General features: G+C 60.5%; 48 protein-coding genes and 1 pseudogene (1 of these 49 running past the window's edge). 41 read left to right on the plus strand and 8 right to left on the minus strand.

What is annotated here, in order from left to right; all coding sequences use genetic code 11:
• Positions 1–134 precede the first annotated feature (134 nt).
• A complete protein-coding gene (locus ACNA0I_RS08440; protein WP_415805638.1) occupies positions 135–941 on the minus strand; it encodes a TOBE domain-containing protein in 807 nt (268 codons plus the stop codon).
• Between the two features lie 161 nt (positions 942–1,102).
• Here ACNA0I_RS08440 and ACNA0I_RS08445 point away from each other — a divergent pair, with 161 nt between their 5' ends.
• The 12 genes and pseudogenes from ACNA0I_RS08445 (at position 1,103) to ACNA0I_RS08500 (ending at position 15,466) form a co-directional block, all read left to right on the plus strand.
• Positions 1,103–1,699 carry a DUF4136 domain-containing protein gene (locus ACNA0I_RS08445; protein WP_415805639.1) on the plus strand — a complete coding sequence of 199 codons (597 nt, stop codon included), beginning with the start codon at positions 1,103–1,105 and terminating at the stop codon, positions 1,697–1,699.
• Complete coding sequence (locus ACNA0I_RS08450; protein WP_415805640.1) at positions 1,696–2,883, plus strand: DUF3734 domain-containing protein; 1,188 nt, start codon at positions 1,696–1,698, stop codon at positions 2,881–2,883. The genes ACNA0I_RS08445 and ACNA0I_RS08450 overlap by 4 nt, the downstream gene beginning before the upstream one ends.
• Positions 2,884–3,066: 183 nt before the next feature.
• Entirely contained in the window at positions 3,067–4,287 is a 1,221-nt protein-coding gene (locus tag ACNA0I_RS08455) for an efflux RND transporter periplasmic adaptor subunit (protein ID WP_415805641.1), read from the plus strand.
• Between the two features lie 62 nt (positions 4,288–4,349).
• Positions 4,350–7,580, plus strand: a complete 3,231-nt coding sequence (locus ACNA0I_RS08460) for a multidrug efflux RND transporter permease subunit (protein ID WP_415805642.1) — start codon at positions 4,350–4,352, stop codon at positions 7,578–7,580.
• Positions 7,581–7,624: 44 nt separating this feature from the next.
• Entirely contained in the window at positions 7,625–9,211 is a 1,587-nt protein-coding gene (locus ACNA0I_RS08465; RefSeq protein ID WP_415805643.1) for an efflux transporter outer membrane subunit, read from the plus strand.
• An 87-nt stretch (positions 9,212–9,298) separates the two neighbouring features.
• Entirely contained in the window at positions 9,299–10,039 is a 741-nt protein-coding gene (pdxJ, locus tag ACNA0I_RS08470; RefSeq protein ID WP_415805644.1) for a pyridoxine 5'-phosphate synthase, read from the plus strand.
• 10 nt (positions 10,040–10,049) lie between these two features.
• Complete coding sequence (acpS, locus tag ACNA0I_RS08475; RefSeq protein ID WP_415805645.1) at positions 10,050–10,487, plus strand: holo-ACP synthase; 438 nt, start codon at positions 10,050–10,052, stop codon at positions 10,485–10,487.
• A gap of 45 nt (positions 10,488–10,532) precedes the next feature.
• Positions 10,533–11,588, plus strand: coding sequence for a beta-N-acetylhexosaminidase (gene nagZ / locus ACNA0I_RS08480; RefSeq protein WP_415805646.1), 1,056 nt, complete (start codon positions 10,533–10,535; stop codon positions 11,586–11,588).
• Positions 11,551–13,206, plus strand: a 1,656-nt coding sequence (gene uvrC / locus ACNA0I_RS08485; protein WP_415805647.1) for an excinuclease ABC subunit UvrC, incomplete at its 3' end; no start/stop codon positions are given. The genes nagZ and uvrC, both read left to right, overlap by 38 nt.
• 1 nt (position 13,207) lies before the next feature.
• Positions 13,208–13,380: pseudogene (locus tag ACNA0I_RS08490) on the plus strand (helix-hairpin-helix domain-containing protein); the annotation flags it as partial.
• Positions 13,381–13,461: 81 nt separating this feature from the next.
• Positions 13,462–14,034: a CDP-diacylglycerol--glycerol-3-phosphate 3-phosphatidyltransferase gene (gene pgsA / locus ACNA0I_RS08495; RefSeq protein WP_415805648.1), complete on the plus strand. Its 573-nt coding sequence runs from the start codon at positions 13,462–13,464 to the stop codon at positions 14,032–14,034.
• Positions 14,035–14,179: 145 nt separating this feature from the next.
• On the plus strand, positions 14,180–15,466 hold the full coding sequence (locus ACNA0I_RS08500; protein ID WP_415805649.1) for an MFS transporter: 1,287 nt from the start codon (positions 14,180–14,182) through the stop codon (positions 15,464–15,466).
• 99 nt (positions 15,467–15,565) lie between these two features.
• Here ACNA0I_RS08500 and ACNA0I_RS08505 read toward each other — a convergent pair whose 3' ends face one another.
• Entirely contained in the window at positions 15,566–16,489 is a 924-nt protein-coding gene (locus ACNA0I_RS08505) for a LysR substrate-binding domain-containing protein (RefSeq protein ID WP_415805650.1), read from the minus strand.
• A 108-nt stretch (positions 16,490–16,597) separates the two neighbouring features.
• Here ACNA0I_RS08505 and ACNA0I_RS08510 point away from each other — a divergent pair, with 108 nt between their 5' ends.
• The 6 genes from ACNA0I_RS08510 (at position 16,598) to ACNA0I_RS08535 (ending at position 24,549) form a co-directional block, all read left to right on the plus strand.
• Positions 16,598–17,185 carry a cysteine dioxygenase family protein gene (locus ACNA0I_RS08510; protein ID WP_415805651.1) on the plus strand — a complete coding sequence of 196 codons (588 nt, stop codon included), beginning with the start codon at positions 16,598–16,600 and terminating at the stop codon, positions 17,183–17,185.
• A 41-nt stretch (positions 17,186–17,226) separates the two neighbouring features.
• Positions 17,227–18,807 carry a rhodanese-like domain-containing protein gene (locus ACNA0I_RS08515; protein WP_415805652.1) on the plus strand — a complete coding sequence of 527 codons (1,581 nt, stop codon included), beginning with the start codon at positions 17,227–17,229 and terminating at the stop codon, positions 18,805–18,807.
• A 41-nt stretch (positions 18,808–18,848) separates the two neighbouring features.
• Positions 18,849–20,063 carry a cystathionine beta-lyase gene (gene metC / locus ACNA0I_RS08520; RefSeq protein ID WP_415805653.1) on the plus strand — a complete coding sequence of 405 codons (1,215 nt, stop codon included), beginning with the start codon at positions 18,849–18,851 and terminating at the stop codon, positions 20,061–20,063.
• On the plus strand, positions 20,060–21,094 hold the full coding sequence (locus tag ACNA0I_RS08525) for a M14 family metallopeptidase (RefSeq protein ID WP_415805654.1): 1,035 nt from the start codon (positions 20,060–20,062) through the stop codon (positions 21,092–21,094). The genes metC and ACNA0I_RS08525 overlap by 4 nt, the downstream gene beginning before the upstream one ends.
• A 63-nt stretch (positions 21,095–21,157) precedes the next feature.
• Entirely contained in the window at positions 21,158–22,153 is a 996-nt protein-coding gene (locus tag ACNA0I_RS08530; protein WP_415805655.1) for a tripartite tricarboxylate transporter substrate binding protein, read from the plus strand.
• 59 nt (positions 22,154–22,212) lie between these two features.
• The gene (locus tag ACNA0I_RS08535; RefSeq protein ID WP_415805656.1) at positions 22,213–24,549 is read left to right on the plus strand and encodes a molybdopterin guanine dinucleotide-containing S/N-oxide reductase; all 2,337 of its coding nucleotides are present in this window, start codon (positions 22,213–22,215) and stop codon (positions 24,547–24,549) included.
• 736 nt (positions 24,550–25,285) lie between these two features.
• Here ACNA0I_RS08535 and ACNA0I_RS08540 read toward each other — a convergent pair.
• On the minus strand, positions 25,286–26,185 hold the full coding sequence (locus tag ACNA0I_RS08540) for a LysR family transcriptional regulator (protein ID WP_415805657.1): 900 nt from the start codon (positions 26,183–26,185) through the stop codon (positions 25,286–25,288).
• A gap of 180 nt (positions 26,186–26,365) precedes the next feature.
• On the opposite strand from ACNA0I_RS08540, the gene ggt reads away from it, so the two are divergent.
• Positions 26,366–28,123, plus strand: coding sequence for a gamma-glutamyltransferase (gene ggt / locus ACNA0I_RS08545; RefSeq protein ID WP_415805658.1), 1,758 nt, complete (start codon positions 26,366–26,368; stop codon positions 28,121–28,123).
• A gap of 70 nt (positions 28,124–28,193) precedes the next feature.
• On the opposite strand, the gene ACNA0I_RS08550 is transcribed toward ggt, so the two are convergent.
• Together ACNA0I_RS08550 and denD are read right to left on the minus strand one after the other, a co-directional pair.
• Positions 28,194–29,981 (minus strand): IlvD/Edd family dehydratase, encoded by a 1,788-nt coding sequence (locus ACNA0I_RS08550; RefSeq protein WP_415805659.1) that lies wholly within the window; start codon positions 29,979–29,981, stop codon positions 28,194–28,196.
• 12 nt (positions 29,982–29,993) lie between these two features.
• Positions 29,994–30,980, minus strand: coding sequence for a D-erythronate dehydrogenase (gene denD, locus ACNA0I_RS08555; RefSeq protein ID WP_415805660.1), 987 nt, complete (start codon positions 30,978–30,980; stop codon positions 29,994–29,996).
• A 174-nt stretch (positions 30,981–31,154) separates the two neighbouring features.
• Here denD and ACNA0I_RS08560 point away from each other — a divergent pair, with 174 nt between their 5' ends.
• The 21 genes from ACNA0I_RS08560 to ACNA0I_RS08660 all read left to right on the plus strand — a co-directional run bounded on the left by ACNA0I_RS08560 (position 31,155) and on the right by ACNA0I_RS08660 (position 53,248).
• Entirely contained in the window at positions 31,155–32,594 is a 1,440-nt protein-coding gene (locus ACNA0I_RS08560; RefSeq protein ID WP_415805661.1) for an FAD-binding oxidoreductase, read from the plus strand.
• A 30-nt stretch (positions 32,595–32,624) separates the two neighbouring features.
• Entirely contained in the window at positions 32,625–33,377 is a 753-nt protein-coding gene (locus ACNA0I_RS08565; protein WP_415805662.1) for a FadR/GntR family transcriptional regulator, read from the plus strand.
• Positions 33,378–33,461: 84 nt separating this feature from the next.
• The gene (locus tag ACNA0I_RS08570) at positions 33,462–34,685 is read left to right on the plus strand and encodes a fumarylacetoacetate hydrolase family protein (protein WP_415805663.1); all 1,224 of its coding nucleotides are present in this window, start codon (positions 33,462–33,464) and stop codon (positions 34,683–34,685) included.
• 102 nt (positions 34,686–34,787) lie between these two features.
• A complete protein-coding gene (locus ACNA0I_RS08575) occupies positions 34,788–35,312 on the plus strand; it encodes a TRAP transporter small permease (RefSeq protein ID WP_415805664.1) in 525 nt (174 codons plus the stop codon).
• On the plus strand, positions 35,312–36,589 hold the full coding sequence (locus tag ACNA0I_RS08580; RefSeq protein WP_415805665.1) for a TRAP transporter large permease subunit: 1,278 nt from the start codon (positions 35,312–35,314) through the stop codon (positions 36,587–36,589). Before ACNA0I_RS08575 ends, ACNA0I_RS08580 begins: the two co-directional genes overlap by 1 nt.
• Positions 36,590–36,731: 142 nt before the next feature.
• Positions 36,732–37,754 (plus strand): TRAP transporter substrate-binding protein, encoded by a 1,023-nt coding sequence (locus ACNA0I_RS08585; RefSeq protein WP_415805666.1) that lies wholly within the window; start codon positions 36,732–36,734, stop codon positions 37,752–37,754.
• A gap of 170 nt (positions 37,755–37,924) precedes the next feature.
• Positions 37,925–38,734, plus strand: a complete 810-nt coding sequence (locus ACNA0I_RS08590; RefSeq protein WP_415805667.1) for an SDR family oxidoreductase — start codon at positions 37,925–37,927, stop codon at positions 38,732–38,734.
• A gap of 61 nt (positions 38,735–38,795) precedes the next feature.
• A complete protein-coding gene (locus ACNA0I_RS08595; protein ID WP_415805668.1) occupies positions 38,796–39,434 on the plus strand; it encodes a bifunctional 4-hydroxy-2-oxoglutarate aldolase/2-dehydro-3-deoxy-phosphogluconate aldolase in 639 nt (212 codons plus the stop codon).
• Positions 39,421–40,359, plus strand: coding sequence for a sugar kinase (locus tag ACNA0I_RS08600; RefSeq protein WP_415805669.1), 939 nt, complete (start codon positions 39,421–39,423; stop codon positions 40,357–40,359). Before ACNA0I_RS08595 ends, ACNA0I_RS08600 begins: the two co-directional genes overlap by 14 nt.
• Before the next feature lie 167 nt (positions 40,360–40,526).
• The gene (locus tag ACNA0I_RS08605) at positions 40,527–41,030 is read left to right on the plus strand and encodes a MaoC family dehydratase (protein WP_415805800.1); all 504 of its coding nucleotides are present in this window, start codon (positions 40,527–40,529) and stop codon (positions 41,028–41,030) included.
• 106 nt (positions 41,031–41,136) lie between these two features.
• Positions 41,137–42,126, plus strand: coding sequence for a TRAP transporter substrate-binding protein DctP (gene dctP / locus ACNA0I_RS08610; RefSeq protein WP_415805670.1), 990 nt, complete (start codon positions 41,137–41,139; stop codon positions 42,124–42,126).
• A gap of 1 nt (position 42,127) precedes the next feature.
• Positions 42,128–43,756 carry an amidase gene (locus ACNA0I_RS08615; protein ID WP_415805671.1) on the plus strand — a complete coding sequence of 543 codons (1,629 nt, stop codon included), beginning with the start codon at positions 42,128–42,130 and terminating at the stop codon, positions 43,754–43,756.
• Positions 43,753–44,757 carry a TRAP transporter substrate-binding protein DctP gene (gene dctP, locus ACNA0I_RS08620; protein ID WP_415805672.1) on the plus strand — a complete coding sequence of 335 codons (1,005 nt, stop codon included), beginning with the start codon at positions 43,753–43,755 and terminating at the stop codon, positions 44,755–44,757. Before ACNA0I_RS08615 ends, dctP (ACNA0I_RS08620) begins: the two co-directional genes overlap by 4 nt.
• Complete coding sequence (locus ACNA0I_RS08625; RefSeq protein WP_415805673.1) at positions 44,744–45,388, plus strand: TRAP transporter small permease; 645 nt, start codon at positions 44,744–44,746, stop codon at positions 45,386–45,388. The genes dctP (ACNA0I_RS08620) and ACNA0I_RS08625 overlap by 14 nt, the downstream gene beginning before the upstream one ends.
• On the plus strand, positions 45,385–46,656 hold the full coding sequence (locus ACNA0I_RS08630; protein WP_415805674.1) for a TRAP transporter large permease: 1,272 nt from the start codon (positions 45,385–45,387) through the stop codon (positions 46,654–46,656). The genes ACNA0I_RS08625 and ACNA0I_RS08630 overlap by 4 nt, the downstream gene beginning before the upstream one ends.
• Before the next feature lie 30 nt (positions 46,657–46,686).
• Positions 46,687–48,087: an MmgE/PrpD family protein gene (locus ACNA0I_RS08635; RefSeq protein WP_415805675.1), complete on the plus strand. Its 1,401-nt coding sequence runs from the start codon at positions 46,687–46,689 to the stop codon at positions 48,085–48,087.
• 37 nt (positions 48,088–48,124) lie between these two features.
• Positions 48,125–49,279, plus strand: coding sequence for an acyl-CoA dehydrogenase family protein (locus ACNA0I_RS08640; protein WP_415805676.1), 1,155 nt, complete (start codon positions 48,125–48,127; stop codon positions 49,277–49,279).
• Positions 49,276–50,466, plus strand: a complete 1,191-nt coding sequence (locus ACNA0I_RS08645; protein ID WP_415805677.1) for a CaiB/BaiF CoA transferase family protein — start codon at positions 49,276–49,278, stop codon at positions 50,464–50,466. Before ACNA0I_RS08640 ends, ACNA0I_RS08645 begins: the two co-directional genes overlap by 4 nt.
• Positions 50,463–51,221, plus strand: coding sequence for a GntR family transcriptional regulator (locus ACNA0I_RS08650; RefSeq protein ID WP_415805678.1), 759 nt, complete (start codon positions 50,463–50,465; stop codon positions 51,219–51,221). The genes ACNA0I_RS08645 and ACNA0I_RS08650 overlap by 4 nt, the downstream gene beginning before the upstream one ends.
• Positions 51,218–52,420 (plus strand): MFS transporter, encoded by a 1,203-nt coding sequence (locus ACNA0I_RS08655; protein ID WP_415805679.1) that lies wholly within the window; start codon positions 51,218–51,220, stop codon positions 52,418–52,420. The genes ACNA0I_RS08650 and ACNA0I_RS08655 overlap by 4 nt, the downstream gene beginning before the upstream one ends.
• Before the next feature lie 3 nt (positions 52,421–52,423).
• Positions 52,424–53,248 (plus strand): HpcH/HpaI aldolase/citrate lyase family protein, encoded by an 825-nt coding sequence (locus ACNA0I_RS08660; protein ID WP_415805680.1) that lies wholly within the window; start codon positions 52,424–52,426, stop codon positions 53,246–53,248.
• A 26-nt stretch (positions 53,249–53,274) separates the two neighbouring features.
• On the opposite strand, the gene ACNA0I_RS08665 is transcribed toward ACNA0I_RS08660, so the two are convergent.
• The 3 genes from ACNA0I_RS08665 to ACNA0I_RS08675 all read right to left on the minus strand — a co-directional run bounded on the left by ACNA0I_RS08665 (position 53,275) and on the right by ACNA0I_RS08675 (position 57,277).
• Entirely contained in the window at positions 53,275–54,432 is a 1,158-nt protein-coding gene (locus ACNA0I_RS08665; RefSeq protein WP_415805681.1) for a CaiB/BaiF CoA transferase family protein, read from the minus strand.
• 11 nt (positions 54,433–54,443) lie between these two features.
• The gene (locus tag ACNA0I_RS08670) at positions 54,444–55,421 is read right to left on the minus strand and encodes a Bug family tripartite tricarboxylate transporter substrate binding protein (protein ID WP_415805682.1); all 978 of its coding nucleotides are present in this window, start codon (positions 55,419–55,421) and stop codon (positions 54,444–54,446) included.
• A 137-nt stretch (positions 55,422–55,558) separates the two neighbouring features.
• A complete protein-coding gene (locus tag ACNA0I_RS08675; protein ID WP_415805801.1) occupies positions 55,559–57,277 on the minus strand; it encodes an acyl-CoA dehydrogenase family protein in 1,719 nt (572 codons plus the stop codon).
• A gap of 134 nt (positions 57,278–57,411) precedes the next feature.
• Here ACNA0I_RS08675 and ACNA0I_RS08680 point away from each other — a divergent pair, with 134 nt between their 5' ends.
• On the plus strand, positions 57,412–57,671 hold the 5' portion of the coding sequence (locus ACNA0I_RS08680; protein WP_415805683.1) for a LysR family transcriptional regulator. Its footprint extends 643 nt past the window's final position; 260 of the gene's 903 nt are visible here — the first part of the coding sequence; its start codon is at positions 57,412–57,414; its stop codon lies beyond the right edge, outside the window.

The following is a 57,671-nucleotide window of genomic DNA, read 5'->3' on the forward strand; positions in this document are numbered from 1 at the left end:
GGCGACCAGACCGGACCAACGGGCCAGCACCGCCTTTACATGACGGCCCCCGGCGCCTAAAGAACTCAATTATCCGCAAGCAACCCATCCTCACCCGCAAACAAGCAACCCGCCGACCAACGCAACATCTCTAACTAAGCAACAACCCCCAATATCACATTAGACGCATCGAACACCGCCACCACCCGCACCCCCTGCGCCAATTCCAACGCCTGCGCACTATCCTGCGTAATGATGGCCGCCAGACTAACCGCATTGCCAATATCGACGATGATCTCGCTATTGACCGCACCCGGCCGAATGTCCGCCACCGTGCCCGCCAACTGGTTACGCGCCGAGAGGCGCAGTCCCTCGCCAGGCAGAGCGATCATGACAGAGGGGGCCTTGATGAGCGCGATGGCTTCGCTGCCGATGGCCAGGCCGAGATCGGCCGTGCTTTCGCGAGTGATGGTGGCAACGATGTCATGCCCGCCCGCGATACACAGCGTGACTTCGTCATTGACCGCGCCCGTCCGGATCGCGCTGACAGTGCCCAGGAGCTTGTTGCGCGCACTGGTCTTCAACATGATTCGCTTCATCAAATTCAGGTCATTCGGCGCGTCCAGATTCGTTTGAGCCAGATGCTCCATCACGCGCCGGTGTTCCGCCTCCAGGATCTGGAACGTTGCGATAAGCTGCTCGGCACGGGCCGTGAGTTGCGCGCCGCCGCCGCCTTTGCCTCCCGTTGCCCGCAGCACCAGCGCCTCGCCGGCGAGATTGTTCATGGCGTCGATCGCATCCCAGGCCCCTTTGTAGCTCATGCCGACCGCTCGCGCTGCTGCACTGATCGAGCCCGTGAGTCCGATTTGAGTCAGCAGGTCGATACGGCTTTTGCCACCCAATGTTTGGCTGCCGGCTCGTAGCCAGATGGATCCATCAAGCTCCAGCGGGGGTGATGTCATGGCGCAGTCAGAGAGTAGGGCAGTTGTCGGTGGGATAGGGACGTGGCAGCATAGGCGACGAAAGACACGATGTTGCCACAACTGAACGCGAATGAGATTCCATTGCAAGTTTACAAACTTCAAGGCATGATGTTCGCGCATTTACTGCGGAGAATGTCGTTATGAAACGCGTTGCGCTTGTCCCGGCCCTGGCTATGGTGGGATTGTTGGCCGCCTGCTCGTCCGGCCCCACGATCCGCAGTGATTATGATCACAGCGCGAACTTTGCCCAGTATCGCAGTTTTGGTTTCATGTCGCCGTTGGGCACCGACAAGGCAGGGTACAGCACGCTGCTGACTGAACGCTTGAAATCCGCCACCCGCAGCCAAATGGAAATGCGCGGCTACGTCTACGCCGAGCAGTCTCCCGACCTATTGATCAACTTCAATGCAAAATTGCAGCAGAAGACCCAGGTAACCCCTGCGGCGCCGATGGGCCCGTACTATGGTTATCGCGCGGGCTTCTACGGCGGTTGGCCGGGCTACGCCTGGGGCAATGACGTGTATCAGTACACCGAGGGTACGTTGAATATCGATCTAATCGATGCGCGCCGCAAGCAATTGGTCTGGGAGGGTGTCAGCGTTGGCGTCATCGACGACCAGGCGACTGCCTCTTCTGCACAGAATGTGGACGCCAATGTGGCGCAGATATTCCAACGCTATCCGTTCCGAGAGGGCAGCGGTACGCCGCAAATGCCTCAATCGACCAAGGCTCAATGAGTGTGACGCGATCCGATTCATGTGCGTGTCCGCCAGAGACTGACGGCTACGAGACCATCGCCTTGGTTTTACAAGGCGGTGGCGCGCTGGGCTCGTATCAGGCAGGGGTCTATCAGGGGCTGCACGAGGCCGGCATCCGTCCGAACTGGATAGCCGGGATTTCGATCGGCTCGATCAATGCCGCGATTATTGCGGGCTCGCCGCCCGATGAGCGTGTGGAACGTTTGCGCGGGTTTTGGGAAACCATTTGCCGGCCTACCGGGTTTGCTTCCTTGCCATGGGGCGAGGCCTGGGCCCGGTTGTTCCAGGGCGTTCCGTTTGGCTTTGGCTCACCCGCGATGAACGGTCAATTGGCGGCTTTCCATGCATTGACATCGGGTCAGCCGGGTTTTTTCAAGCTGCGCTATCCACCTCCCTATTTGATGCATAGCGGCCCGCAAGCAACCAGCTTCTATGACACCTCGCCGCTGGTGGAGACGCTCAATCGCTACGTGGATTTTGATTTGCTCAACCGCGGAGACGTGCGCGCCAGCTTTGGGGCCGTGAATGTGCGGACAGGCAATTTTGCGTATTTCGACAGCACGACGACGCGGTTGCGGGCCGAGCACATCATGGCGTCCGGGGCGTTGCCGCCCGGGTTCCCCGCGGTAGAGATCGACGGCGAGTACTACTGGGATGGCGGTGTGGTGTCGAATACGCCGCTGTCTCAAGTGTTGTCTGCGCATCCGATGCCGGACACGCTGGCTTTTCAGGTGGATCTCTGGCCCGCCCGAGGGGCATTGCCTACCAATCTCGAAGAAGTCGCGGAGCGTCAGAAGGATATTCAATACTCCAGCCGCACCCGTACGGTGACGAACATTTATCAACGCATCTTGAAATTGCGCCGCGGATTGCAGCGCGTGTTGGAACGTTTGCCCGAGGACGAGCGCTGCAGTGCGGAGCTGGCCGATATCCGCGAGTTGGCATGCACGCCAGCAGTGAATGTCGTCAATTTGATCTACGAAGCCAAACACTACGAACGCAATTCAAAGGACTATGAGTTTGGATCCGAGGCCATGCGCGAACACTGGCAAAGCGGTCTGACAGACATTCAACAAACGTTGGCCATGCCGAAAGTGCTGGACCGTCCTCCTGTGGATCAAGGCTTTGTGACGCATGACATACACCGTTCGGCCAAGCGCTGAGTTCGCCTGTCAACGAGGCATCACATTGACGGCGTATCGTAATATTACGAGGGATTTGATGCCAAATTCGGTAGTTTTAGGACAAAAATAAGGTTACATTAACGGGCTTGCCGGACCTGATTATTCCTGTTCGGTACTGCGTGTGCGGGTTCGCGCGCCTTGGCTCTACTCCGTGAGGAATTCATGCGTTTTTCGCACCATCGTGTCTCTGGATTCGGTGTCGTTGCGCTTGTTGCTTTGGCATTGGCAGGCTGCAAAGAACACCCTCAAATGAATCCCGGAATGCCGCAAGTCAGCGTCATTACGGTTCAACCTCAACCCGCATCAATCGTGTCCGACTTGCCGGGCCGTGTGGACGCTGTTCGCGATGCGGAAATCCGTGCACGGGTCACAGGCATCGTGCAAAAGATCGAGTTCGAGCAAGGCAGCGAAGTCAAAGAAGGGCAACTGCTCTTCAAGATCGATCCTGCTCCCTATAAGGCAACGCGCGATCAGGCGGCCGCCCAGCTCAAACAGTCGCAGGCCGATCTGTACAGCGCCAAAGCGCTCGCAGACCGCTATGCGCCGCTGGTCAAGGCCAATGCCGTCAGCAAACAGGAATACGACAACGCCGTGGCCAGCTATCGTCAGGCCGAGGCTGCTGTTGCGGCTGCCAAGGCCAACCTGGACGCGGCTGCGATCAATCTGGGGTACACGGATGTCACCTCGCCGATCACAGGAATCATCGGCAAGGCCCTGGTCACCGAAGGTGCATTGGTCGAAGGAACATCGGCTACGCAGATGGCCCTGGTCCAGCAGCTCGATCCGATCTACGTCGATTTCACGCAAAGCACCGCCGATCTGGCCCAGTTGCGCCAGGCGTTTGCCAGCGGCCAGATCGAGCGCATCGGCAAAGACGCCGCACGCGTGAGCGTCGTTCAGGAGGACGGCTCCGTCTACCAACATCCCGGCAAGCTTCTGTTTACCGGGATTACGGTGGACCCGACGACCGGACAGGTCAACCTGCGTGCCGAGGTGCCCAACCCGGACGGCCTCTTGCTGCCCGGCATGTACGTGCGTGTCCGTCTGGACCAAGGGACCAATCAGCAGGCGTTGATGGTGCCTCAGCAATCCCTGCAGCGTACGGCTGATGGTCTGCAGAGCTTGATGCTTGTGAAAGACAACAAGATAGAGCAGATCGCCGTAACGACTGGTGGGGTGATCAAGGGGCAATGGCTGGTGACCAGTGGCCTGAAAGCCGGCGACGTCGTGGTTGTCGAAGGCTTCCAGAAGATCCGCCCTGGCGCGCCAGCGCAGGCCTCCCCCTGGAATCCCGGTGGACCAAGCAAAGCCGCACCGCCCACGCAGGGCAAGCCCGAAGGCGCCGCGCCACCTGCGCAGCCCGCTTCGGAGCACAAATCCTAAAACGGTACGCGGCGCGATGCGCCGCGTGCCTGTTTTCGTGAGCACTTTCCGAGTTAGCCCACATGCCGCAATTTTTTATCGATCGACCAATTTTTGCCTGGGTAGTTGCCCTGTTCGTCTTGCTGGCGGGCATATTGGCCATTCCCAATATGCCGGTCGCGCAGTACCCCGACGTGGCGCCTCCTGCCATTACGATTACTGCTACCTATCCGGGAGCCTCGTCCAAAGAGGTCGCCGAGTCGGTGACCAGTATCATCGAGGATCAGCTCAACGGCGCCAAGGGACTGCTGTATTACGAGTCCGTCAGTGACAACAACGGCCAGTCCACGATCACCGCGACGTTCTCGCCGGGTACCGACCCCGACCTGGCGCAGGTGGACGTGCAAAACCGCGTGTCGAACGTCACGGCGCAATTGCCGACGGCGGTCACGCAGCAAGGCATCCAGTATGAGCAGACCAGTGCCGGCTTTCTGATGATCGTGACGCTGTCCTCGACCGACGGCTCGTTGGATCAGACGGCATTGGCCGACTACATCACGCGCAACATTCAGAACCCCGTATCGCGGGTGCCTGGGGTAGGACAGTTTCAGCTGTTCGCCGCACCGCGTGCCATGCGGGTCTGGATCGATCCGGACAAGCTTGTTGGCTATAACCTCAGCGCATTGGATGTCAATGCTGCCATCAGCCAGCAAAACGTGCTGATTTCGGCAGGCAGCCTGGGGGCGCCTCCCAATCCGGAAAGCCAGCGCTATACGGCAACCGTCGTGGTCAATGGCCAGCTTTCGACGGTCGAAGCATTCGGCAATATCGTGCTGCGCGCCAATACCGACGGTTCGTCAGTGCGTCTGCGTGACGTCGCCCGCATCGAGGTGGGCGCTGACAACTATCAGTTTGGTGCCCGCCTCAATGGCAAGCCCACGGCGGCCTTTGCCATCGTACTGTCTCCGGACGCCAACGCCCTGGCCACCGCGCAGGGCGTACGCGACCAGATGGAATCGTTGTCGCAGTATTTCCCGGGCAACATCAAATTCGACATCCCCTACGACACGGCGCCATACGTCCAGGTCTCGATCGAGCAGGTGATCCATACCCTGGTCGAAGCCATGGTGCTGGTGTTCCTGGTGATGTTCCTGTTCCTGCAGAACGTGCGCTATACCCTCATCCCGGCGCTGGTGGTGCCGGTGGCCATGATGGGGGCATTCGCGGTGATGCTGGGGTTGGGCTTTTCCATCAACGTGTTGACCATGTTCGCCATGGTGCTGGCCATCGGTATTCTGGTGGACGACGCCATTGTGGTGGTGGAAAACGTCGAGCGCATCATGGCCGCCGAAGGCTTGTCGCCTAAAGAAGCGACCAAGAAAGCCATGCCGCAGATCAGCGGCGCCATCGTCGGGATCACGCTGGTGCTGGTGACGGTGTTCCTCCCGTTGGCCTTCATGAGCGGTTCGGTGGGCGTGATCTACCGCCAGTTCTCCGTGGCGATGGCCGTGTCCATTTTCTTCTCGGCATTCCTGGCGCTGAGTTTTACGCCCGCGTTGTGCGCCACGATCCTCAAGCCTATCCCGAAGGGGCATCACGAGGAAAAGAAAGGCTTTTTCGGCTGGTTCAACCGCAAGTTCGACGCGACGACGCATAGTTACCAAAGCTGGGTAGCCCGGATTCTGCATCGTAGCGGCCGCATGATGCTGCTGTTCCTGCTGCTGGTGGTACTGCTGGGGTGGCTGTATTTCCGTCTGCCGTCCTCGTTCCTGCCCGAAGAAGACCAAGGCTACGTGGTCAGCAACATCGAGCTGCCGACGGGGGCCAGCGCCAATCGTACGGTCGATGTGCTCAAGCAGGTCGAAGACTATTTCATGCACCTGCCGGCCGTCGAAAACGTCATCACCGTTCAGGGCTACAGCTTTAACGGTAACGGGCTGAACGCTGCGATCGCCTTCTCGACGCTCAAAGATTTCTCCGAGCGCAAGGACCCCAAGGACTCGGCAGGTGCAATTGCGTTTGCAGCCTTCGAAAAGCAATTGATGGGCATTCACGATGCACAGGTGTTTACGCTGGTGCCGCCTGCCATTTCATCGTTGGGTAACGCGACGGGTTTCGACTTGCGCCTGCAAGACCGTGGCAACGCCGGTACGGCTGCGCTGGAGCAAGCGACGGGGCAGTTGATGGAAATGGCGTCCAAGAGCCCCATCCTGTCCCAAGTGCGTATCACTGGGCTGCAGCCCGGTCCGCAATTGACCTTGAAGATCGACCGTGACAAGGCCGCGGCCCAAGGGGTGGATTTCCAAGCCGCCGCTACGCTGATCGCGACTTCGCTGGGGTCGAGCTACATCGACAAATTCCCCAATATGGGGCGCATGCAGAACATCTGGGTGCAGGCCGAGGCCAGCCACCGTATGCAGGCGGACGAGATCCTCAAGATGAACGTCGCCAATAGCCAGGGCCAGATGGTGCCCCTGTCCTCGTTCGTGTCGTACGACTGGACACAAGGGCCGGTGCAGGTCGTGCGCTATAACAGCTACGAGTCCATGCGGATAGGCGGTGACGCCGCGCCGGGCTACACCACGGGTGAAGCCATGGCCGAAATGGAGCGCCTGGTGGGCCAACTGCCCTCGGGCTTCGGCTACGAATGGAACGGCTTGTCGTATCAGGAGCGCCAGGCAGGTAACCAGGCTCCCATCCTGATGGGGCTGGCGCTGCTGGTGGTGTTCCTGGTGCTGGCTGCGCTGTACGAGAGCTGGGCAATTCCCTTGTCGGTCATGCTGGTGGTGCCGTTGGGGATGCTGGGCGCGGTCGGGTTGGTGTCTCTGCTGGGCATGTCCAACGACGTGTACTTCCAGGTGGGGATGGTGACCGTGATCGGTCTGGCGGCCAAGAACGCCATTCTGATCGTGGAATTCGCCAAGGACCAGTACGCCCGCGGTATGGGTCTGTACGAGGCCACGGTCGAGGCGGCGCGTCTGCGTTTCCGCCCGATTCTGATGACCTCGCTGGCGTTCATCCTGGGCGTGGTTCCGCTGGCTTTGGCTAGTGGTGCGGGCGCTGCCAGCCAAAAGGCCGTGGGTATCGGTGTGTTGGGCGGCATGTTGGCGGCGACGCCTTTTGCCGTGATTTTCGTGCCCACGTTCTTTGTGGTGATGCTCAGCCTTTTCAAGACCAAGCCTCGTTTGCTGGGTAATGAGCTCAAGGCCTTCGAGGCCGAGCAGGCCGAAAAACGCGCTCGCGAAGCCGCCGAGGACTCGTCCGCCAACGGCACTACGGCTCGCCCGGCAGACGATCAGGAGAGCAAGCAATGAGTGCTCTGATGTCTAAACGAGATAAGTCATCTATGCGGCGCGACATGTTGCAGCCATCTTCGAAATATCAACGCGCCACGCTGTCGCTGTGCCTGGCCGCGCTGTTGGGCGGGTGCTCGCTGGCGCCCGATTATCATCGTCCCGAGTCTCCTGTTCCGGGAGATTGGCCGACGCAACCCAAAGTGCAATTCGGCTCGGCTGCCGGTCAGGTCACGTTGTCCGAACAGCCGGCCTCGGCCGTGGCGCCTGCGTCGACGGTGCCCGCGGCCGATATCGGTTGGCGCGAATTTTTCCGCGATCCGCGCCTGCAGGCCTTGATCGAGCTGGCGTTGGCCAATAACCGTGATCTGCGTGTCGCGGTCGAAAGCGTCGAAGAGGCGCGCGCCCAATACGGCGTGCAGCGCGGCGCGCAGTGGCCCAGCATCGGTGCCGGTATCGACGGCACGCGCCAACGCATGCCGCCCAATATGCGGGTGGGGGGTGAAGACTCGCCTTCGGTGACCAGCAGTTATCAGGCTGGCGTCGGGATGACGTCGTTCGAGATCGACTTGTTTGGCCGCTTGCGCAGTCTGTCAGACGCCGCCTATCAAACCTATCTTGCCAGCGAGCAATCGCAACGCAGCGTTCATATCACGCTGGTCGGCGCTGTGGCTCAAGCCTACTTCAACATGCGCGCGGCCGATGTCCAGCTGGATCTCACCCGCAAGACGCTGGCTGCCCGCCAAGAGTCCTACAACCTGGTCAAACGCCGTTTCGACGGCGGCGTGGCGTCAGAGATGGAGTTGAACCAGTCCAAGAGCCTGCTGGATTCGGCCTCGGCCGATCTGGCGCAATTGGCGCGGTTGCGCGCGCAGTCCGTCAACGCATTGACCGTGCTGGTCGGCGTGCCACTGCCGGACGACCTGCCAGCGCCAGCGGAGTTCGGCCGGGATCAGTTGCTGGCTACCGTGCCGGGTGGGCTACCCTCCGATTTGCTCGAGCGTCGTCCCGACATCATGGCGGCGGAGAACAACCTGAAATCGGCCAATGCCAACATCGGCGCAGCCCGGGCGGCGTTCTTCCCCACGATTTCCCTGACCGGGATGCTGGGGGTCGCGAGCCCTTCGTTGGGTACCTTGTTCCGCGGTGGGCAAGGGGCGTGGAGCTTCTCGCCATCCATCACGACGCCGATATTTGCCGGTGGCAGCATTCGCGAGGGATTGAACCTGGCCAACGCGCGTAACAACATTGCCGTGGCGCAGTACGAGCAGACCATCCAGCAGGCTTTCCAGGAGGTTTCCGATGCCTTGGCAGGCGAGGCGACCTATGGGGCTCAGGTCGAGTCGCTACGTTCCTTGCAGGACTCGACCGCGCGCACATTGGAGCTCTCCAATCTGCGTTATGTGAATGGCATCGACAGCTACTTGCAGGTGCAGTCTGCCCAGGTTGATTATTTCAACGCTCAGTTGAGTCTGGTCCAGGCCGGCCTGGCCGCGCTGAACAATCGCGTGGCACTGTACAAGGCCCTGGGCGGTGGCTGGTCGGAGATCACTCCTACGGCCAGCAACGCAAATGGGGCGTCAGGCGGCAATCCGGCGGATACGGGCGCTACCACGCCCGGTACATCGGCGACGCCACCATCCGGCTCCTGATCTGAGAGTTACACTTGAGGGCGGCATCCGATATCCTGATCTGCGGGATATCGGAGCCGCCCTTTTAGATTCATCCACGACAGCATCATGATAGAACTTGGCGTCAACATCGATCACGTGGCGACGCTGCGTCAGCAGCGCCACACGACTTATCCCGACCCGATCCAGGCCGCTTTGCGGGCGGAGGATGCCGGGGCCGATCTGATTACCCTGCATCTGCGCGAAGATCGCCGTCACATTCAGGATGCCGACGTGCACGCCATCCGCCCGCTGCTGCGCACCCGCATGAATCTGGAATGTGCGATCACGCCCGAAATGCTCGAGATCGCGTGCCAAGTTCGTCCCAGCGACGTGTGCCTGGTGCCCGAAAAACGCACCGAACTCACGACCGAGGGCGGTTTGGACGTCGCGGGCGCGTTGCCCGCCGTCACCAGCGCCGTGGCTCGTCTGCAGCAGGCAGGTATCCGCGTCTCTCTGTTTATTGATCCCGAACCGGCGCAGATCCAGGCGGCCGTTCAAGCCGGTGCTCCAGTCATCGAACTGCATACGGGAGCCTATGCCGAGGCAGAGGGTGATCAGGTGCGCCAGGAACTCGAGCGCGTGCGTGCGGGAGTGGCCGAGGGTCTGCGGCATGGATTGCGTGTCAATGCCGGCCATGGGTTGCACTATGGCAACGTGGCGCCTGTCGCGGCGATGGACGGTATTTCTGAACTCAATATCGGTCATGCCATTGTGGCGCAGGCTGTGTTCGACGGCTGGGACAAGGCCGTACGCGACATGAAGGCGCTCATGGTGCAGGCACGTTTGCAGGCCGTGCGCGGCCGCTGAGTCTTGTCTCATGTCTGACGCCCCCGCCCATTCACCGCCAGAGCCGGCCAGCAGTATTGCCGGCATCGGCATGGACTTGCTGCGCATTGATCGTATCGAGCGCGCGTTGGCGCGTCATGGGGATCGATTCGCCGAGAAAATCCTCGGTCCCGAGGAACTGCAGAAATTCCATGCCCGACGCGCCCGGGACGCTGCCCGTGGCGTGCGTTTTCTGGCTACGCGGTTTGCCGCCAAAGAGGCATTCTCCAAGGCGATCGGCCTGGGAATGCGCATGCCCATGACCTGGACGCGCGTACAAGTGCTCAACGCGCCCAGTGGCCGTCCGGTCCTGGTCATCGCGCCGAGCCTGCTGGAATGGTACACGCCGCGTTTCGGTGTGGCGCATGTCTCCATTACCGATGAATCCGATATGGCTGCCGCGTACGTCATCGTCGAGCGCAAGGTCTAGTGCCTGCCGGATTCCTCTTTTTCTCTCATCAAAGGACCAGACCGTATGGCCAAGAAACATAAAACCTTGTTGCCCCCCGGCCCCGTCATGGTGGATGTGGCAGGCACCACATTGACCAAAGCAGAGAAAGCACGCCTGCGCCACCCGCTGGTGGGTGGGGTGATCTTGTTTGCCCGAAATTTCGAGAGCCGCAAGCAGTTGTGCGAGCTGACACGCCAGATCCACGGCGCTCGCCACGAGCCGCTGATGATCGCAGTCGATCATGAAGGCGGCCGGGTGCAACGCTTTCGTGAAGACGGTTTCACTGTGTTGCCGGCCATGCGCGATTTGGGCGTGTTGTGGGACCGCGATCCCTTGACCGCCATGCGACTGGCTACCGAGGCGGGCTATGTGCTGGCAGCCGAGTTGCGCGCCTGTGGCGTGGATCTGAGCTTCACCCCGGTGCTGGACCTGGATTACGGCGTGAGCAAAGTCATCGGCACGCGCGCTTTTCACCGCGATCCTCGCGTGGTAGCCATGCTGGCGCGCGCGGTGGCTCAGGGCCTGGCACAGGCCGGGATGGCTGCGTGCGGCAAGCATTTCCCGGGACATGGTTTTGTAGGGGCGGATTCGCATCACGAGATGCCGGTCGACCCGCGCCCGCTGGAGCGTATCCTTAGTGAGGACGCCGCACCGTATGCTTGGCTGGGCGATGCCGTCATTCCGGCAGTCATGCCCGCACACGTGATTTATCCCAAGGTGGATAAACAGCCCGCGGGCTTTTCCCGCCGGTGGGTGCAAGACATTTTGCGTGAGCGCCTGGGCTACCAGGGGGTGGTGTTTTCCGACGACCTGACCATGGAGGGCGCCACGGTGGCGGGCGATATCCTCGCGCGCGCCCAAGCCGCCTTGGGCGCAGGCTGCGACATGGTGTTGGTGTGCAATCGCCCGGACCTGGCCGATGATCTGCTGTCCCGCCTGGACGTGACGCACTCACCCGAATCGGTCGAACGTATCCGCCGATTGATGCCCCGTTTTGCCGCTCCCTCCTGGAAGGCCCTGCAGGCCGAGACTCGCTACCAGCATGCCCGACGACTTCAATCTCAAATCGTTTCTGGCTGATCTGCCGCACCTGCCCGGCGTCTATCGACACTTGGACGCCGAGGGTGTGGTGATGTATGTGGGCAAGGCGCGTGATCTGAAAAAACGCGTCTCCTCATATTTCCAGAAAAATCTGGCCAGCCCGCGAATTGCCCAGATGGTTGCCAAGGTGGCGCGTGTCGAGGTCACGGTCACGCGTTCCGAGGCCGAAGCACTGCTCTTGGAGAACAATCTCATCAAGAGCCTGCGGCCGCGTTACAACATCCTGTTTCGCGATGACAAGTCGTACCCGTATCTGTGGATCACGGGGCACGAATGGCCGCGCGTGGCCTACTATCGCGGCGCGACGAACAAGCGCGGCCAATATTTTGGTCCGTTTCCCAACGCCTGGGCCGTGCGCGAGACCATTCAGATCCTGCAAAAGGTTTTTCGTCTGCGTACGTGCGAGGACACCGTCTTCGCCAACCGCTCGCGTCCTTGTCTGTTGCATCAAATCGGCCGCTGTTCGGCGCCCTGTGTCGATGCGATCTCGGCCGAGGACTATGCCAGCGATGTGAATCGCGCGGCGCGTTTTCTCAATGGCGAGGCGCGCGAGGTGATGGGCGAGATCGAACAGCGCATGCTGCAGGCATCGACCGAGCTGCGATTCGAAGAGGCTGCCGCTTTGCGCGACCAGATGGGATCACTGGCGCGTGTGCTGCATCAGCAAACCATGGAGGACGTGGGTGGTGAGGATACCGACGTCATCGTGGTTGCTTCTGCGGGCGGCAAGGTCTGTGTCAACCTGGCGATGGTGCGCGCCGGCCGGCATTTGGGCGACAAACCTTTCTTTCCCGTGCATGTCGACGGCCAGGAGGCGCCGCAGGTGCTCGAGGCTTTCATCGCGCAGCATTACACCGATAATCCCTTGCCTCCTGTGCTGGTCTGTTCGCATGCCTTGCCCGATAGCGGCTTGATGGCTCTGTTGGCAGAGCAGGCCCAAGTCCGCCCCGCTAGAGTACTGACGCGTCCTCAAGGTGTGCGCCGCGCCTGGCTGGAGCAGGCCGTTAAAAACGCCGAAATGGCCCTGGCCCGTGCGCTGACTGAATCCGGCGCGCGCGCTGCACGGACGCTGGCGCTTGCCGAGGTGCTGGACCTGGACACCGACGAGGCTGCGCTGGACGCATTGCGTATCGAGTGCTTCGATATCAGCCATACCGCTGGCGAGGCGACGCAGGCCTCCTGCGTCGTGTTCCTGCATCACGATATGCAGCCGTCTCAATATCGCCGCTACAACATCGCGGGGATCACGCCGGGCGACGACTATGCCGCCATGCGCCAGGTATTGACCCGGCGCTTTGGCAAGGTCGCCGATGGCGAGGCGCCAATGCCCGGGCTCGTCTTGATCGACGGTGGCAAGGGCCAGGTCGAGATTGCGCGCCAGGTCTTCGCCGAACTGGGGCTGGACATACAAACGCTGGTTGGCGTGGCCAAAGGCGAAGGGCGTAAGGTCGGGCTGGAAACGCTGGTGTTCGCCGACGGCCGTCCGCCGGTGGCATTAGGCGGGGAATCGGCCGCGCTGATGCTCATCGCCCAGGTCCGGGACGAGGCCCACCGTTTTGCGATCACGGGCATGCGGGCTCGGCGCGCCAAGGCGCGCNACGTCTCGCGTCTCGAGGAAATCGAGGGTGTGGGAGCGCGCCGCCGTCAGCGCCTGCTGGCCCGTTTTGGCGGGTTTTCGGGGGTGGCATCCGCCAGTATCGAGGACCTGGCCTCAGTGGACGGCATTTCGCACGATCTGGCTGAGCGTATCTACGAGGCCTTGCATGGATAAACTGCCTGCCGCTGGCTATTTCCCCACCCTGGCGCGTCCTGCCAAGAGTTTTTCACGCCGGTGATGTAGCATACGTTCATTATGCCAATCAATGTGCCGATTATCCTGACGTGGCTGCGTATCGCCATGATCCCGCTGGTAGTGGGGCTGTTTTATCTGCCCAGTAGCTGGATGGCTGAGCCTGCCCGCGACACCTTGGCCGCCTGGGCCTTTATCATTGCCGCCCTGACCGACTGGTTTGACGGTTGGCTGGCCCGCCGCTGGAACCAGACCTCGGCGTTTGGCGCATTTCTGGACCCCGTAGCGGACAAGCTCATGGTCTGCGCCGCGCTCATCGTCCTGCTCGATCTCGGCAGGGTAGACGCCTTTATTTCGCTAATCATCATCGGGCGCGAGATAACGATTTCGGCATTGCGGGAATGGATGGCCAAGATCGGCGCCAGCGCCAGCGTCGCCGTGCATCGCCTGGGCAAATTCAAGACCGCTGCGCAGATGGTCGCTATCCCGTGCCTGCTCTACGATCAACAGCTGTTCGGGATGTCCAGCCGGCTCCTGGGCGATATATTGATTGTGATTGCGGCCGTGTTGACGGTGTGGTCGATGTTCTATTACCTGCAACGCGCCTGGCCTGCCATTCGTGAAAAGTCTCAATAGACAAGCCAGGTTTTAAGGAGGGTTGAGATTCCGGCATCGCGGCGAATTCAATAACCCGATATCGCGGCTGAGATCTCGACAATGATATTTACGCAGTGGCGCTGCGCGAGCCGCGCCTTTTGCGTTGAGATGAGTTTTGCTTGCCATGCATTCCGCCGCAGATACCGTTACGCTGGATTCCCCTGATCTTCGCCGCCGCGATTGGCTGACGATCCTGTTGATCGGTGTCGTGCACGCCTCGTCGCATTTCTTTCAATTGGTGCTGCCCTCGCTGTATGTATCCTTGGGCACGGCGTTTGATCTGGATTTTGCTCGGCTCGGCCTGCTGGTCTCGACGTTTTATGTCGTTTCGGGCATAGGCCAGGCATCGTCCGGTTTTGTGGTGGATCGGATCGGCGCCAGACCTGTGCTGTGGTTCGGCCTGACGTGCTTTGTCTTGTCGGGCGTCTTGATCGGCTCGGCCAACGGTTACCTGATGCTATTGATAGCAGCGGTGCTCGGCGGCATCGGCAACTCGGTATTCCACCCCGCGGACTATTCCATCATCAACCATCGCGTCAGTCCGGCACGGTTGGGCCATGCTTTCAGCACGCATGGGTTGACGGGGAACCTGGGATGGGCGTTGACGCCGGTTTTCATCACCTCGATCACCCTATTGGCCGACTGGCGGGTGGCGGCGTTCAGCGCAGCGGGCCTGGTGGCTGTGGTGTTGCTGCTGGCGATCGTGGGACGCGACCTGTTGGGGGGGCAGACTTCTGCATCCGACACGGTTCAGGCCAAAGCAACGGCGAGCACGCCTGCCCCTCAAGAAAGTGTATTGACGACCTTGATGACTTTGCTGGCCAAGCCCGCATTGTGGGGCGCCTTTCTGTTTTTCGCCTTCACGTCGATTGCACTGTCGTCGGTTCAGAACTACACGATTCCGCTCTTGGGTGAGTTGTATGACTTGTCCAAAGTCGTCGCCAGCTCGGCGTTGTCCGGGTATATGGTGGCGTCGGCTCTCGGGATGGCAGCGGGAGGTTTTCTCGTGTCTGCCAACCCGCGCACCGAGTTGACCGTCACCGTGGCGCTGATCCTGGCTGGCGTTACCTTGGTCGTCCTCGCCCTGGGAATGGTGCCTCCTGGCTGGGCGGCATTAGTCGTTGGTCTGGCCGGCTTCTGTTCCGGCGTCGCTGCCCCATCGCGAGATATGCTGATCCGGCGCGTTACGCCAAAGGGCGCGACGGGCTCCGTGTATGGCCTGGTCTACTCGGGCATGGATGTGGGGTCGGCGCTGGGCCCACTGGGATTCGGCCTGCTGCTGGATGCCGGGATGAGTCACGGCCCCTGGATCGGGGCGGGCATCGCATTTGCCGTAGCAGCCTTGCTGGCACAGTGGATCGCCGTGCAGGCGCGCAAGGCGAGCGCGCCGTTGGCGGCCGCGGCACGTTAAGGGGGAGTCAGGGCTTGGTCTCTCCGAGCAGGCCTGGCGGTTCGAGAGGGTTACAGAGAGCGGTACATCTGATTCAGGCAAAGGCTCCCACCAGCCTGATCAGACTGCAAAGCGGACATGATTTCCGCTGCCGAGCACATCCCCCGGGCGATTCTCTCGATCGGCGCTGCGCAGCAGCCGCATATTGCTCTTGAGCATGTCAAAGACCCGTCGCGTCAGCGGCCGCACGACGTTATTACGCACGAATAAGTAATACTCAACGTCGGGCAGGCGCGGCATGCCGTCGTTTTCTCCCAGCACACGGAAATCCGTTCCGATCAGCTCGATACCTCGCGCGGTCACGCCAAGCCCGGCACGCAGGGCTGCTTTGATTCCTATCAGGCTCGATGAGGTATAGCTGGGCGACCAACGAATGCCGGCGTCGTCCAGCGCCTCCTGGGCCAGGCGTCGGAACAGGCTGGGGCCGTCGGCCAGGACAAGCGGGATAGGTTTGCTGGTATCCAGCACATAGCTGGACGAGCAGACCCACACCGTGGGAGAAGTGCGTAATACGACGCCCTCCAGCGTGGGGTCATGACGATTGGAAATCGTCATGTCGATCTCGCCGCGGTGCAGAGATTCCATCAAAAACGGGCTGCGCCCCACGTGGATATCGATTTGCAGCAGCGGCGAATGACGAGCGATTTGCGCGAGCAACGGAGGAAGCATGTTGTCGGCCACATCGTGGGGCGCACCAATGCGCAGCACGCCCTCCAGGCTGCCTTGCTGCAGGTTGCGCAAGGCTTCGTCATTGACCGATAGCAGGTGCCGCGCGTAGTCCAGCAGCCGCTCGCCGTGCGGGGTCAGACGCTTTTGCCGCCCGCGCCGCTCAAAAATTGCGCGGCCGAGCTGGCTTTCGAGTCGCTGCATCTGTTGCGACACGGCGGACTGCGTTCGGCCCAGATGAATGGCCGCCGCAGCAAAGCCGCCCTGTTCCTGGATGACGGTCAGCGTTCTCAGTGTGTCGAGGTCTAGCGTCTGCATATATCAGTTTTACTAATCGATTTCGACTCGATTCTAGATTGTTTCGCCCTCCGCCTGCGCCTATATTTTCAATCAACATAGTTTGGAAACTTTTCAAAGGGTGAAAGCATGAGCGTATCGGCAGAGCGTACCCAGGCGGTACAGAGCGCCATTGAGCAAGTCAAGCAGATCGCAGAAGCGGGCGAACTCAGTCGAGCTGGCCTCGACGCCATCCTGGTGCAACTGAATCGATTAGCCGCACGCAGGGAATTGTGGAGTGAACAGGCGTTTGCTGCACCGCAAGATGGCGAGTTGCAGGCGCGCTATCTGATTTCCGAAGAACCTGACCAGAGTTATGCCCTGTACCTCAATGTCATGCGGCCGGGTAAACGCATCGTGCCGCACAACCATACGACCTGGGCTTGTATCAGCGCCGTCGAGGGCGTCGAGCTCAATCGGGTCTATGAGCGCCTGGACGATGGCAGCGTGCCGGGCCGTGCCCAGTTGCGAGAGTCTGGCCAGGTCATGGTCGAGCCTGGAACGGGAATCGCGTTGATGCCCGAGGACATTCATTCGGTGGAGATTCTGCCGGGGCAGGTCATCCGTCATTTGCATCTGTACGGACGTGCGTTGGAAACGTTGACCCAGCGGACGGGCTATGACCTGGAAAACGGGACGTGCGAAACGATGTCGATCGGCGTACAGACGCGCCGCTGATCACAGCTGGTTTTCATTCATTCATCTTTTCGTTGCGGAACATGCATTTAATTAACGCGCAAACCCTGAAGTCCTGGTTGCATGACGGCGCTGAGATTGCGCTTTTTGATGTACGAGAGCATGGGCAATATGGTGAGTCTCACTTGTTCTATGGCATCACATTGCCGTACAGCCGATTGGAACTGGACGTGCAGCGCCTGGCGCCGCGCAAACAAGTGCGCACGGTGGTCTACGATGATGATGGACACGGCGTAGCCCAGGCTGCGGCGCAACGACTGACCGAACTGGGTTATTCCAACGTGCACATCCTCGACGGAGGAACAGCGGCTTGGCAAGCCGCGGGCTATATCTTGTTTGCCGGCGTGAACGTGCCATCCAAGGCCTTTGGCGAGTTGGTCGAGCAGATCTACGAGACGCCGCATGTGACTGCCACCGAGTTGAATGCCATGTTGCAGTCGGGCGAGGATGTTGTCGTACTGGACGGCCGGCCGTATGCGGAATATCGCAAGATGTCGATCCCGACCGCGACGAGTTGTCCGAACGGTGAGTTGGCCTATCGCGTGCAGCGTATCGTGCCGAACGCCAGAACGCATATCGTGATCAATTGTGCCGGCCGCACGCGCAGCATCATCGGCGCGCAGACCTTGATCAACCTGGGTCTACCCAACCGCGTGTCCGCGTTGCAAAGCGGTACGCAGGGCTGGATGTTGGACGATCTGGTTCTGGACCATGGCGCGAGCCGGCGTTATGGCGAGCCGAGCGATGATCTGCCGGCTATCAGACGGTCCGTCCAGGAACTGGCGAAACGTTATGAGGTGCCGACCGTTGATACGTCGACCGTACAGCGCTGGGATGAGGATGCGCAGCGATCGCTTTTCTTGTGCGATGTCCGCACGCCCGAAGAGTACGCAGCCGGCACCTTGCCTGGTGCTGTGCACACGCCTGGCGGTCAACTGATCCAGGCCACTGATCAGTACATCGGTGTACGTCGCGCACGATTGGTTTTGTTTGACGATGATGGCGTGCGAGCACCGGTTGTCGCCAGTTGGCTGCGCCAGTTGGGACACGATGTGTATGTATTGGACGGTGGACTGGCGAGCGGTTTGACATTGGCAGCGCCTGCTTCACCCGGCATGCCTCAACCCTCGTTGATCGACGCGGCAACGCTAGCAGAACAATTGCGTCAGCCTGCACCTCCCATGGTCATCGATGTGGGCGCCAGCATGCGTTTTCGCCAGGCGCACATTCCCGGATCGCGTTGGTCGATACGGCCGCGTCTTGTGACCGATCTGCAAGGCATCGACGCGCCTGTCGTGCTGGTGGCCGACGAACCTGGTGTTGCTGCCTGCGCAGCGACAGAGCTGGATGGGCTCGGCATGTCGGTAAACGTGTTAGCGGGCGGATTGCAGGCCTGGGTCGACGCGGGCTTGCCCGTACAGTCCAGCCCGCAGTCACCCGCGGATGGCGAGTGCATTGATTACTTGTTCTTTGTCCATGACCGGCACAGCGGCAACAAGGCTGCGGCACGCCAGTATCTGGAATGGGAAATCAACCTCATCGCGCAACTCGATGAATTCGAGAAGGCCGAGTTTCGCTTGCCATCGTTTCAGGCCGATGCCTGATCCATATCTGTCTTCATCTCGCTACGCACAGGAAAGACATCATGTCGCAACGGCAATTACAGACACGCATGGTGCACACGGGAAAAACGCCCGTTTATGAAGGAGGATCACCCGTCAACCCTCCCGTGGTGCGTGCCAGCACCGTCGTGTTTGACAATGTCGCTCAGCAGCGGGACATGCGTGCGCGACGCTCGGGGGAACGTGTATTCACCTATGGTGCGCGAGGCAATCCGACGGGCTTCGCGCTGGAAGACGCGGTGAGCGAACTCGAGGGCGCTTATCGCACCAAGCTGTTTCCCACCGGTCTTGCCGCCATCGCGATGACGCTGCTCGCGTATCTCAAGCCCGGAGACCATCTATTGATGTCGGACGCAGTGTATGAGCCTGCGCGTAAATTGGCCGAATCTTTTTTGGCGCCTTACCAGATCCGTTGCACGTTCTTTGCGGCTGACGGCTCGGATGTCGAGGACAAAATCGAACCGGCAACGCGCATGATTTATGCTGAATGTCCCGGCTCATTGGTCTACGAGATGTGTGACTTGCCGAGGCTGGCCGATATTGCGCATCGTCATGATGCGCTGCTGGTTTGCGACAACACGTGGGGCTCGGGCTGTCAGTATCGCCCTCTGGCATTGGGCGCTGATGTATCTGTCATGGCGGCGACCAAGTATCTCAGCGGCCATTCCGACGTGATGATGGGGACGGTCGCGACCACCGAGGCAGCATGGCCCGCGTTGTCGGCGCGTAGTGATGCATTCGGCATGACGGTGAGTCCCGACGATGCCTATCTGGTCTTGCGTGGCATTCGCAGCCTGGCCGCGCGCCTGGCCATGCACGAGCAACATGCATTGCGGGTGGCGAGCTATCTGCAAAGCTGTCCTGAGGTCCGCTCGGTGTTTTGTCCGGCATTGCCCGAACACCCGGGACATGACATCTGGAAACGCGATTGCACGGGCACGAACGGCCTGCTGTCGTTCGAGTTTCAGCCGCTGGTGACACGCGCCGCCGCAGATCAATGGATCGATAGTCTGGAACTGTTCGGGCTGGGCGCCTCATGGGGCGGCTACGAAAGCCTGGTGACGTCCGCGGATTTGCCCAGCGCGCGCAGCGTGACCGATTGGTCAGGGCACGGTTGCATTGTGCGTCTGCATATCGGTCTGGAAAGCCCTGACGATTTGATTGCGGACCTCGGGCAAGCGTTTGACACCTTCAATCGCGAGCGATCCACCTACGGAATTTCAAGGAGCAAAGCGTGAGCAGCATTGGTCAGTGGTTGGCAAATAGCGAAGGCGGCGCACGCCGCAGTGGCAAGTTGCGGGTCGGGTCCATGGCTTCCGGCGTAGAGGTATCTCTGCCTTATATCGCCGTGCGAGGCGCGCGTCCAGGACGCACGTTGTGGCTGCATGGGCAGGTGCATGGTGACGAAATCAACGGCATGGTAGCGGCATTGCGCTTTGCCAACAGCCTGGACCCATCGGCCATGTCGGGCAATCTCGTCGTGACGCCCACGGGCAATCCCCAGGCGCTGGACGCACGCCGCAAACGCAATCCGTACGATGAGCTGGATCTGGATCAAACGTATCCAGGCAAGGCCGACGGCATGATTACCGAACGAGTTGCACACGTGCTGATGCAGGAAATATGTGGTGTAGCAGACGTTCTGATCAATCTGCACACGATGAATCCGCTGTTCGATTCGCGTCCCTACGCCGTGTACAAAACGCCGCCTAACGACCAGGTCAAAGAAGACGACCTGCTCGCAGCGATGGCGCCGTTCTTTCCTACATTGGCCTGCCGTCAAGATGTCAGCGGCAAGGGCGAGCTGCCCGGCAACATTGCCGGTGCGCTGGATTATCAGTGCCTGAACGCCGGAATCTGTGCCTTCATGCTGGAATTGGGGGCGGGCAATCGCTATCAGCCTGACAATATCGAACGCGCCGAGGTCGGTTTTCGTACGCTTGCACGCAGCATGGGGATTCTGCCCGGCGCACCGGCACCAGCAGATTCTGCACCGTCGTTGAGGTTGGTGTCGCAGCGCGGCTGGATCACGGCAGACGAAGGCGGCCTCTTTGTCCCGCGTTTCTGCGCGGGCGACCGCGTATCCCGAGGGGAATCCCTGGGCGATGTCATCGCGCTCGATGGCACCGTGACACCGGTGGCGCCCATGCCACGCGAAGGCATCCTGATCGGCTTGCGATCGGATCCTGTCGTGCACACTGGCGAGCGTCTCGCATTTGTAGCCTGGGAGTGGCGAGAGGGGACAACACCCGTCCCATCCTGGCACTGACAGGTGCAAGTCAGGCGCGATCCACGACATTGCGCCAGTTCTATATATCAAGGGGAATTTCCAATGAATAGCCTGGTGACTATCACTGGCCGCATGATGCTGGCCGCAACCATCGTATCAACCGCATTTGCTGCTGTTGCTCCTAGCGTGCAGGCAGCGGGTTTTCCGGCCGAAGGCCGTCCTGTACGCATCGTTGTCGGGTTTCCGCCCGGCGGCGGGGCGGATGTGCTGGCGCGCTCTGTGGCGCCGGGGCTGGCGGCTAAATTGTCGGCCAACGTGATCGTAGAAAATCGTCCCGGCGCAGGGGGCCTGACGGCAACCGAGTATGTCGCCAAGTCCGCGCCGGATGGCTATACCTTGTACATCGCCACGCCGGGTTCGTTCACCATCTGGCCGAACATGCGTAAATTGAATTACGACCCCAGCAAGGATTTTGCGCCGATCAGCACATTGGTGACGATGCCGAATCTGCTCGTGGTCTCGCCCAATACGCCTTATAAAACCGTTCAGGACCTGATCGACGCGGCAAAAAAAACGGATGCGCAAATCAATTATGCCTCGGGTGGTGTGGCAACCATTGGGCAGATCGCCGGCGAGCAGTTCAAGATGATGGCGGGTCTGAAGATGATGCACGTGCCGTACAAGGGCACGACGCCTGCCTTGACTGATGTGATGGCGGGGTTGGTGCCGTTGACCTTCTGCGACCCCACAGCCAAGGGGATGATCGACTCGGGCAAACTGCGCCTGCTGGCCGTCACGACATCGAAACGCTCGCCGCTATTTCCCCAAACGCCGACGATGGCCGAGGCGGGTGTCCCGGGTTACGATCTGATGAATTGGTACGGTATTGTGGCTCCCGCGGGCACACCGGCGCCGATCATCAAGCAGCTCAACGAGGCATTGGTCGAGGTCATGGCTCAATCCGACGTCCGTGATCGGCTTGCTGCCGGGGGCATGGAGGCGACTTCGAGCACGCCCGACGGGTTTGGCCAGTTGATGGCAACGGAGCGCGCAAAATGGGGAAAATTGGTTCAACAAGCTGACATGCGTGCAGAATAGATGCGCTGCAAAGCCAGTCCGATGGGCTGGCTTGTCTTTCTTTTCAGGTACATCGCGTCATGGCGTCTGCTCCTCGTTCCCGTTCTTTCGTTGCTCATGGTGCTGGCGAAGGCTCACATAGTTCTCACTGGGGAACCTTTTATGCGAGCTTCGATGGCCGTCATGTCAAGGTGCGTCCGCATCCGGACGATCCGGATCCTAGTCCGCTGATCAATAACTTCACCAACGCATTGCGTCATCCGGCCAGAGTCACGGCGCCCATGGTGCGGCGGGGATGGTTGACGCGAGGACCAGGTGCGGATCGTGCACGCGGCAACGACACATTCGTGCAGGTGTCGTGGGACGAGGCGTTGGATCTGGTCGCACGCGAGTTGCAACGCCAGCGCGACGTGTATGGGTTGGAAAGTATTTTTGGGGGCTCGTACGGTTGGTCCAGCGCCGGGCGGTTCCATCATGCACAAAGCCAAGTGCATCGATTCCTGAATACGGCGCTGGGCGGTTATGTCCGTTCCGTCAATAACTATAGTGCCGGTGCATCGGCGGTCATCATGCCGCACGTATTGGGGCCGCTGGATGCTGTCGCCCGCCGCAATGTGACGTGGGAGCAGATCGTCGAGCATACCGAGGTCGTGTTGGCATTCGGCGGCATGGCTGTACGCAATACCCAGGTGGCCAGCGGCGGGATCAGTCGCCACATTGAACGCGAGGCGATGGGCCGCGCTGCACGCCGCGGCTGCCGTTTTATTTGCGTCAGTCCATTGCGTGAGGATTTGCCCGAGGAGGCGCAGGCCCGTTGGCTCCCTGTGCGGCCGGGAACGGATACGGCGTTGATGCTGGGGCTGTTGCACGTATTGGTTCGCGAGGATCTGCATGATCGCGAGTTTCTCGCGCGTTATTGCGACGGTTGGGAAAATTTTGAGGCATATCTATCGGGGCAGATCGATGGTCAGCCCAAGGATGCCGCCTGGGCCGCACGCGTGACGGGTCTCGTCGAGACCGACATCATTGCGTTGGCCCGCTCGCTGGCATCCAAGCGGGTGCTGGTGGTGGTGTCTCATTCCCTGCAGCGTGCCGAGCATGGTGAGCAACCCGTCTGGCTAGGGGTGGTGTTGGCTGCGGCGCTGGGTCAGCTGGGCGTGCCAGGAGGGGGATACAACTACGCTCTGGGTACGCTGGCGCATTACGGCAAGCGCAACAATGCCGTACCGATTGCAGCGTTCCCCCAGGGGCGTAATAGCGTAGACGCCTATATCCCGGTGGCGCGTATTGCCGATATGCTGCTTCATCCCGGCGAGACGTTCGACTACAACGGTCAGCGTTTGAGATATCCCCATGTGCGCCTGGCGTATTGGGCCGGCGGGAACCCATTTCATCATCACCAGGATCTGACGCGTCTGCGCGAGGCGTTCCGCACGCTCGACACGTTCATCGTGCACGAATGCGTCTGGACCGCGACGGCTCGGCATGCCGATATTGTCTTGCCCTGCACGATGACGCTGGAACGCGAGGATATTGGCGCTACACCCACGGATCCGTTGATGGTGGCGATGCACCGTATCGCACCGCCGGTGGGGCAGGCTCGGGATGATTACGAGATTTTTGCCGATCTGGCAGAACGGCTCGGGCGGCGCGAGGCTTTTACAGAAGGACGCAGCAGCCGTGAGTGGCTGCGCCATATCTATGAAACGACGCGTGCCGCATTGGCCGAACGCGGCGAGGATGCTCCGGATTTTGATGCCTTCTGGCAGCGCGGTGAGTTGGTTTTGCCGCAGTCGCCGGATGATGGTGGAATGCTGCGTGCGTTTCGCGAGGATCCGGATCGGCATCCTCTGCCTACGCCTAGCGGCAAGGTCCAGATCAGCTCGCCGATCGTGGCGTCGTTTGGTTACCGTGACTGCCCTGGATATCCGGCCTGGATCGAGCCTACGGACGCTCCTGATAATGAGCATCCGCTTTATCTGGTGGCGAACCAGCCCGCGACCCGATTGCATAGCCAATTGGATTTTGGCCTGCATAGCGCATCATCCAAGCGCCATGGCCGCGAAGTGTGCCGAGTGCATCCGACTGACGCCCAGAGCCGCCTGATCGCTGACGGCGATATCGTGCGTTTGTTTAACGCGCGTGGCGCTTGTTTGGCGGCCGCGTATGTCACCGATAGCATCATGCCGGGGGTGGTGCAATTGCCGACGGGAGCGTGGTTCGATCCGCTGGATCCGGCGGCCGAGCGCCCGATGTGTGTGCACGGCAATCCCAATATGCTGACGCGAGACGTCGGCACGTCTTCATTGGCGCAAGGGTGCACGGGGCAACTGACGGCTGTGCAACTCGAGCGCTACGATGGGCCGGTGCCGCCGATACGGGCGTATGAACCGCCAGAGCTGGAGGTGTATCCATGATGCGTGGATTTCGTCAGTGGTTTCGGTGTGGAGGGAGTTTGTGTGCTTATGGACGTCGAGCCGAGGCAATCGGGCCGTGAGGGCTTCACAAAGCCGGTCCGGCGCGCGGGCGCCGGACACCGTGTTCGCTCACCTCGTCCGCGCCTTCGCGCTCCCTACGGTGTCCGCTCCACTCGGCTTTGAGGCGCCCTCCCGGCCCGATTGCCTCGGCTCGACTCGCAGTAATTCAAGCTCATGACATCGCCGGCACGGTTGTCTTGCTTGGCATTTTTCTGCAGCCGCGTTGGCAAGGAGGAAGGTCTTGCAGGGCTGCCATTTTCGGGTGCCCTGCACCCCCGAAAATGGCGATCAGTCCGGGCATGCGGCGGGGTGGCGTGGTGCCTGGTTGGAAGATCTGCTTGGCTAGAGTCGATGCATGCGACGATGATGTATGGAACGTATGATGAGATGTAGAGCGTCATGACGCATAGAACGATGGTACGTAGAACGTCACTACGCGTAGGACATCGGGATATGCAGAGCGAGCGAAGAGGCGTCGCCCATCGTTGGATATCGCGAAATCGTGGTGCGAACAATCTCCTGCTGATCGATAAGAAACCGTCGCTCGAGAGATCTTCTGTTCATCCCCGATGCCACGGTCACTGCCCCGCTTCGACGTCCAATAGCACTCGATACCCCACCCCTGGACCGCAACAACAACGGCACTGGCAGCAATGCTCCACCACGCGATCCGCCTTTATGGATGCGATGGATCGGCCTGCGACAGTGCCTCGCAGGCCTCGCGCAGCTGTTCGATGAATTCGCGGTGCAGGTTGGACAAAGGATCCTGCGTGCGCGTCAGAATGCTGAGAGGCACTTTCAGCGGCGGGTCCAGCCGGCGTACCACCATGCCGGGACGCAGCATGGCTCGCACGGTGATGGCATCGACGATGGCCTCGCCACAACCTGCCTCGGCCAGGGCGCAGGCCACATAGTGAGTTTGCACCTGAATCGCCACGTCGGGATTCAGGCCTTGTGCGTCCAAGGCCATTTGCAATAGCGTGCCTGAGGCATCGCGAGAGTCCAGCACAATCAAGGTGTCGTCGACCAGATCGGACAGACGCGTCGTTTTGCCGCCGTTCGATTTGCGGCCCAGATGCACCAATTCGGTATGGCCCAGCGGCGCGCGGGTCAGGCCCGCGTAGTCCTGCATGTCGAATGTCACGGCCAGATCGAGTTCGCGGCTCAACAGCCCCTGGACCAGTTCGGCGCTGTGATAGGTATGAATGTCGAACGTGATACCCGGCTGTTTATCGCGGCTGGCACGCACCACTTGCGGCAGCAGGCCCAGTCCCAAAGCGGGCGCGCACCCCAGGCGGATGTGGCCGTGCGGGCGCTCCCGCAGACTCGCCGCCAGTCTGCGTACGCTATTGAGGTCTTGATTGAGCCGGGTGACCTCCGGGCTCAGGATCTCGGCCTCGCGTGTGGCGACCAGCCGGCCCTTGACGCGCTCGAATAGCTTGAATCCCAATTGCATCTCGGCATGCGCGAGCAGTTTGCTGGCTGCCGGCTGAGAAATGTGCAGCGCCGCGGCCGCCTCGGTCAAAGAACCGGTGCGGCGTATAGCCTCGAAAATTTCGATGTGTCGAAGGCGCATGGCAAAGGGGAGAGCGAAAACGCCCCATTCTATTGCGATAATGTGCCCGAAGGGGCGCGTGCGCCGGTGTTGTGACTCGATGTGGTGGTTCGGTGATGCTTTGATTAAAACGCCCCGGAGCGATCGCCGCGCATTCCAAGTGACACGCTTGCCGCAACTATGGGCTGGGGAGAGACCTTGATGTCGATCAGAAAAAGCATCCTGGCGGTATGCATCGCCGCCTTGTCGAGCACTGCCGTGGCGCAGGTTGCCGTTGATACCCACGAAAATCTGAACCCCGAGATCGCCTCCGGCTACACGACGCGGCAGGCCGTCACCGCCCAGGACCTGATGGTGGCGACGGCCAATCCGCTGGCGACCCAGGCAGGGTATCGCATCCTGCAAGCAGGCGGCAGCGCCGTCGATGCGGCCATCGCAGCCCAGTTGGTACTGGGTCTGACCGAGCCGCAATCCTCGGGCATCGGCGGGGGCGGTTTTCTGGTGCACTATGCCGCCGCGAATCGGCAATTGCGCGTCTACGATAGCCGGGAAACTGCGCCTGCGGCCGCGCGTCCCGATCGTTTCCTGCGCGACGGCAAACCACTGCCGTTTGCCCAAGCCGTCAACAATGGCCGATCCGTCGGGACGCCCGGTCTGCTGCGTGGCCTGGAGCTCGCACATCGGCAACAGGGAAAATTGCCATGGCGTTCGCTATTCCAACCCGCCATTGAGCTGGCGACGCAAGGTTTCGCTGTCTCTCCCCGATTGCATGCGCAGATCAGCGAGTCGCGTGACGCACTGGCCGCTCAGCCGGCCGCAGCCCGCTATTTCCTGGATGCGGAGGGAAAGCCCTGGCCTGTCGGGCATGTGTTGAAGAATCCCGACTATGCCGCCGTCCTGAGCCGTGTCGCCGACAAAGGGCCCGATACGTTCTATCACGGCGATATCGCGCGCGACATCGTAGCGGCGGTTCGCGGTCATGCGAGTCCGGGCGATCTGAGCGTGGCAGACCTGGCGGGCTATCGTGCGCGAGTGCGCGATGCGGTGTGCGGCGACTATCGGGAATATCGTTTGTGTGGTGCGCCGCCGCCCAGCAGCGGGCCATTGGCGGTGTTGCAGATGCTGGGCATTTTGCAGCATTTCCCCATGAATCAGTTGGGGCCGAACAGCGTGCAGGCCGTGCATTATTTCGCCGAAGCGGGCCGCCTGGCCTATGCCGATCGAGGGTTCTATGTCGGCGACCCGGAATTTGTGCGGGTGCCTGTGCAGGCCATGTTGAATCCGGCGTATCTGGCACAACGCGCCACGCTGATTCATCTCGATCGCAGCATGGGAACCGCATTGCCGGGCGATCCTGCGAAACTCCTATCGCAGCGCGCACAGGATGATGCTCTGGAGCTGCCATCCACCACCCACGTGGTGGTCGTGGATGCCCAGGGTAACGTGCTGTCGATGACCAATACCATAGAGTCCGCGTTCGGCAGCAAGATCTTTGTCAGAGGCTTTCTGTTGAACAATGAACTGACCGATTTCTCGATGTCGTTTCAAGACCCCGAGGGCCGACCTGTGGCCAATCGTGTGCAGCCCGGCAAACGGCCGCGCAGCTCCATGGCGCCGATGATCGTGTTTCGCGATGGCCAGCCATATATGGCAGTAGGATCGCCAGGCGGCAGTGCCATCATCAACTACGTGGCCAAGACCTTGGTCGGTGTGTTGGATTGGAATCTCGATATCCAACAAGCGATCGCACTGCCCAACATGGGCAGCCGCAATCAGGCAACCGAGCTGGAGCAGGGAACCGCGTTGGCAGAAATGGCGCCGCTGCTGCGAGCCAAGGGGCATGAGGTCAAGGTGACGGAGTTTCCCAGTGGTATCCAGGGGATCGTGATGGACCGCGGCGTCTTGACCGGCGGCGCCGATCCCCGGCGTGAGGGGTTGGTGCTGGGCGGGAAAAATTGATGCTGAAGTACGGGCGCCTTTTAAGCCGGTATTGCCCCAGGCAGGCACCGCAGCGCCCGTATTCGCTTCATCAATGATTGTGGCGTGGCATGCGCTGTGCGATTTTCCGGAATTGCAATGCGTCTTCCAGCACAGCTCCCTCTGCCAATGAGCCGACCCCGCGGCGATAAATCATCTGCCAGGGCGTGGCGTCTGGCGGCACAGCCGGGATGCCGTCGGTTTGTTTACGGCGGGCGATTTCGGCATTATCCACCAGGGCATCACAGAGCCCCCGGTTCAAATCGATGCGTATCTTGTCACCCGTGCGCAGCCACGATAGCCCGCCGCCGGCCGCGCTTTCGGGCGATGCATTCAGAATGGATGGGCTGTCGGCCGTGCCCGATTGACGTCCATCGCCCAGGGTCGGCAGGCTTGAGATTCCTGCACGCAACAGAGCGTCTGGCGGTTGCATATTGACGACCTCGGCAGAGCCTGGCCAGCCGATGGGACCGGCTCCCCGGATCACCAGGATGCAGCGTTCATCGATATTCAGCGCCGGGTCGTTGATACGGCGGTGATAATCCTCGGACCCGTCGAATACAACCGCACGGCATTCAAAAATGCCTTCGCTGCCGGGCTCGTTCAAATAGCGTTGTCTGAATTCTTCCGAGATCACGCTGGTTTTCATGATCGCGAAATCAAACAGATTGCCCTTGAGCACCATGAATCCAGCGCGTTCTTTCAATGGCGTGGCATATGGATAGATGACTTCACGATCCGTGCTTTCGCGGCCTTGCAGGTTCTCACGCACGGTCTTGCCCGTGACAGTGGGGCAATCTCCGTCCAGTTTGCCTTGCTGCAGCAATTCCCACATGACGGCGGGCACGCCGCCTGCACGATGAAAGCGCTCGCTTAGGTATTTGCCGGCAGGCTGCACGTTGGCCAGTAGCGGCAGGTCGTAACCCTCGCGTTGCCAGTCGTCCAGCGGCAGTTCCACACCCGCATGGCGCGCCATGGCCATCAAGTGCGGTTGCGCATTGGTAGAGCCGCCCAGGGCGGTATTCACCCGAATGGCATTCAAAAAGGCGGCGCGCGTCATGATGTCAGAGGGTTTGATGTCGTCCAGCACCAGCTCCACCGCCCGGCGGCCCGTGCGATAGGCCATCTGGCCGCGTTCGCGATAGGCGGCCGGAATCGCCGCACAGCCGGTCAACGACATGCCCAGCGCTTCGGCCATGGCGTTCATGGTCGAGGCCGTGCCCATGGTGTTGCAATGACCCACCGAGGGGGCAGAGTCCAATGCGGCCTGCATGAATTCTTCTTCGTTGATTTGTCCGGCTGCGAGCTTGCGGCGCGAGCGCCAGATGACTGTGCCGGAGCCGACCAATTCATTCTCGTGCCAGCCGTCCAGCATGGGGCCGCCGGACAGCACGATAGCGGGAATGTCGACTGTGGACGCGGCCATCAAGGCAGAGGGTGTGCTCTTGTCGCAACCGGTCATGAGCACCACGCCATCAATGGGATAGCCGTACAGGATTTCCACCAGGCCCAGATAGGCCAGGTTGCGATCGAGTGCGGCGGTGGGGCGCTTGCAGTTCTCGAACAAGGGATGCGTAGGGAACTCGATAGGGATGCCGCCCGCATCGCGCACGCCATCACGCACGCGTTTGACCAGTTCCACATGCACGCGATTGCAGGGCACCAGATCACTGCCGCTTTGCGCAATGCCGATGATGGGTTTGCCGGAGCGCAGTTCTTCTGGAGTGATGCCGTAATTCATGAAGCGCTCCAGATACAGCGCCGTCATGTCGATGTGATCGGGGTTGTCGAACCAGTCCAGTGAACGCAGCCGTTTGACGGGTTTTTTACTGTTGTCCATGTCTACTCCGGGTTAGCCCAGCTTGCCGCCGAGTTCGTCTTCGATATGCGCGCGAATGATCTCGTCGAACGACGATTCCGCCGTAAAGCCCAGTTCACGTGCCCGCGTGGCGGTAAACCCGGGGGCCCAGCCTTGGACCATTTGCGTGATCATGGCGTCGGGCTCGCGCCGAATCAGGGCGACGGCCTTGTCACCGGCTGTGCGGCGCAATGCCTCGATCTGTTCGCCGACGGTGGCGCTGACACCAGGCATGTTCAGATTGCGCCGCGGCCCCACACCTTGCAAGTCCAGCGTGGCGGCATGGCGCAGGAATCCCACGGCCGAACGCGGCGACGCGTGCCAATGCCGCACATCCTCGGGAACGGGCAGCACCGCCTCCTGGCCTACCAGGGGCTCGCGCAGGATGCTGGAAAAAAAGCCCGATGCCGCTTTGTTGGGCTTGCCCGGGCGTACGCACAGAGTCGGCAGACGTATCCCTATCCCATCGAAAAAGCCGCGTCGCGTGTAGTCCGACAGCAGCAGTTCGCTGATGGCTTTTTGCGTGCCATAGCTCGTCAACGGCGTATGGTGAAAATCGTCGGGAATGGGGTAGGGCAACGGTGCGCCATAGACGGCGATCGACGAGGCGAACACGACGCGTGGTTTATAACCATCGGCCGTAGATTGCGAACGGATGGCATCAAACAGGTAGCGGGTGCCGTCCAGATTGATGCGGTAGCCCTTGTCGAAATCCAGTTCGGCTTCGCCCGACACGATCGCAGCCAGGTGCACGATCAGGTCGGGCCGGGCGGCGACGAGGGTCTCGGCCTTGCCCGGCTCGGATAAATCCGCTGCCTCGCAATCAACCTGTCCTCGAAATTTCGCAGGCGCCTCGGGCGGCACCACATCCCATAACGTCAGCCGGTCTACGTTCTGCGTGCCCAGCACCGGGTCACGCGTCAACGATTCCGTCAATTTCCGGCCGACCATCCCGGCCGCGCCAATGATGGCGATATGCATTGCAGTCTCCTCCGGGCATCCCAGGGCCCGATACGATATTTTTGTTGAGAGCTAGGGTTGATCTCTAGTAGGCATAACCTGCACTTCCAGGTAATCTGATGACCTATTATAGGGTTGTCTGACAGGCTGACTACTGGTAAAAACCAGTCCAACGAAAAAAATCTGGAGACTCGCATGACATCGTCGGCTATTGCCCGTGTCGCTGATTTGCAGACCGCCTTGGTGCACAGGCTGGGGGCTGCGTCGGTGATTACCGATCCCACGGATCAGGCGCGCTATTGCCGCGACTGGCATGGCGATGTGACCTCGGGGGCGGTCGCCGTATTGCGCCCCGATTCGACACAGGCGGTGGCAGAGGCGGTGCGCGCATGTGCTGAGCTAGGCTTGGCCGTCGTCCCGCAAGGGGGCAATACGGGCCTGGTGCTGGGCGCCACGCCCGACGATCCACAGAATCAGGTCGTGTTGACCCTGGAACGCATGAACCGGGTGCGCAGCATGGACCCGGGCGATTTTTCTGCGGTAGTCGAGGCGGGCTGTATCCTGCAACAGATCCAGGAGGCCGCCGAGGATGCCGATATGTTCCTGGGCCTGTCGCTGGGCGCGGAGGGCAGTTGCCAGATTGGCGGCAATATCAGTACGAATGCCGGCGGCATCAACGTATTGCGTTATGGCATGGCGCGCGAACAGGTATTGGGGCTGGAGGTAGTGCTGCCCGACGGCACGATCCTGGACGCGTTGGGAACCTTGCGCAAAGACAATCGCGGCATCGACATCAAGCAATTATTCATCGGCGCCGAAGGCATCCTGGGTGTGGTCACCGCGGTGTCGTTGAAACTGCACCCGCGTCCCGAGCAGGTCGAGACCGCCTTGTTGGGCGTGGACTCACTGCACACTGCGATTGCGTTGTACCGCCGCGCACGGCGCGATTGCTGCGATCTGATGACCGCTTTCGAGTTCATGCCGCCATCGGCCTTCATGCTGGCGCGCGAGGCGATTCCCAGCCTGACGCTGCCGATCGCGATGGACCATCCCGGTTATGTGCTGATGGAGCTCTCGGGTTCGGGCCTGGTCGATATGCGCGCCTTGCTGGACCACTTTCTGGAAAACGTCATGGCCGATGAGTTGGTGCGTGATGGGGTGGTGGCGGCCTCTCGGGCGCAGGCTGCCAATCTTTGGAAATTCCGCGAAGCCATGAACGAGGGTCAGGCGCAGCGCGGCGCGCATTTGCGTACCGATGTGTCGGTGTCGCTGTCGCAATTGTCGAGTTTCGTAGAGCAGGCAGAGACGCGGCTGCGAGCTGAGTTTCCCGATTGCCTGACGCTGTCATATGGTCACGTGGGTGATGGCAACGTTCATATCAATGTGATCCCGCCGGCTTCGGCGGATGCCGTCGAGCGCGATCGCGTGATTCACGATGCCAAGGACTGCATCAATGCGGTGATTGATGAGTTTCGCGGCAGTATCAGTGCCGAACATGGCATTGGCCGCTTGAAACGCCCCGAATTCGAAGCGCGTATCAGCGACCCGCGCCGCCAGCTGTTGACGGCTATCAAGCGGGCGATTGATCCGGACGGCAGGCTGAATCCCAATTGCCAGATACGCAGCGATGCATGATGTGCGCTGACACGAAAACGCAGGAACACAATGGTTAATTTCGGACAGATCCAGCGCTTGGAGCATTTGCCTGCCAAAGTCGCTGCCACCATAGGACAGGAGATCTCGTCGGGCCGCCTCAAGGCCGGCGAGAAACTGCCTACGGAGCACGAGCTGGCCAAGACGTTTGGCGTGAGCCGGTCGGTCGTGCGCGAGGCTATCGCGCAATTGCGGAATGAGGGCCTGCTCGATACGCGCCAAGGCGTCGGAGCCTTTGTGCTGGAGCCGCAGCGCCGGCCGGTCATTCGCATTGACAGTACCGACTTGTCTAACCCCGAGAGCTTTCGCAGTCTCTTTCAGCTGCGTGTGCCTTTAGAGGTCGAGGCTGCAGGACTGGCTGCCTTGCATCACACAGCCGACGAACTGGGACGCCTGGATGAGGCGCTCGACATCATGCGCGGCATGGATACGCGCTGGACATCCGAAGGCGTTGCTGCGGATCTGGAGTTTCATTGCGCTCTGGCCGACGCTACGCATAACGAGTACTACGCAATGTTCGTAGGATTCATCGGCGAAAAAATCACCAACACGATTGCGGTGGCGCGTGCGCGCGCCGAGCTGGAACAGATTGTGCAGATCACCGTTGCCGAGCATACCGCGATACGCGATGCCATCGCGTCGCGCGACATGATGCAGGCGCGTGCCGCTATGCGAGCCCATATTCTGGGGGCGGCCGCGCGTCTGGACCTGCATTTGGAAACCCCTACCGGCGATCGCCTCAGAGATCGTGGTGCAGTGACCTGATATCGAGGCAGAACGAGCCGCTCGCAATAGATTCATTTCTAACGACAACCGTATTCGCGCGACATGCGCGACCAGGAGACCAGAATGACCGCGCCCAGCGCATCCTCAGGCACCATCCCCGAACGAAGCGACGCCGCAGCCCAACGTGCGCGGCTGACCGCCGCGGATATTTTGCCCCGCGACGTCGACCAGGCCCGTCTGGTCGGCCGCGTCTGGTCTAAAAAAATGGGCGGCCCATGTCCTGTGTTTTTGCGCCAAGGACAGCTCCATGACGTCAGCAGTGTGGCATGCACACTGTCCGCGTTGCTCGAGCGTTCTGACCTGCTGACGCAGTTTGATCAGAACCAGGATTTGCCTGTGTTGGGAAGCGTGCAGGATTTTCTGGATGGTTCAGCGGGCGAATTGCTGGCGCCACTGGATCTGCAAGCGGTGAAGGCTGCAGGCGTCACGTTTGCCGATAGCATGCTGGAGCGCGTGATCGAAGAGCAAGCCAAAGGCGATCCTTCTCAGGCTCAGGCGATTCGCGCCAAACTGGCACCCGTGCTGGGCGATAACCTGCGCGGGCTCGTGGCAGGTTCAGAACAGGCACAACAGGTCAAGGCGCTGCTGCAGGATATGGGCCTGTGGTCGCAGTACCTCGAGGTCGGCATCGGCCCGGACGCAGAGATCTTTACCAAGGCGCAGCCCATGTCCTCCGTGGGCTGCGGTGCGACGATCGGCATCCATCCCGGATCGCATTGGAACAATCCCGAGCCCGAAGTCGTGCTGGCGATCACCTCGGACGGCCGTATCGTCGGCGCGACGCTGGGCAACGATGTCAATTTGCGTGACTTCGAGGGACGGTCGGCCTTGCTGTTGAGCAAGGCCAAGGATAACAACGCTTCGTGCGCGATCGGCCCCTTTATTCGTCTGCTGGATGACGATTTCACGCTGGCATCCCTGGGCCAATTGGAAGTGTCGCTGGATGTGCAAGGGCCCGACGGTTTTCGCATGCAAGGCATCAGCGCCATGTCGGCAATCAGCCGCTCGCCGCGCAATCTGGCCGATCAGTTGTTGAATCGTTGCCATCAATATCCCGACGGCGCGGTGTTGTTCCTGGGCACCATGTTTGCGCCGACCAAAGATCGACGCGGCGAGGGGCAGGGCTTTACGCATGAGGTGGGTGATCGCGTCAGTATTTCGACGCCTGCGTTGGGACAACTGGTCAACTGGGTCGATACGTCCGACGCATGTCCGGAGTGGACGTTTGGCGTGGGTGCATTGATGCGCAACCTGGCAGAACGAGGATTGTTGGCACCCAAGGCATAGAAAGCCCGGCGGGCCGAGACCCGCCACAGCATTGCTCTGCATGAGGACTAATAACGTATCGCGCACGCCGGAGGGCACAGCGCGATCACCAAGGAGACAGGTATGCAACGAGTCACTGAACTGTTTTACAAATTTCTGGGCCTCATTATGGTCCTGTTGCTGGCCGCCATGGTGGTCATGGTATTTGGCAACGTGCTGCTGCGTTACGGATTCAATTCCGGCATCGTGGTGTCCGAGGAATTGTCGCGCTACTGCTTTGTCTGGCTGACCTTTGTGGGAGCCGTGCTGACCTTTCGCGAGCATTCGCATATGGGCATCGAAAGCCTGGTGCAGCGTTTCGGACGGCGCGGCCGCCTGACCTGCATGGCGTTGAGCAACATCATCATCATGGGCAGTTCCGCGATCTTTTTTTGGGGCGCGGTCATGCAGTTCGATATCAACGCCACGATGTTCGCGCCGGTCACGGGGCTGTCTCTGGCCTGGGTCTATGGCATCGGGCTGTTCACTGGCGCTGCATGCTTTTTGATCTCGGCATTGAGATTGATACAGGTATTGATAGGCAGGATCAGCGACGAAGAAATTGCTCGCTTCGTCGGTGAAGACGGCCAGATTGCGGAGGTGGTCTGATGACGTTGCTGATCTTTGTAGGTTCGCTGCTAGGTGCCATGGCAGTAGGCGTGCCGATCGCCTTTGCCTTGATTTTCTGCGGTATCGCGTTGATGTGGCACATGGATATGTTCAATGCGCAGATCGTCGCGCAGAACATGGTCACGGGCGCGGACACGTTTACCCTGCTGGCGATTCCCTTTTTCCTGCTGGCGGGCGAGTTGATGAATGCCGGCGGCCTGTCGCGCCGCATCATTGATTTTGCATTGGCCTGCGTGGGTCACATCAAAGGCGGCCTGGGCATCGTTGCCATTCTGGCTGCGGTCATCATGGCCAGCTTGTCGGGGTCGGCTGCAGCCGATACGGCAGCGTTGGCGTCCATCCTCATCCCCATGATGCGCGAGGCCGGCTACAACGTTCCTCGTTCCGCTGGCTTGATGGCGTCGGGAGGCATTATTGCTCCCGTGATTCCGCCGTCGATGGCGTTCATCGTGTTCGGCGTGGCTGCCAATGTGTCGATTTCCAAATTGTTCATGGCCGGCATTGCGCCGGGGCTCATGATGGGGTTGACGCTGGTGGGTATGTGGCTGTGGCTGGTACGCAAATCCGACATCAAACCCTTGCCCAAGCAAAGTATGAAACAACGCTTGCAGGCGACGGGGCGCGGCGCATGGGCGCTGGGCATGCCAGTGATCATTCTGGGCGGCATCCGGATGGGTGTTGTCACGCCGACCGAGGCTGCCGTGGTGGCGGCCGTCTATGCCTGGTTCGTGGGCACATTCGTCTACCGCGAACTGAAGTTTTCCCATCTGTACGACGTATTCCTGAAGTCGGGCAAGACCACGGCCGTGGTGATGTTCCTGGTGGCCGCCGCCATGGTATCGGCCTGGTTGATTACCGCGGCGGACATCCCGGGGGAGGTCACGGCGCTGATCGAACCCTTGATAGACCAGCCCAAGTTGCTCATGTTCGTGATCATGCTGCTGGTAATGGTTGTCGGTACCGCGTTGGACCTGACGCCCACGATCTTGATCATGACGCCGGTGCTGATGCCTATTGTGAAACTCGCCGGCATCGATCCCGTGTATTTCGGCGTCATGTTCATCATGAACAACTGCATCGGTTTGTTGACGCCGCCGGTTGGAGTGGTGCTGAACGTGGTCAGCGGTGTGGCGCGCGTCCCCTTGGGGCGTGTGGTGTGGGGAGTGATGCCGTTCCTGCTGGCGTATTCAGTGTTGCTCGTGTTGTTCGTGATTTTCCCGGAACTGATCACCGTGCCCATGCATTGGTTGTTCTAGATTCCTGATGTTGAGTTCGCCGTGACGACACGTTGCGGCCAGACGTACGAAGCGAGCAACAAGACTCGCCGCTTTACCCAAGTCCAACGTTTATTGACTGATATCGAAAGACAAAATCTGCCGATCAGATGAGGAGATCTACATGAAGAAACTAGTCATAGCCGCCGCCATCGCCGCTCTGGGTGCCGCTACCGCGTTGCCTGCATCCGCCGCGGGCGACTTCAAGTCGCGCAACATTCGCCTGTCCAATGGATTGGCCCAAGAGCACCCGGTCGGTAACGGCGTCAAAGTCTTTAATGAGTGCCTGCAGGAGAAATCCGGCGGAAAAATGAAGATCACCGCATACTGGAGCAGCTCGCTGGGCGACGATATGCAGGCTACGCAAGCGCTGCGCTCAGGCACCCAAGAGGCCGTGATCACCTCGTCCTCGCCGTTGGTGGGCCTGGTGCCCGCATTGGGCGTGTTCGATCTGCCGTTCCTGTTCAGCAACGAACAAGAGGCCGACGCCGTCATGGATGGCGAGTTCGGAAAATTCATCAATGAAAAACTCGACGCGGCGGGCGTGGTCAACCTGGCCTACTGGGAAAATGGCTTTCGCAATCTGAGCAACTCCAAACATCCCGTGAGCAAATGGGAAGACTTTGGCGACCTCAAGCTGCGTGTCATGCAGAACAATATCTTCCTCGACACGTTCCGCACCATGGGCGCCAATGCGACCCCGATGGCGTTCGGCGAGATTTTCTCCGCCTTGGAAACGCGTGCTATTGATGGCCAGGAAAATCCCTTTGTGACCATCGATACCTCGAAATTCTATGAGGTGCAGAAATACATCTCTGTGACCAATCACGCGTATACGCCGTTCCTGGTCTTGTTCTCCAAGCCGATCTGGAGCCGCTATTCCGATGACGAGAAGGCCGCATTGCGTGAATGCGCCGTGCTGGGCGGCAAAGAGGAACGCAAAGTCATCCGCACCATGAACGGCGAGTCCCTGGCCAAAATCAAAAAGGCTGGCCTCGAGGTCAACAACGTCAGCCCCGAAGAGCAGAAACGCATGCGCGACAAAGTCCAATCGGTGTACGAGCAGCACAAAGCCACCATTGGTGCCGACGTCGTGGACCGCGTTCAGAAAGAGCTCGCAGCTTTGCGCGCAAAGAGCGGTTCTTGATCCCTCGCAGGCTGCGCCGTGCTCACAGAGCCGGCCAGCCTGATGCATGGCCCGTGCAAGACCATGTATGAGAATCATCTCGTCATCAACGTGGAACGTCCCGATGCCTGAAGCAGCATGATGACAAGACATCTAACGGAAAATGGCGATAAGGATTACAGGGAAGCCCCATGGCACAGCATGTAAACCAACCGGCAACGCCCTCATCGGCAACCGCCTCGTCCCTGTTTGACCTGTCCGGCCGGCGTGTCCTCGTCACGGGCTCCAGCCAGGGGCTCGGTTACGCGTTGGCGCGTGGGTTGGCTCAGCACGGCGCCACCGTCATCATGAATGCGCGCAACGCAGCGCGCCTGAACGAGGCAGTACAGCGTTTGCGCGGTGAAGGCTTGTCCGCTCACGCATTGCCATTCGACGTCACCGATCCCGCCGCCGCACAAACCGGCATCAACGGGGCCGAATCCGAATTTGGCCCCATCGACATCCTGGTCAACAACGCCGGCATGCAACATCGCGGCCCATTGGAGCAATTCCCTGTAGACCAATGGGATGCCCTGATGCGCACCAACATCAGCAGCATCTTCTACGTCAGCAAACCTGCGGCCACTCACATGATCGCGCGCGGCCGCGGCAAAATCATCAACATCGCCTCCGTACAGAGCGAATTGGCCCGCCCTGGCATCGCCCCGTACACCGCCACCAAAGGTGCTGTACGCAACCTCACGCGCGGCATGGCGACCGACTGGGCGCGTCACGGCCTGCAAATCAACGCCATCGCTCCGGGCTATTTCCGCACCGAACTCACTCAGGCCCTGGTAGACAACCCCGATTTCACCCAGTGGCTCAGCCAACGTACCCCCGCCGGCCGCTGGGGCAATCCCGAAGAGCTCGTCGGCGCTGCCGTATTCCTGGCCAGCGACGCCTCCTCTTTCGTCAACGGCCACACCCTCTACGTAGACGGCGGCATGACCGCCAGCGTATAAAACAAGTTGAAGACGCGGAGTCACCGTCCTCCGTGAACAGAACATCCCCAGGACAATCCCCATGCCAACCCCTCTGCTAAACGCATTGATCCAGACCCGCGTGGTCCCCGTCCTCCGTTACACCGACGCCGAGCAAGCCCTCTACGCCGCAGACATCGCCATCCGTGCAGGCTTCGAAGCCATCGAGTTGACCTGGACCATTCCCGACGTCCTGAACGTCCTGCAAACCCTGCGCCAGCAACACGGCAGTGCCGTCCTGCTAGGTGTAGGCACCTTGATGGACGCCGCTCAGGCAAACGCCGTACTCAAGGCCGGCGCCGATTTCCTCGTCTCCCCTGGGTTAGCCACCGACATGATCCCGCCCGCCCACGAGGCCGGCAAACTATGCCTCGTAGGCGCCTTCACCCCCAGCGAAGTCATGACCGCGAACCGGGCCAACGCCGACGTCGTGAAAATCTTTCCCGCCGACACCGGCGGCCCCGCTCATCTAGCCGCCCTGCGAGCCGTGTTCCCTGACACCGTGTTCTGCCCTACGGGCGGCATATCGACAAACAACATGCACGACTATTTCCGCGCAGGCGCCAACTTCGTCGGTATAGGGTCCTCTCTCTACGACAAAAAAGCCTTTGCCGCCCGCGACACCGACAGCCTCTTGGCGGCGGTGCGCCAGACCCGGGAGGCCGCCCATGGCCGCGCATGATTTCGATGTGGTGGGCCTGGGCGAGGCCTTGATCGAATTCAACCAGACCGTGCCGGGCGAGCCCATGTACCGCCAAGGCATCGGCGGCGACACCTCGAACGTCATCATCGCCGCAGCGCGCGCAGGCGCTCGCACCGCCTATCTGGGCCGCTACGGCGGCAACGACGATTTCGGCGAATTGCTGCTGCAAACCTGGCGCAACGAGGGTGTCGACGTGTCCGGCATGATATGTGACGAACAGGCCAACAACGGCCTGTATTTCGTGCAGCATGCGGCGGACGGCCATCGCTTCAGCTATGCACGCCACGAGTCGGCTGCCGCGCGCATGCGGCCCGCGGACTTGCAGCATGGACTGGTCGAACGGTCGCGCTATCTGCACGTATCCGGTATCAGCCTGGCCATCAGCACCACCGCCTGCGATACCGTGTTCGCCGCCATGGAACGCGCCCGCAACGCCGGGACGCGCTCGTGCCTGGACGCCAACCTGCGCGCCCGCCTGTGGCCGATGTCACGCGCTCGCGCCATCCTGCGCGAAGCCATCGCGCAGTGCGACGTGTTTCTCCCAGGTCTGGACGATATGGCGTTGATGACCGGCATGGACCAGCCGGATGCGATCCTGGACTGGATTCGCGCCGTCAACGACCACGCCATCGTCGTACTGAAGATGGGCAGCAAGGGCGTGATCCTGGACGACAAGCTCACTCGCACGCCCATTGCGCCGCGCAGCGTGAAAGCCGTCGACGCCACCGGGGCGGGCGATTGCTTCGCAGGTAATTTATTGGCGCGCGCCTGCGCCGGTGACGATTGGTTGCAGGCCTGCTATTACGCCAACGCGGCCGCAGGTTTGTCCACGACCGGATATGGGGCGGTCGATCCCTTGCCTAGACCTGAGCAGGTCAGGGCATTTCTGAATGCGGCAAATTAACATCGCCCGCTAACAGTCCCTCGGCCAAGAGCGCTGGCATCGCATGTGTGCGATGCCAGCGTTTTTTTTGCCTGTGTTGCATCGCACGACAAAAAGTCGTTGACACGTTCTTGCGCTTGGAGGACTATTTGTCCAGACAAACTAACAAATTGAACAAAGGAGGCAGCATGGAGGTAGTGGAAACCGGTCCTCAGCGGTATCGCTTCAGCTTTGGACGCTATCTGGAGGAATTCGAATTAGGCGCTGTGTACGAGCATCGGCCCGGCCGCACCTTGACCGATGCCGATAACATTCAGTTTTCGCTGTTGACGATGAATTTTCATCCCATGCATTGCGACGCGGCGTTTGCTGCGCAAAGCGAGTTTGGCCGTTTGCTGGTCAACAGTGGCTTGACGGTGGCGATGGTGCTGGGCATGACCGTAGCGGATGTCAGCGGTAAGGCGATCGCCAATCTGGGTTGGAAAGAGATCAATCTGACCGCTCCCGTTTTCGCCGGCGATACCTTGTATGCCGAATCGGAAGTACTGGAGCTGCGTGAGTCGCGCAGCCGGCCGACACAGGGCATCGTGACGACCCGGACGCGGGCCTATAACCAGAACGGCGTCGAAGTCATGAACTTCATCCGATCCTGCCTGGTACCCAAACGCGGCCACGCCGTCGGCGACAAGTAACGCCGGCATTTCACTTTCAGCTGTTTGATGAGCCTGCGTGGCTCAAGGGTTCTCTACGTCTGGAGAGAACCGTGGCATTGCAGTACTCACTTCAGGAGATATTGCTATGTTTTATCCGTTTTTCCGCCGGCTTGCGGTGCTATGCGCGTTGGCCATCCCAATGAGCGCCGGTGCGGTCGAGATGGTGCTGACTTCCGAAGTCGCGGCTTCGCACTGGAAAACGCAATACATGAATGAATTTGCCAAGGACGTTGCGAAACGCACCAACGGCGAAGTTCAAGTCAAGGTCTTTCCCGCCTCGCAGTTGTACAACGATCAGGACGGGGTAGCGGCATTGGGCACCGGTGCCGTGCACATGGTATGGCCGGTATCTGTGCGGCTCGAGACATTGGATGCGGGTCTGGGTTATCTGAATCTGCCGTTCGGCCTGTCTGATGAAAAAATGGAAAACGCCTGCTTTGCCAGCGGCCTGACCGATCTGATATCCGAACGATTGAAATCCAGGCAATTGCAGGTGTTGGGCCTGTTGCGCACCGCAGATCTGTTTTTCATCTTTCGTGACCGGGACGTGAAGTCGCTCGCTGATATGCAGGGAGCCAAACTGCGCGTGACGGGGGGCCGCATTTTCCTGGACATGGTGCGTGGTTTTGGTGCCAGCCCGATTTCCATGGCCGCATCGGAAATGAGTTCGGCGCTTGCGCAGGGCGCGATCGACGGCGTGTTGACGTCACCGGCGGGGTGGGCCGAGATGATCGGCAAAACGGGCAAGTACGCATTCCATGTTCCGGGCATGTCGTTGGCCACCTATGCCATCGTGGTGGACCGGGGATGGATGGAGACGCTTTCGGCATCGCAACGTCAAGCCATTGTGGACAGCTTGAACAGCATCATTCCGCGTCAATGGAAAGAAGCTCGTGCAGATGACGCGAGACTCGTGAAGAAAATGCAGGACGAGGGATCGGTCTATCGCGTGGCCGACGAGGCTGCCAGCGCGGAATGGAAAACCCGTGCCGAGGCCGCCAGAAAGGTCTACACCGACAAATACCCCGAGGTCGTCAAACAGGTCGACGAGCTGGCCAAGCGTTGCGGGGTCTGAAATGAGCGCGCTCATTGAATCGGCATTGCAGTGGTCACAAGCGCGCGACTTGCCCATTGATGCGGGGGACGTGCCGGAATTGGCGGAGATGGTCGAGGCCCTGAGAATAGACCTCAGACAGGATTGGGCGGCATCTGACATGATGCAGACCTGCGAGCCATTTGGCCAGGTGCTGCGTGCGTTGGCCCCCCAGCCGTTCCCTGATGTCGCGATTGAGGCCCGCAGCGCATCGCAGGATAGTGAATACCAGGTGCGTTCCAGCCTGGCAGCGATTGAACAGCGCCAGCCTGGCAAGGCTGCCTGGATGCATATCGATGCCGACACTGCACTGGCCGATGCACGCGCACTGGACGAGGAACAGCGTCATGGCAAATGGCGCGGCCCATTGCATGGAATGCCTGTGGGCATCAAGGATATGTTCGACATGCAGGGCCGCACGGCGGGCTGGGGAACGCCGCTGCGTGCCGGCAGCCCTCAGGCGCAAGCAGATGCCACCGTCGTCACGCGCTTGCGCCGTGCCGGCGCTGTCATCCTGGGAACGCAGCAGATGGCCGAGTTCGCCATGTCTCCCACCGGTTGGAATGAAACCTACGGGCCCGGCCGTAATCCTTGGGACCTGGACCGAGTGTCCGGCGGCAGTTCCAGCGGGGCGGCCATGTCGGTGGCAGCAGGGCATGTGCCATTGGCGATCGGATCCGACACGGGCGGTTCGATTCGCTTGCCGGCTGCGTTGTGCGGTTTGACTGGTTTAAAGCCTACGCAGTATCGCGTCAGTGCCGCCGGGGCAATGCCCTTGTCGGCGAGCCTGGATTGTATTGGTCCATTGGCGTGGTCGGCTGAACTCTGCGGCTACGCATATCGAGCCATCGCAGGGCGGGACTGCGCGGATCTGTCTTGCCTGGATGCGCCGGTGACCTTGGGCGCAGCATCGCGGCGCTTAAAGGTGGCTGTGCCGCAATGGGACGACGGCGATCCGATCTCCGGCGCGATGCGGCACGCGTTGGATGAAGCGCAACGTGTATGGCGCGATGCCGGCGTTGAGTGCGTCATGGTCCCGTCACCTTATGCCACCTTGCAGCAGGCGAGTGTTCTGGCCTCCGTCGTGCTGGCAGTCGAGGCCGCGGCCTTGCATCAGCGGTGGCTGCGTCAGTTCGGTAATGCGTACGGACATCAGGTCCGTCGCCGGATCTCGCGCGGTTTGCTGGTGTCTGGCGTGGATTACTACGATGCGCTGCGTCTGCGGCATGCATTCTTGCAACGGTATTTGCGAGACATTCAGGGCGATGCCGATGCGTTGATGTTGCCCAGTACGCCGGATGTCGCGCCACTGGTGGCGCCCACTCAGCATGCAGACCAAGCCCGCCTGGAACGGGAGTTTGCCCTATTGTCGATCTGGACGCGAGGAATCAATTATCTCGGATTGCCTGTACTGAGCGTACCAGCAGGACAAGGGGCGGAGGGCTTGCCGTTGGGGATGCAATTAGTGGGGCCGCCTTTGGGCGAAGACCGTGTGCTGGCGTTAGGACGGCGGTATCAACAATTCACCGAGTGGCATCAGCGGCGCCCTGCAGCATGGACAGCTCCATCGCATCGGGATAGCCGGACCACGGCAACGGAGGAGACGAAATGAAAGCACTTCGGAACTGGGCCATTGCCTGGTCAGCAGCCGCGGTGGTGGGGTGGGGATCTGCGGCACACGCAGCCGACATGATCATCACCAGTGAAATCCCATCGGCGACCAATCCTAGCCCCTACATCGAGCAGTTCATTGCTGCCGTGAAGCAGCGCACGGGAGGAGCGATACAAGGAAAGTATTTTCCGGCGTCGCAACTCTATAACGATCGCGATGGGCTGGCGGCGTTGGGTACGGGCGCCGTGCATATGGTGTGGCCGGTGTCTTCGCGCTTGGAGCAGTTCGATGCGCGCGTCGGTGTGGCCAGCTTGCCATTTGCACTGACCTCGGAGGAGATGACCAATCCTTGTTTCTCGCAGCGGTTCACACGCCAGATTTCAGGCTATCTCGAGCCTCGCGGCATACAAGTGCTGGGTTTCCTGCGCACGGCCGATCTGATTTTTCTCATGAAAGATCGCGATATTCAGAGCGTGGACGATCTCAAGGGCCAGAAGATCCGGGTCATTGGTGGACAGATCATGCTGGACGCGATGCGCGCTGTGCAGGCCAGTCCGATCTCCATGTCTGCTTCGGAAATGTCGGCCGCCTTGTCCCAGGGGGCGATTGACGGCGCCATGACGTCCCCCGCAGGGTGGGTGGATGTCTTGGGGAAAACCGCGAAATTCGCCACCTTGGCGCCAGGCATGGGGCTGGCCACGTCCGCCGTGACAGTGGACAAGCCTTGGCTGGATGCGCTGCCCGAGGACCAGCGCAAGGCCATCCACGACGTGTTGAACGAGATCATCGCCAAGCAGTGGAAAGAGACCGTGGCCAAGGATCAGCAACTGATCGAGCAGATGGTGGCCCAGGGCGGGCATTACCGGGTCATGGCGCCTGAGCAGGTCGAGCAACTGAAGGAGCGTGTCGTCGCAGCGGGGGCAGGGTTTCGCAGCAAGCATGCCGATGCGATTGCCGAGCTGGAAAACATACGCAAGGAGTGTGTCCATGATGGCAAGTAATCTGGAATCCCCTGCGCTGACCTCTGCAAAGCAGGCGTCAGGCAAGACTATGCAACCTGCAGCCGCCATTACGCCGGTATTCGGCAAGCTGGGCTGGTTATCCCGATTGACGTTGGCGCTGGCCACTGTGCTTGCCTTGGGCGCGACCTTGATCATGATCGTGGAAGGCTTTAGCCGCTATGTCTTGAATGTCAGCTATTTCTGGGCTGAAGAGTCTGTGCGTTTTCTGATGGTGTGGGCCTTTTTCCTGACATTGGGGATTGCCGGCTTTCGCCATTACCACATTCGCAGCGAGTTGCTGGTCCAGCGTTTGCCGTTGACGGCGCAGCGCGCGGTCTGGTTGCTGTCTTGCTTTGCGGGCATGGGGTTCGCTTTGATTCTGGCGTATTCGTCCATCCCTCAAGTGCAGCGGTTTTATTCGATGGGCATGGTGTCCGAATCATCGCTGGAGCTGCCCATGTGGCTGCTGTTTCTGGCGATGCCGGTGGGGGGTGTGGCATTGTTTATCTACTATGCCTGCGCCGCATGGTATGCGTGGCGCTGGGGAGATCCCTTTGCCCCCGAGCCTGTCGATGAGGTACCCGACGCAAGCGTCACTGCAGCGTTGAGCCGTCAGGAGCCGTCGCTATGACACTGGGACTCTCTGTTATTGGCTTATTGGTGCTGCTCGCGCTGGGGGCTCATGTGGGCACGGCGATGGGCCTGGTATCCAGCGGCATGGTGCTGTCGGTCGACGGCGTCCCCCTGACGGTCGTTGCCCAGACGGCTTTCAAGTCCATCAATAGTTATCCACTGATGGCAATTCCCATGTTTGTACTGATGGGCAATTTGATGATGCGCGGCAATATCGTCGCTGTCATGATCGAACTCATCGGCAGCCTGGTGCGTTGCGTGCGTGGAGGATTGGCGCTGACGGTGATGTTGGCGTGCGTGTTCTTCGCGGCCGTGTCGGGATCGAGTGTTGGGTCGGCGGCCGCGATTGGCGCAGCGACGGTCGATGGCCTGAAGCGTGAGAACTATCCGCCACGTTTTTCGGCGGCCTTGGTTGCGGTGGGCGGAACATTGGGTTTGATGATCCCGCCATCATTGGGTTTCATCCTGATTGGCTCTATTGTCGGATTGCCGGTGGACAAATTGTTCATCGCAGGAATCCTGCCGGGTTTGATGGAAGCGGCGTTTCTGTTGATGACCACGGTATGGCTGACGCGCCGGCATGGTTACGGGAATACGGCGGGAACCCCGGATTTCGCGGGCTTTACACGGCGTTTGCCGCGTGCCGCGGGTGCGTTGTCCATGCCAGTGCTGGTGCTGGGATCCATTTACCTGGGCATCTTCACGCCCACCGAGGTGTCGGCTGTCGCAGCGGGCTATGCCGCATTGTTATGCGTGTTGATCTATCGCACGATGAAATGGCGGGACGTGTGGCAGGCTTCACAAGAGTCGATCCTGCAGTCCACCATGATTTTCATGGTGGTCATGGGGGGAAGCCTGATCGGCTTCATTCTGGCACGTATGGGGGTGTCGGCGTCGCTGATCGGTTTCATGGAACGCATGGACATGACTGCGTGGCAGTTTCTGCTGCTGGCGAATGTCGTGCTGCTGGCGTTGGGCATGTTCCTGGACGGCGTTGCCATGATTGTGCTGACCGCGCCGTTGCTCTTTCCCATGGCGACTCACCTCGGGATTGATCCTGTTCACTTCGCCGTGATCATGGTGGCAAACGTAGAGATCGCGACGTTGACGCCGCCGATCGGCCTGAACCTGTTCGTGATGAGCGGTATTGCCCGTATCCCGGTCGAGCAGGTCGCCCGTGGCGTGGTGCCGTTCTACGTCACCAGGTTGGTGTCCCTGGCCCTGATCACTTTTGTGCCCGCATTGTCGTTGACGCTCGTGCATTGACGGCATCGCTATAGACTCTGGAGAACAGACATGAAAGACAATGCAATGCCCGCCGCAGGATTGGCTCTGTCAGAGGTGTTGGCGCAATACGCTGCCGGTTTCGATGCGCGGCGCATTCCTGATGAGGTGCGCGAGCGGGCGCGGCTGCTGATGCTGGATTCCATCGGTATCGCCATCGCTTCGCGTGGTTATGATTTTTCCCGACGTGCGTTGGCCGCTATTGACGAACTGGATGGTGGTGGCGATAGCGTCGTGATCGGCAGCTCACGACGCATGGACTTGCGTAACGCCGCGTTGGCCAATGGCATTCTGGTACATGGCCTGGATTATGACGACACCCATGCCAGAGGCGTGATTCATGCCACGGCGTCGGCGTTGCCTACCGTATTGGCATTGGCGGCGCGCGAGGGCCGCAGTGGTGCGGACATGGTGGCAGCCTATGTGCTGGGTATGGAGGTGTCCACGCGCTTGGGGGCGGTAGCCAAGGGCGGTTTTCATCAAATAGGTTTTCATCCCACGGGATTGATCGGCACCTTTGGTTGCGCCCTGGCAGCGGCTTGGCTGCTCGGGTTGAACGTACAGCAGATGGTGGATGCGCAGGGTATCGCCTTGTCTCTGGCCTCGGGCAGCCTGGAGTTTCTCAACGACGGCGCATGGAACAAGCGCATGCATCCCGGCTGGGCCGCGTCGGCGGGGATCACGGCAGCCACGTTCGGCAAGCATGGTTATACCGGTACGCGTTTAGCCTATGAGGGGAGGTTCGGCTTGTATGCAAGTCATTTGAGCGGAGCCGACTATGACCTGGGCCTGGCCACTGCCGAACTCGGTGATCGATGGGAATTGATGCGCGTGTCGGTCAAGCCTTTGCCTGCCTGCCATTTTACGCATGCCAGTGTCGATGCCGCCGCACGGTTGCATGCGCAAGGGATCTCTGCGAAACAAGTACATCGCATTACTGTGCTGGTGCCGCAGGAGGTCGTCAAGACGGTATGCGAGCCCGAGTCTTCCAAGCGCAAACCCGCCAATAGCTATGAGGCGCAGTTCAGCATTCCGTACCTGGTTGGCACAGCATTGTGCAAAGGCCGGCTGACGCTGGACGATCTGGAGCCGGACGCGTTGCGGGATCCTGCTGTGCTGGCCTTGGCCGAGGTGACGGATTACCGGCACGATCCCGATAGCGGTTTTCCAAAGCATTACTCGGGCGAGGTCATCGTGGAGCTGAAAGACGGCCGTGTTCTGCGCGAGCGCGAGGCAGTCAACCGCGGTGCGGAAGACCGGCCTTTGACCGAATCGGATATCCGGGCCAAGTATCGGGACAACGTATTGCGCCGAATGTCGGCGGCACACGCTGATGCCCTTGAACAGAGCGTGCTGCAGATGGAACAAGGATCGTCGCGCACGCTGGCGGATCAATTGGGACGCGAGGCTTGAGCGGCGTGTGCCGCCTATAGGTGTTGAGGAGCATCTGATGACAATGCATGATGATGGACAGGAACAACTGATTCTGGATATGGTCGGCCGATTTCTGGAGCAAGAGGTGCGGCCTCATGTGTGGCAGCTCGAGCATGACGATGTCTATCCCGAAGAAATCGTCGAAAAAATGAAGGCCATGGGTCTGTTCGGATGCCTGATTGCGCCGGAATATGGCGGACTGGGCTTGTCGACGACGACATATGCCAAGATCATTGAGCGCATTTCCGAGGAATGGATGTCGCTGTCGGGCATTCTGAATTCGCATCTGATCATGGCGGCCGCCGTACAGCGCAACGGTACAGAGGCGCAAAAGCAGGCGTTTCTGCCTCGTTTCGCGACGGGCGAGTTGCGTGGCGGCATTGGATTGACGGAGCCCGATTGCGGCACCGATCTGCAGGCGATCCGGACCACGGCACGGCGCGAAGGTGACGAGTATGTCGTCAATGGCGCAAAGATGTGGATCACCAATGGCTATTACGGCAATTGCTTTGCACTGCTGGTCAAAACGGATCCGCAAGCTGAGCCGCGTCATAAAGGGATGAGTCTTTTCATCGCGGAGAAAGGGCCGGGCTTCACCGTCAGCCGGAAACTCGAAAAGCTGGGCTACAAAGGCATTGACTCGACCGAGCTCGTATTCGAGAACTACCGCATTCCGGCCGATCGCTTGATTGGCGGAGTCGAGGGCCGGGGTCTGCAGATGATACTGAACGGACTGGAGTTGGGCCGCATCAATGTGGCCGCCCGCGGTGTCGGTGTGGCGCAAGCGGCGTTGCGCGAATCAGTCAAGTACGCTCAGCAGCGCAAGACGTTCGGCAAACCGATCTGCGAGCATCAGGCCATCCAGACCAAACTCGGTGAAATGGCGACGCGCACACAAGCCGCACGCCTGTTGACGCTGCAAGCGGCGCAAGCCTATGACCGCGGCGAACGTTGCGACATGGAGGCGGGGATGGCAAAGCTCTTTGCGACCGAGACAGCCGTGGAGAACTCTTTGGAAGCCATGCGTATTCATGGCGGATATGGCTATTCGAAAGAATACCTGGTCGAGCGGTTCTACCGCGATGCGCCGCTGCTGGTCATTGGCGAAGGCACCAACGAACTGCAGCGCATCATCATTTCCAAGCAGTTGGTCGAGAGGAACCGCGTATGAGTCTGCCGCTCACTGGATTACGTATTGTTTCCGTGGAGCAATATGGCGCGGGGCCGTTCGGCACGCAGCATCTGGCCGATTTAGGTGCAGAGGTCATCAAAATCGAAAACCCCCACGATGGCGGCGATGTCGGCCGCGCCGTGGGGCCACACTATTTCGGCCCAGGGGATAGCCATTTTTATCAAGCCTTCAATCGCAACAAGAAAAGTGTCACGCTGGATTTGAAACAGCCGGAAGGCCAGCAGGTGCTGCGCGATCTGTGCCGGCACGCCGATGCGGTATTCAATAACCTGCGCGGAGACCTGCCAGGGCGGCTCGGACTGACCTATGATGCCTTGCGTGAGGTGCGGGCGGATATCGTCTGCGTGCATTTATCAGCGTATGGCCGTGATGGCGAGCGCGCGAGCTGGCCGGGGTATGACTATCTGATGCAGTCGGAGGCGGGATACCTTTCGCTCACCGGTGAGCCTGATGGTCCGCCGTCGCGATTCGGGCTGTCCATCATCGATTTGATGACGGGAACAACGGCTGCGCTGGGGCTGGTGTCGGCTGTTCTGGGCGCACGCCAGAGCGGGACAGGGCGCGACGTGGATGTCAGCCTGTTCGACGTGGCGTTGCATAACCTGGGATACCTGGCGACATGGTATTTGAACGGCGGGCACAAGACAGGACGTGCGCCCCGGTCCGGTCACCCTTCGCTGGTGCCCAGCCAGCTGTATCGTACGGCCGACAGCTGGATCTTTATCATGTGCAACAAGGAAAAGTTCTGGCCCTTGCTGGCGCAATCGATGGGCCATCCCGAGTGGATCGATAATCCGGACTACCGCAGTTTCAAGGATCGTTTGCAGAACCGCGACCGCTTTAATGAGGAGCTGGAAACCGTCTTCATGTCCCAGACGACAGACCACTGGATGGCGCGTTTTGCGGGCCGGGTGCCGGCGGCGCCCGTTTATGATGTGGCCCAGGCGCTGGATAGCTCGTTTGTAAAGGCGCGTCAGTGCCTGTTGGACGCTTATGATACGGAGGGCAGGGCAATACGGAATGTGGCGTCGCCGATCCGGTGCCCTGGAGAAGCCCCATTGACCCGGGCGGCGCCAGCCATGGGCGTTGATACTGACGAGTTGCTGGCGCAGGCGGGTTATGGACCTGATCAGATTGCCAGTTTGAGGAAGAATGCCGTTTTATGACAGTAAAGATCGAAGCGCCAGGAGGCCGTCCACGATATTTGCAGCTGGCGACGACGCTGATCAACGAGATACGAGCGGGCCGGTATCCGGTGGGCAGTTTGCTGCCCACCGAGTTTGAATTGTGTGATCAGTTTGGCGTGTCGCGCTTTACCATCCGCGAGGCGGTCAAGCAGTTGGTCCAGATGGGGATGGTGACGCGTCAGGCGGGCGTCGGCAGCCGCGTGCTCCGGCAGGCGCCGGTGACGCAGTACACGCAAACCATGTCGGGGATCACGGATCTGCGCCAATATGCCTACGAAACCTCTCTGGAAATCGAGGGCCAGGCATTGTTGAATGTAGACGGCGACCTGGCAGATACCTTGGATGCGTCGCCGGGCGAAACCTGGCTGCACGTATGGGGGCTGCGTTACACCAAGGCGCATGACGCGCCTATCTGTTTGACTGACGCGTACATTGCGCCGGCCTTTCGCTCGGTGACGGGCATACAGGGCCGGATGACGCGTGCGCTGTACGCGGTTCTGGAGGACGAGTTCGACGTGCAGATCACGACGGTGCATCAGGATATACAGGGTGTCGTATTGGACAAGGCGCTGGCGTCCCGCCTGGGGGTCAAGGCTGGATCGGCAGGCTTGCGGCTCGAGCGCCGATATATGGATGCGCGCGATGCGCTGGTTGAACTGGCCGTCAGTGTCCATCCCGCGGATCGCTTCAGTTACCGTGAGTCATTCCGCCGTGAATGGCAGGTGCCTGTGTGAGAGTCTCCAGCGGCGCAGTTCTGGCGATTACGTTGGCGGTGCAGTCATTGGTGGCTGCAGCCGCATTGGTGGTGCCGGTGTTGGCACCCGCGATCAGTGCCCAGACGGGCGTAGCGGGCGAGTCGATCGGCATTTACGTGTCGTTGATGTATGTCGGGGCGATGGCAGGCAGCTTGATGGCTGGCGGCTGGGTGTCTCGACTGGGAGCGATCCGTGCCAGTCAATTGGGGCTGGTGCTGTGTGCGGCAGGGCTGCTCTTGAGCGTGGCCGGATATACGGTGTTGCTGGCTATCGGCGCGATACTGTTGGGGCTCGGTTATGGGCCGATCACGCCGGCCAGTTCGCATCTGCTGATCCAGACCACGCCTGTGAATCGGATGTCGTTCGTGTTTTCCGTCAAACAGACCGGCGTGCCGCTGGGAGGCGTGTTGGCGGGTCTGTTGGCCCCCAAGCTCGAAATCGGCGTGGGGTGGCAGGGAGCGCTGCTGGTGACGGCTGCGGCATGCCTGGTCTGTGCGTTGTTGGCGCAATGGGTACGCGCGGAACTGGATGCGGACCGCAAACCGGCCCGAACAGCGGGACTGGGAGGCCTACGTGCGCCGCTGGCGTTGATTTTTTCGCATAGAACGCTGTCGCTGTTAGCTGGCGCATCGTTATGCTTTTCGGCGGTGCAATGGTCGTTCAGTGCCTACCTCGTGACGTATTTGCACGATAGTCTCGCGTACACCTTGATTGCTGCGGGCGCCCTGTTGTCGTTGGGCCAGGTGGCCGGGGTGGTGGGACGGATTTTTTGGGGATGGTGTGCCGACCGCTATCTGGGGGCGGTCCTGATGCTGGCCGTGCTGGCAGCCTTGATGGGGTTGGGGGTACTGGTGTTGGCGTCGTTGTCGGCCCAGGCACCTGTGCCGATGGTGGCGCTTGCACTGGTGGTGCTGGGCGCGGCAGCCGTCGGCTGGAATGGCGTATACCTGGCAGAAATCGCGCGGCAGGCGCCGGCGGGAAAAACGGGTATGGCTACGGGCGGAGCGCTGACCTGCACTTTTCTGGGCGTTGTCGTGGGACCGCCTTTGTTCGGCGCGATGATGGCGCTGTTTGACAGCTATCGGATCGCCTTCGTTCTGATCGTGATTCCGGCTTTACTGTGCGGCGTGCTGTTGGTGACGCAGCGGCGTCGTTTCTCAGTTCGCGAGGAGGCATGAGTGATGAAACGTCTGCGTAGCTTGCTGTTTGTGCCGGGAGATCGTCCCGAGCGTTTTGACAAGGCTGCGGCGGCCGGGGCGGGCGCCATCATTCTGGATCTCGAGGATGCAGTGTTGCCCGAGGCAAAAGTACGGGCGCGCAGTTTGGCGGTGCCATGGCTCGCATCATCTGCCTGCCCAGCGTTGATACGTATCAATGGCGCAGACACGCCTTGGTTTGACGCTGATGTCAGCGCCTTGCAGCAGGCGGGCTGTCATGCGGTGATGCTGCCCAAGGCGGAGGATCCGTCGATACTGAATCAGCTGCGTCATCGCCTGGGCGATAACGTACGCCTGTTTCCGTTGATCGAAACCGCAGCAGGGGTGGAAAATGCGGCGGCCTTGGCGCGAGTGCCCGGGGTCGTACGCCTGGTATTTGGCAGCGTGGATTTTGCCCGTGATACGGGTATTCAAGACGAGAATGGCTGGCTGCCAATACGTGTTGCCCTGGTGCTGGCGTCGAGGCGTGCCGGCTTGGCTGCGCCTGTCGATGGCGCGACCTTGCATTGGGATGATCCCGACGCCTTGCAAACCACGGCAGCCGCTGCGCGCCGCCTCGGCTTTGGCGGGCAGCTATGTATTCATCCCAAGCAGGTGGCGCCGGTGAACAGGGGCTTCTTGCCTTCTGAGGATGAGCTGGCCTGGGCCAAACGAGTGATAGACGCGGTAGCGCAAGGCGCACATGGTGCGGTGACGGTGGACGGCAAACTCGTGGACAAGCCGCTGCATGATTTGGCCCAGGCATGGCTGGACATGATTGACGAGGGATCATTGCCAGCCTGCGCTTGAGCGGGATGTGCCGTCCGGGCTGTGTGTCAGGCTCGGTACGCGTCGTCTATGCCAGATCGTATCTCTTCGTTATGTTCTCCCAGTTTCGGCGGCAATCGCCGCAAACTGGCTGGCGTGCGAGACAACTTGATCGGTGATCCCACGCCTCGATATTCGCCTTGTTCCAACACCATTCCGCGATGCCGGGTATGTGGATGGTGCAGCACGTCCTCTACATTTTGTACCGCGGCGGCGGGCACCCCCTGTCGCAGCAGTTGTTCTGCCAGTGTCGCTGCGTCGTGCGAGGCCAGTTTTTCCGTCAACGCTGCACGCAAGGCATCACGATGTTGCAGACGATCCGCATTGTTCGTAAAGCGCGCGTCAGTCAACAAGGCCTCGGCGTTCAAAGCACGCGCCAACGCTGCAAACTGCCGATTGTTGCCCACAGCCAGAAAGATCGGTCCGCTTTGTGTCGGCAGCGTTTCGTAAGGTGCGATGTTGGGATGCGCATTTCCCGTGCGGCCAGGGACCTTGCCGCTATAAAAATAATTCGCCGCATGCGGATGCAATAGCGATACTGCACAGTCGTACAACGTGATGTCCAGAAACTGGCCCAGGCCGCTGCGCACGCGTTCGTTGAACGCTAGCAGGATGGCGACGGCTGCATTCAGGCCAGTGACCATGTCCACGACAGGCAGGCCGACCCGTGTGGCATCGCCATCGGCATCGCCATTGACGCTCATCAAACCGCACATGGCTTGTGCGCAGGCGTCATAGCCGGGCAAGCCGCCTAATGGGCCGTCGGCGCCAAAGCCGCTGACGCGGCAGTGAATCAGACGCGGAAATGCCGCGCTGAGCTGTTCGTACCCGAGGCCCCATTTTTCCAGGGTGCCTGGCTTGAAATTCTCGACCAGCACATCAGCATCTGCCAGAAGATGACGCAATAGTTCCTGTCCCGCTGGCTCGGATAGATCCAGCGTCATGCCGCGCTTGTTGCGATTGACGCCGATGAAATATGACGCGGTCTCATGCAGGAAAGGCGGGCCCCATCCGCGCGTTTCGTCGCCGACAGGCGGCTCGATCTTGATGACGTCAGCACCATGGTCTGCGAGCAGCTGGGTGCAATATGGGCCCCCCAGTACACGCGACAGGTCAATGATTTTGCATCCGGTCAGCGCACCGGCCGGCAGCGAAGGGAAAGACATGCGGGATATCCTTAGTCTAAGGCGACGCCGGCTTCCTGAATGATGGCGCGCCATTTCGGGACCTGTACATCGATGAACGAGGCCAGGCCTTGAGGGGTTTTGTCGTCCGCTTCCACAATGCCTTGTTTGTGCAAGGTCTCTTTGACATCAGGGTCGGCCAGGACGGCGATGAACGCCTGGTTCAATTTATCGATCACATCGCTGGGCGTGCTGCGCGGCGCCACGATGCCGAAGAACACGCTGACGTCATAGCCGTCCAGCCCTTGCTCTGACAGGGTGGGCAGATCGGGCAGCGCTTGCGAACGCTGTGCGCTGGCCAGGCCGATGGCGCGCAATGTGCCTGCTTTGACATGAGGCAGGGCAGTGAGAATGTCGGTGAACGACATCGACACCTGACCGCCCAGCAAGTCATTCAATGCAGGCCCGGTGCCCTTATAGGGAATGTGCAGGATCTGCGTGCCCGCCATTTTGTTGAACAGAATGCCGGCCAGATGCGACGAGGCGCCGTTGCCCGATGAGGCATAACTGAGCTTGTCCGGATTCTGTTTTGCGTAGGCGATCAGCTCTTGCACATTTTTCACGGGCAGCGACGGATGAACGACCAGGATATTGGGCAAGTGGCCGATGCGGATGACGGGAGCAAAGCTCTGTTGGGGATCGTATTGCTGCTGTTTGTAGAGGCTGCCGTTGATGGCGAGCGGGCCCGATGTGCCGAACATGATGGTGTAGCCATCGGGTTTGGCGCGGGCGACATATTCCGCGCCGATGTTGCCGCCAGCGCCGGGGCGATTTTCCACGACGACGGTTTGGCCCAATTGACGTTTTAATCCTTCGGCCAGACGTCGCGCCATCGCGTCGGTGGGGCCGCCCGGAGGAAAGGGCACGATGAGCGTGACCGGCTGATTGGGGAATGCTTGCGCGGCGCGAGCAGAGGTGGACGCCAACAAGGCGGCGCCGGCCAGCGTCAGGCAGAAATGTCGTCGTTGCATAGTTGTCTCCTGTGGGGTGAATATTTGCCCGTTGAACAGGTCTGTTTGTTGGGAAATGTCCCTACGCGTGCGTCCACGCTCGGTTGCATTCGACGCGCGAGGTTTCTGAGTTCTACGAGGCCGCGCTCGCTGAATACCTAGCTGATGCTTTGTGCCTCGGGGCTGTCTGACAGCAAGAAATGCCGCAGCAGTTCGCGGCAGCTGTCGTCTTCATCGTCCGGAATGGCGCACGGATTGGGCTGCGCCAGGCGGTGTCGCAGGACATGGTCGGCCAGCAGGCTACGATCGGCCAGCGCCGTCTCTGAGGCCTCCCAGCGCAGTGCGGCAATCGATAGCGCATGATAGAGCGCCGATGCCGCTTGGCGCGCCAGGTCGGGACGATCTTTCAGTGCCGCATGATGGGCGAGCGCAAAGGCGCTCTCCAGGGCTTTGGTTTGCGTATCAGCCACGGCAGGACTGCACGGTACACCGGCTTGCAAGAGCGTATCGATATGCTGGCGCAACGCTGCCAAGGCATCGGTTTTCTGAATCGCACGCAATACGTCCAGCGCCACGATGTTGCTGGTGCCCTCCCAGATGGATCCCAGATGAGCGTCGCGTACCAGGCGGGCTTCGACGAATTCTTCGATATAGCCGCAGCCGCCGCGCACTTCCATACCATCTCCGGTGACTTTACGCGCATCGCGGCAGGCGCGGAATTTGATCAGCGGCGTCATGATGCGGGCCAATGCCGCCGACTGCGTGTCGTGTTCGGCGTCAGCCAGGGCCGCTGCGGTTTGGAACATCACACTGCGCGCTTGTTCGGCCCAGACCGTCATTTTTACGAGCTGACGGCGCATCAACGGCATCTCGATCAATCGCTTGCCAAAGGCGCGGCGATGTTGGGCAAAGTAAATCGCCTCGGTGACTGCCCGCCGCATCAAGCCAGCCGCTCGCATGCCATTCGACAGCCGGGAATTGTTGATCATGTCGGCCATCTGCTGGAACCCTTTGCCGCGTTCGCCGACCAGCCAGGCTTGCGCGCCTTCCAGACGGATTTCCCCGCTGGCCATCGAGCGGGTGCCGAGTTTGTCTTTCAACCGCAGGATCCGATAGGCGTTGTGCGTGCCGTCGGGCAAGTCACGCGGCAACAGGAAAAGCGATACGCCTTTCAAACCCTCGACGGGCTCGCTGCGCGCCAGCACCATGGCAAATCCCGCGTCAGCGTTCGAGCAGAACCACTTGTCTCCATATAGCCGCCAGGTGCCGTCATCCTGCAAGTCCGCACGCGTTGTCGTGGCGCTGACGTCGGAGCCCGCGCCTTGCTCTGTCATGAACATCGCGCCTTGGCGCAATTCATCGAAATCCTGCGAGGTGACTTGGGGCAGCACTCTTTCGATCAATGCGGGGTCGCCGAACTTGCGTAGTGTCCGCGCGAGCGAATCCGTCATGCTGACCGGGCAACACAGGCCGAATTCCGCTTGAACGAACAGATGGCTCAATGCATATTTGGCCGCGGGCGGCATGGGATTAGGCCATCCCAGTACGCCGCCGCGATGCGACATGGCCGCCAAACCGAACTCGCTGTACGCCAAGCGCTCCATGTCGATATAAGCGGGATGTTTGTGTATGCGCGATTCGTCCTGCCCGGCACGGTTGCGTACCGATAGGGTGGGAGGATTCTGGTCTGCAATGGTGGCCAGTTCGTCGATACGTGAACCCGCGAGCGCGCCGAGGCGATCCAGGTGAGGCAGCAGATGCGCGTGTAAATCAGACGGCAGATATCGTGCGCTCATCGCGGCCGCATACGGATCCGCGCGAAACAGATTCAGGCCCCGGGAATCGGGAACATCGGAGGAGGCTGGCGACAAGGTCATGGCGGGCTCGAGAAAGGGCGTAGTGCACGTGCTGGAGCACGCATCGTCACTCAAACCATCCATCTATACAAATACTGTTTTAATGTTGAACAATACAAATTAAATATAGATGAAAAGATCGACGGGAGATGCACATGGATCTGGAGCCACGTCTGTTGCGTTACTTCATCGCAGTCGCCGAAGAGCGCCATTTCAGCCGTGCCGCGCAACGGCTGCATATTTCTCAACCGCCTCTCAGTTATGCCATTCGACAGCTCGAGAGTACGCTTGGGGCGCAACTGCTGGAACGCACCAGCCGCCACGTGGCGCTGACCGAAGCTGGACGCGTGCTGTATCGTGAGGCGCAAGCTTTGTTGCGCCAATCCGAGGCCATCGGCACGTTGGTGCAGCGTGT

Origin of the sequence: Bordetella muralis, assembly GCF_965139205.1 — a bacterium.
GTDB classification, from domain to species: Bacteria; Pseudomonadota; Gammaproteobacteria; order Burkholderiales; family Burkholderiaceae_B; genus Bordetella_A; species Bordetella_A muralis.

Bases quoted from the DNA above. Each gene is read 5' to 3' on its own strand.
- ACNA0I_RS08460 (WP_415805642.1), top strand. From the start codon at position 4,350: ATGCCGCAATTTTTTATCGATCGACCAATTTTTGCCTGGGTAGTTGCC.
- ACNA0I_RS08585 (WP_415805666.1), top strand. From the start codon at position 36,732: ATGAAGAAACTAGTCATAGCCGCCGCCATCGCCGCTCTGGGTGCCGCT.
- ACNA0I_RS08515 (WP_415805652.1), top strand. From the start codon at position 17,227: ATGCATTTAATTAACGCGCAAACCCTGAAGTCCTGGTTGCATGACGGC.
- ACNA0I_RS08605 (WP_415805800.1), top strand. From the start codon at position 40,527: ATGGAGGTAGTGGAAACCGGTCCTCAGCGGTATCGCTTCAGCTTTGGA.
- ACNA0I_RS08630 (WP_415805674.1), top strand. From the start codon at position 45,385: ATGACACTGGGACTCTCTGTTATTGGCTTATTGGTGCTGCTCGCGCTG.
- ACNA0I_RS08575 (WP_415805664.1), top strand. From the start codon at position 34,788: ATGCAACGAGTCACTGAACTGTTTTACAAATTTCTGGGCCTCATTATG.
- ACNA0I_RS08590 (WP_415805667.1), top strand. From the start codon at position 37,925: ATGGCACAGCATGTAAACCAACCGGCAACGCCCTCATCGGCAACCGCC.
- ACNA0I_RS08440 (WP_415805638.1), bottom strand. From the start codon at position 941: ATGACATCACCCCCGCTGGAGCTTGATGGATCCATCTGGCTACGAGCC.
- pgsA (WP_415805648.1), top strand. From the start codon at position 13,462: ATGCCAATCAATGTGCCGATTATCCTGACGTGGCTGCGTATCGCCATG.
- ACNA0I_RS08660 (WP_415805680.1), top strand. From the start codon at position 52,424: ATGAAACGTCTGCGTAGCTTGCTGTTTGTGCCGGGAGATCGTCCCGAG.
- ACNA0I_RS08565 (WP_415805662.1), top strand. From the start codon at position 32,625: ATGGTTAATTTCGGACAGATCCAGCGCTTGGAGCATTTGCCTGCCAAA.
- ACNA0I_RS08500 (WP_415805649.1), top strand. From the start codon at position 14,180: ATGCATTCCGCCGCAGATACCGTTACGCTGGATTCCCCTGATCTTCGC.
- ACNA0I_RS08675 (WP_415805801.1), bottom strand. From the start codon at position 57,277: ATGACCTTGTCGCCAGCCTCCTCCGATGTTCCCGATTCCCGGGGCCTG.
- ACNA0I_RS08595 (WP_415805668.1), top strand. From the start codon at position 38,796: ATGCCAACCCCTCTGCTAAACGCATTGATCCAGACCCGCGTGGTCCCC.
- ACNA0I_RS08600 (WP_415805669.1), top strand. From the start codon at position 39,421: ATGGCCGCGCATGATTTCGATGTGGTGGGCCTGGGCGAGGCCTTGATC.
- metC (WP_415805653.1), top strand. From the start codon at position 18,849: ATGTCGCAACGGCAATTACAGACACGCATGGTGCACACGGGAAAAACG.
- ggt (WP_415805658.1), top strand. From the start codon at position 26,366: ATGTCGATCAGAAAAAGCATCCTGGCGGTATGCATCGCCGCCTTGTCG.
- denD (WP_415805660.1), bottom strand. From the start codon at position 30,980: ATGCATATCGCCATCATTGGCGCGGCCGGGATGGTCGGCCGGAAATTG.
- dctP (WP_415805670.1), top strand. From the start codon at position 41,137: ATGTTTTATCCGTTTTTCCGCCGGCTTGCGGTGCTATGCGCGTTGGCC.
- ACNA0I_RS08455 (WP_415805641.1), top strand. From the start codon at position 3,067: ATGCGTTTTTCGCACCATCGTGTCTCTGGATTCGGTGTCGTTGCGCTT.
- ACNA0I_RS08665 (WP_415805681.1), bottom strand. From the start codon at position 54,432: ATGTCTTTCCCTTCGCTGCCGGCCGGTGCGCTGACCGGATGCAAAATC.
- ACNA0I_RS08535 (WP_415805656.1), top strand. From the start codon at position 22,213: ATGGCGTCTGCTCCTCGTTCCCGTTCTTTCGTTGCTCATGGTGCTGGC.
- ACNA0I_RS08650 (WP_415805678.1), top strand. From the start codon at position 50,463: ATGACAGTAAAGATCGAAGCGCCAGGAGGCCGTCCACGATATTTGCAG.
- ACNA0I_RS08530 (WP_415805655.1), top strand. From the start codon at position 21,158: ATGAATAGCCTGGTGACTATCACTGGCCGCATGATGCTGGCCGCAACC.
- ACNA0I_RS08625 (WP_415805673.1), top strand. From the start codon at position 44,744: ATGATGGCAAGTAATCTGGAATCCCCTGCGCTGACCTCTGCAAAGCAG.
- ACNA0I_RS08450 (WP_415805640.1), top strand. From the start codon at position 1,696: ATGAGTGTGACGCGATCCGATTCATGTGCGTGTCCGCCAGAGACTGAC.
- ACNA0I_RS08645 (WP_415805677.1), top strand. From the start codon at position 49,276: ATGAGTCTGCCGCTCACTGGATTACGTATTGTTTCCGTGGAGCAATAT.
- ACNA0I_RS08580 (WP_415805665.1), top strand. From the start codon at position 35,312: ATGACGTTGCTGATCTTTGTAGGTTCGCTGCTAGGTGCCATGGCAGTA.
- ACNA0I_RS08540 (WP_415805657.1), bottom strand. From the start codon at position 26,185: ATGCGCCTTCGACACATCGAAATTTTCGAGGCTATACGCCGCACCGGT.
- ACNA0I_RS08550 (WP_415805659.1), bottom strand. From the start codon at position 29,981: ATGGACAACAGTAAAAAACCCGTCAAACGGCTGCGTTCACTGGACTGG.
- ACNA0I_RS08505 (WP_415805650.1), bottom strand. From the start codon at position 16,489: ATGCAGACGCTAGACCTCGACACACTGAGAACGCTGACCGTCATCCAG.
- ACNA0I_RS08510 (WP_415805651.1), top strand. From the start codon at position 16,598: ATGAGCGTATCGGCAGAGCGTACCCAGGCGGTACAGAGCGCCATTGAG.
- ACNA0I_RS08670 (WP_415805682.1), bottom strand. From the start codon at position 55,421: ATGCAACGACGACATTTCTGCCTGACGCTGGCCGGCGCCGCCTTGTTG.
- ACNA0I_RS08570 (WP_415805663.1), top strand. From the start codon at position 33,462: ATGACCGCGCCCAGCGCATCCTCAGGCACCATCCCCGAACGAAGCGAC.
- nagZ (WP_415805646.1), top strand. From the start codon at position 10,533: ATGGCCAAGAAACATAAAACCTTGTTGCCCCCCGGCCCCGTCATGGTG.
- ACNA0I_RS08465 (WP_415805643.1), top strand. From the start codon at position 7,625: ATGTTGCAGCCATCTTCGAAATATCAACGCGCCACGCTGTCGCTGTGC.
- acpS (WP_415805645.1), top strand. From the start codon at position 10,050: ATGTCTGACGCCCCCGCCCATTCACCGCCAGAGCCGGCCAGCAGTATT.
- ACNA0I_RS08635 (WP_415805675.1), top strand. From the start codon at position 46,687: ATGAAAGACAATGCAATGCCCGCCGCAGGATTGGCTCTGTCAGAGGTG.
- ACNA0I_RS08445 (WP_415805639.1), top strand. From the start codon at position 1,103: ATGAAACGCGTTGCGCTTGTCCCGGCCCTGGCTATGGTGGGATTGTTG.
- dctP (WP_415805672.1), top strand. From the start codon at position 43,753: ATGAAAGCACTTCGGAACTGGGCCATTGCCTGGTCAGCAGCCGCGGTG.
- pdxJ (WP_415805644.1), top strand. From the start codon at position 9,299: ATGATAGAACTTGGCGTCAACATCGATCACGTGGCGACGCTGCGTCAG.
- ACNA0I_RS08640 (WP_415805676.1), top strand. From the start codon at position 48,125: ATGACAATGCATGATGATGGACAGGAACAACTGATTCTGGATATGGTC.
- ACNA0I_RS08615 (WP_415805671.1), top strand. From the start codon at position 42,128: ATGAGCGCGCTCATTGAATCGGCATTGCAGTGGTCACAAGCGCGCGAC.
- ACNA0I_RS08560 (WP_415805661.1), top strand. From the start codon at position 31,155: ATGACATCGTCGGCTATTGCCCGTGTCGCTGATTTGCAGACCGCCTTG.